The organism is Faecalimonas sp. LCP19S3_D12, assembly GCF_052121495.1.
Lineage (GTDB): Bacteria > Bacillota > Clostridia > Lachnospirales > Lachnospiraceae > Faecalimonas.
Map to the genome: position 1 here is coordinate 1 of NZ_JBQKED010000021.1, position 54879 is coordinate 54879.

The 54879-nt window shown below is 40.1% G+C and carries 53 protein-coding genes, 3 tRNA genes and 2 pseudogenes; 10 read left to right on the plus strand and 48 right to left on the minus strand.

Annotation, left to right across the window (positions count from 1 at the left end; genetic code table 11):
* Nucleotides 1-142: 142 nt before the first annotated feature.
* The 4 genes from spoIVA to der form a co-directional block, all read right to left on the minus strand.
* Nucleotides 143-1615 carry a stage IV sporulation protein A gene (gene spoIVA / locus ACTQXY_RS07905; protein ID WP_441659030.1) on the minus strand — a complete coding sequence of 491 codons (1473 nt, stop codon included), beginning with the start codon at nucleotides 1613-1615 and terminating at the stop codon, nucleotides 143-145.
* 83 nt (nucleotides 1616-1698) lie between these two features.
* Nucleotides 1699-2709, minus strand: a complete 1011-nt coding sequence (locus ACTQXY_RS07910; protein ID WP_441659031.1) for an NAD(P)H-dependent glycerol-3-phosphate dehydrogenase — start codon at nucleotides 2707-2709, stop codon at nucleotides 1699-1701.
* Nucleotides 2710-2726: 17 nt separating this feature from the next.
* Nucleotides 2727-3368 (minus strand): glycerol-3-phosphate 1-O-acyltransferase PlsY, encoded by a 642-nt coding sequence (plsY, locus tag ACTQXY_RS07915; protein WP_441659032.1) that lies wholly within the window; start codon nucleotides 3366-3368, stop codon nucleotides 2727-2729.
* A 4-nt stretch (nucleotides 3369-3372) separates the two neighbouring features.
* On the minus strand, nucleotides 3373-4701 hold the full coding sequence (gene der / locus ACTQXY_RS07920; protein ID WP_441659033.1) for a ribosome biogenesis GTPase Der: 1329 nt from the start codon (nucleotides 4699-4701) through the stop codon (nucleotides 3373-3375).
* A 155-nt stretch (nucleotides 4702-4856) separates the two neighbouring features.
* Here der and ACTQXY_RS07925 point away from each other — a divergent pair, with 155 nt between their 5' ends.
* Complete coding sequence (locus ACTQXY_RS07925) at nucleotides 4857-6035, plus strand: ribose-phosphate pyrophosphokinase (protein ID WP_441659034.1); 1179 nt, start codon at nucleotides 4857-4859, stop codon at nucleotides 6033-6035.
* Nucleotides 6036-6082: 47 nt separating this feature from the next.
* On the opposite strand, the gene ACTQXY_RS07930 is transcribed toward ACTQXY_RS07925, so the two are convergent.
* From ACTQXY_RS07930 to ACTQXY_RS07970, 9 genes are all read right to left on the minus strand, one after another.
* A complete protein-coding gene (locus tag ACTQXY_RS07930; RefSeq protein ID WP_441659035.1) occupies nucleotides 6083-7510 on the minus strand; it encodes a polysaccharide deacetylase family protein in 1428 nt (475 codons plus the stop codon).
* 173 nt (nucleotides 7511-7683) lie between these two features.
* A complete protein-coding gene (locus ACTQXY_RS07935) occupies nucleotides 7684-8847 on the minus strand; it encodes an NAD(P)-dependent oxidoreductase (protein WP_441659036.1) in 1164 nt (387 codons plus the stop codon).
* Between the two features lie 2 nt (nucleotides 8848-8849).
* Nucleotides 8850-9932, minus strand: coding sequence for a 3-phosphoserine/phosphohydroxythreonine transaminase (gene serC, locus ACTQXY_RS07940; protein WP_441659037.1), 1083 nt, complete (start codon nucleotides 9930-9932; stop codon nucleotides 8850-8852).
* A 22-nt stretch (nucleotides 9933-9954) separates the two neighbouring features.
* Nucleotides 9955-11631: a biosynthetic-type acetolactate synthase large subunit gene (gene ilvB / locus ACTQXY_RS07945; RefSeq protein ID WP_441659038.1), complete on the minus strand. Its 1677-nt coding sequence runs from the start codon at nucleotides 11629-11631 to the stop codon at nucleotides 9955-9957.
* An 18-nt stretch (nucleotides 11632-11649) separates the two neighbouring features.
* Complete coding sequence (ilvD, locus tag ACTQXY_RS07950; RefSeq protein WP_441659039.1) at nucleotides 11650-13317, minus strand: dihydroxy-acid dehydratase; 1668 nt, start codon at nucleotides 13315-13317, stop codon at nucleotides 11650-11652.
* A 17-nt stretch (nucleotides 13318-13334) separates the two neighbouring features.
* Nucleotides 13335-14420 (minus strand): 3-isopropylmalate dehydrogenase, encoded by a 1086-nt coding sequence (gene leuB, locus ACTQXY_RS07955; protein ID WP_441659040.1) that lies wholly within the window; start codon nucleotides 14418-14420, stop codon nucleotides 13335-13337.
* A gap of 155 nt (nucleotides 14421-14575) precedes the next feature.
* Nucleotides 14576-14857, minus strand: a complete 282-nt coding sequence (yajC, locus tag ACTQXY_RS07960) for a preprotein translocase subunit YajC (RefSeq protein WP_441659041.1) — start codon at nucleotides 14855-14857, stop codon at nucleotides 14576-14578.
* A 90-nt stretch (nucleotides 14858-14947) separates the two neighbouring features.
* Nucleotides 14948-16081: a tRNA guanosine(34) transglycosylase Tgt gene (gene tgt, locus ACTQXY_RS07965; RefSeq protein ID WP_441659042.1), complete on the minus strand. Its 1134-nt coding sequence runs from the start codon at nucleotides 16079-16081 to the stop codon at nucleotides 14948-14950.
* Nucleotides 16082-16099: 18 nt separating this feature from the next.
* The gene (locus ACTQXY_RS07970) at nucleotides 16100-17746 is read right to left on the minus strand and encodes a L,D-transpeptidase family protein (RefSeq protein WP_441659043.1); all 1647 of its coding nucleotides are present in this window, start codon (nucleotides 17744-17746) and stop codon (nucleotides 16100-16102) included.
* A 251-nt stretch (nucleotides 17747-17997) separates the two neighbouring features.
* Here ACTQXY_RS07970 and ACTQXY_RS07975 point away from each other — a divergent pair, with 251 nt between their 5' ends.
* The 5 genes from ACTQXY_RS07975 to ACTQXY_RS07995 are packed head-to-tail and all read left to right on the plus strand — an operon-like array spanning nucleotide 17998 to nucleotide 23277.
* Nucleotides 17998-18537, plus strand: a complete 540-nt coding sequence (locus ACTQXY_RS07975) for a cupin domain-containing protein (RefSeq protein ID WP_441659044.1) — start codon at nucleotides 17998-18000, stop codon at nucleotides 18535-18537.
* 17 nt (nucleotides 18538-18554) lie between these two features.
* Nucleotides 18555-19628, plus strand: a complete 1074-nt coding sequence (locus ACTQXY_RS07980; protein ID WP_441659045.1) for a polyamine ABC transporter ATP-binding protein — start codon at nucleotides 18555-18557, stop codon at nucleotides 19626-19628.
* Nucleotides 19600-20436 (plus strand): ABC transporter permease, encoded by an 837-nt coding sequence (locus ACTQXY_RS07985; protein ID WP_173691495.1) that lies wholly within the window; start codon nucleotides 19600-19602, stop codon nucleotides 20434-20436. Before ACTQXY_RS07980 ends, ACTQXY_RS07985 begins: the two co-directional genes overlap by 29 nt.
* Nucleotides 20436-22340: an extracellular solute-binding protein gene (locus ACTQXY_RS07990; RefSeq protein ID WP_441659046.1), complete on the plus strand. Its 1905-nt coding sequence runs from the start codon at nucleotides 20436-20438 to the stop codon at nucleotides 22338-22340. Before ACTQXY_RS07985 ends, ACTQXY_RS07990 begins: the two co-directional genes overlap by 1 nt.
* 28 nt (nucleotides 22341-22368) lie before the next feature.
* On the plus strand, nucleotides 22369-23277 hold the full coding sequence (locus ACTQXY_RS07995) for an RluA family pseudouridine synthase (protein WP_441659047.1): 909 nt from the start codon (nucleotides 22369-22371) through the stop codon (nucleotides 23275-23277).
* A 28-nt stretch (nucleotides 23278-23305) separates the two neighbouring features.
* Here the strand turns inward: ACTQXY_RS07995 and ACTQXY_RS08000 are convergent, their stop codons facing one another.
* From ACTQXY_RS08000 to pap, 7 genes are all read right to left on the minus strand, one after another.
* Nucleotides 23306-24973, minus strand: a complete 1668-nt coding sequence (locus ACTQXY_RS08000; protein WP_441659048.1) for a nucleoside kinase — start codon at nucleotides 24971-24973, stop codon at nucleotides 23306-23308.
* A 20-nt stretch (nucleotides 24974-24993) separates the two neighbouring features.
* Complete coding sequence (locus ACTQXY_RS08005; protein ID WP_441659049.1) at nucleotides 24994-25770, minus strand: Nif3-like dinuclear metal center hexameric protein; 777 nt, start codon at nucleotides 25768-25770, stop codon at nucleotides 24994-24996.
* 13 nt (nucleotides 25771-25783) lie between these two features.
* Entirely contained in the window at nucleotides 25784-26473 is a 690-nt protein-coding gene (locus ACTQXY_RS08010) for a tRNA (adenine(22)-N(1))-methyltransferase (protein WP_441659050.1), read from the minus strand.
* A 9-nt stretch (nucleotides 26474-26482) separates the two neighbouring features.
* The gene (gene rpoD, locus ACTQXY_RS08015; protein ID WP_004613558.1) at nucleotides 26483-27595 is read right to left on the minus strand and encodes an RNA polymerase sigma factor RpoD; all 1113 of its coding nucleotides are present in this window, start codon (nucleotides 27593-27595) and stop codon (nucleotides 26483-26485) included.
* A gap of 39 nt (nucleotides 27596-27634) precedes the next feature.
* On the minus strand, nucleotides 27635-29410 hold the full coding sequence (gene dnaG, locus ACTQXY_RS08020) for a DNA primase (protein ID WP_441659051.1): 1776 nt from the start codon (nucleotides 29408-29410) through the stop codon (nucleotides 27635-27637).
* 66 nt (nucleotides 29411-29476) lie between these two features.
* On the minus strand, nucleotides 29477-30484 hold the full coding sequence (locus ACTQXY_RS08025) for a deoxyguanosinetriphosphate triphosphohydrolase (RefSeq protein WP_441659052.1): 1008 nt from the start codon (nucleotides 30482-30484) through the stop codon (nucleotides 29477-29479).
* A 1-nt stretch (nucleotide 30485) separates the two neighbouring features.
* A complete protein-coding gene (pap, locus tag ACTQXY_RS08030; RefSeq protein WP_441659053.1) occupies nucleotides 30486-31982 on the minus strand; it encodes a polyphosphate:AMP phosphotransferase in 1497 nt (498 codons plus the stop codon).
* A gap of 170 nt (nucleotides 31983-32152) precedes the next feature.
* Between pap and ACTQXY_RS08035 the strand changes: the two genes are divergently transcribed.
* A tRNA-Leu gene (locus tag ACTQXY_RS08035) sits at nucleotides 32153-32237 on the plus strand.
* Between the two features lie 111 nt (nucleotides 32238-32348).
* On the opposite strand, the gene ACTQXY_RS08040 is transcribed toward ACTQXY_RS08035, so the two are convergent.
* The 5 genes from ACTQXY_RS08040 to infC all read right to left on the minus strand — a co-directional run bounded on the left by ACTQXY_RS08040 (nucleotide 32349) and on the right by infC (nucleotide 33888).
* Nucleotides 32349-32423, minus strand: a tRNA-Pro gene (locus ACTQXY_RS08040).
* Nucleotides 32424-32460: 37 nt separating this feature from the next.
* Nucleotides 32461-32535: transfer RNA gene (locus ACTQXY_RS08045), tRNA-Pro, on the minus strand.
* 236 nt (nucleotides 32536-32771) lie between these two features.
* Nucleotides 32772-33128: a 50S ribosomal protein L20 gene (gene rplT / locus ACTQXY_RS08050; RefSeq protein ID WP_004613562.1), complete on the minus strand. Its 357-nt coding sequence runs from the start codon at nucleotides 33126-33128 to the stop codon at nucleotides 32772-32774.
* Between the two features lie 33 nt (nucleotides 33129-33161).
* A complete protein-coding gene (rpmI, locus tag ACTQXY_RS08055; protein ID WP_004613563.1) occupies nucleotides 33162-33359 on the minus strand; it encodes a 50S ribosomal protein L35 in 198 nt (65 codons plus the stop codon).
* Nucleotides 33360-33393: 34 nt separating this feature from the next.
* Complete coding sequence (gene infC, locus ACTQXY_RS08060; RefSeq protein ID WP_441659054.1) at nucleotides 33394-33888, minus strand: translation initiation factor IF-3; 495 nt, start codon at nucleotides 33886-33888, stop codon at nucleotides 33394-33396.
* A 407-nt stretch (nucleotides 33889-34295) separates the two neighbouring features.
* On the opposite strand from infC, the gene ACTQXY_RS08065 reads away from it, so the two are divergent.
* Nucleotides 34296-35651 carry a sodium-dependent transporter gene (locus tag ACTQXY_RS08065; protein ID WP_441659055.1) on the plus strand — a complete coding sequence of 452 codons (1356 nt, stop codon included), beginning with the start codon at nucleotides 34296-34298 and terminating at the stop codon, nucleotides 35649-35651.
* 41 nt (nucleotides 35652-35692) lie between these two features.
* On the opposite strand, the gene ACTQXY_RS08070 is transcribed toward ACTQXY_RS08065, so the two are convergent.
* The 22 genes and pseudogenes from ACTQXY_RS08070 to dhaK form a co-directional block, all read right to left on the minus strand.
* Nucleotides 35693-36550: a putative manganese transporter gene (locus ACTQXY_RS08070; RefSeq protein WP_441659076.1), complete on the minus strand. Its 858-nt coding sequence runs from the start codon at nucleotides 36548-36550 to the stop codon at nucleotides 35693-35695.
* A gap of 5 nt (nucleotides 36551-36555) precedes the next feature.
* Nucleotides 36556-37419 (minus strand): DegV family protein, encoded by an 864-nt coding sequence (locus ACTQXY_RS08075; protein WP_441659056.1) that lies wholly within the window; start codon nucleotides 37417-37419, stop codon nucleotides 36556-36558.
* Between the two features lie 121 nt (nucleotides 37420-37540).
* Nucleotides 37541-38911, minus strand: a complete 1371-nt coding sequence (locus ACTQXY_RS08080) for a spore germination protein (protein ID WP_441659057.1) — start codon at nucleotides 38909-38911, stop codon at nucleotides 37541-37543.
* A 70-nt stretch (nucleotides 38912-38981) separates the two neighbouring features.
* Nucleotides 38982-39494, minus strand: coding sequence for a deoxyuridine 5'-triphosphate nucleotidohydrolase (locus tag ACTQXY_RS08085; protein ID WP_441659058.1), 513 nt, complete (start codon nucleotides 39492-39494; stop codon nucleotides 38982-38984).
* The gene (nrdG, locus tag ACTQXY_RS08090) at nucleotides 39478-39975 is read right to left on the minus strand and encodes an anaerobic ribonucleoside-triphosphate reductase activating protein (protein ID WP_441659059.1); all 498 of its coding nucleotides are present in this window, start codon (nucleotides 39973-39975) and stop codon (nucleotides 39478-39480) included. Before nrdG ends, ACTQXY_RS08085 begins: the two co-directional genes overlap by 17 nt.
* A 1-nt stretch (nucleotide 39976) precedes the next feature.
* Complete coding sequence (gene nrdD, locus ACTQXY_RS08095; RefSeq protein ID WP_441659060.1) at nucleotides 39977-42097, minus strand: anaerobic ribonucleoside-triphosphate reductase; 2121 nt, start codon at nucleotides 42095-42097, stop codon at nucleotides 39977-39979.
* Nucleotides 42098-42284: 187 nt separating this feature from the next.
* A complete protein-coding gene (locus ACTQXY_RS08100; protein ID WP_441659061.1) occupies nucleotides 42285-42926 on the minus strand; it encodes a DUF7010 family protein in 642 nt (213 codons plus the stop codon).
* Nucleotides 42916-43383 carry a hypothetical protein gene (locus tag ACTQXY_RS08105; RefSeq protein ID WP_441659062.1) on the minus strand — a complete coding sequence of 156 codons (468 nt, stop codon included), beginning with the start codon at nucleotides 43381-43383 and terminating at the stop codon, nucleotides 42916-42918. Before ACTQXY_RS08105 ends, ACTQXY_RS08100 begins: the two co-directional genes overlap by 11 nt.
* 10 nt (nucleotides 43384-43393) lie before the next feature.
* Complete coding sequence (locus tag ACTQXY_RS08110) at nucleotides 43394-43828, minus strand: LytTR family transcriptional regulator DNA-binding domain-containing protein (protein ID WP_441659063.1); 435 nt, start codon at nucleotides 43826-43828, stop codon at nucleotides 43394-43396.
* Between the two features lie 269 nt (nucleotides 43829-44097).
* A pseudogene (locus tag ACTQXY_RS08115) lies at nucleotides 44098-44334 on the minus strand (TnpV protein); the annotation flags it as partial.
* Between the two features lie 95 nt (nucleotides 44335-44429).
* Nucleotides 44430-44854 (minus strand): annotated as a pseudogene (locus ACTQXY_RS08120) (replication initiation factor domain-containing protein); the annotation flags it as partial.
* Between the two features lie 134 nt (nucleotides 44855-44988).
* Nucleotides 44989-45096, minus strand: a complete 108-nt coding sequence (locus tag ACTQXY_RS08125) for a helix-turn-helix domain-containing protein (RefSeq protein ID WP_441659077.1) — start codon at nucleotides 45094-45096, stop codon at nucleotides 44989-44991.
* Nucleotides 45093-45995 (minus strand): penicillin-binding transpeptidase domain-containing protein, encoded by a 903-nt coding sequence (locus ACTQXY_RS08130; protein WP_441659064.1) that lies wholly within the window; start codon nucleotides 45993-45995, stop codon nucleotides 45093-45095. Before ACTQXY_RS08130 ends, ACTQXY_RS08125 begins: the two co-directional genes overlap by 4 nt.
* A 52-nt stretch (nucleotides 45996-46047) precedes the next feature.
* On the minus strand, nucleotides 46048-46347 hold the full coding sequence (locus tag ACTQXY_RS08135) for a hypothetical protein (protein WP_441659065.1): 300 nt from the start codon (nucleotides 46345-46347) through the stop codon (nucleotides 46048-46050).
* Nucleotides 46348-46794: 447 nt separating this feature from the next.
* The gene (metA, locus tag ACTQXY_RS08140) at nucleotides 46795-47715 is read right to left on the minus strand and encodes a homoserine O-acetyltransferase MetA (RefSeq protein WP_441659066.1); all 921 of its coding nucleotides are present in this window, start codon (nucleotides 47713-47715) and stop codon (nucleotides 46795-46797) included.
* A 3-nt stretch (nucleotides 47716-47718) separates the two neighbouring features.
* Nucleotides 47719-49071: an AI-2E family transporter gene (locus ACTQXY_RS08145; RefSeq protein ID WP_441659067.1), complete on the minus strand. Its 1353-nt coding sequence runs from the start codon at nucleotides 49069-49071 to the stop codon at nucleotides 47719-47721.
* A gap of 89 nt (nucleotides 49072-49160) precedes the next feature.
* Nucleotides 49161-49478: a DUF1540 domain-containing protein gene (locus ACTQXY_RS08150; protein WP_441659068.1), complete on the minus strand. Its 318-nt coding sequence runs from the start codon at nucleotides 49476-49478 to the stop codon at nucleotides 49161-49163.
* Between the two features lie 70 nt (nucleotides 49479-49548).
* Entirely contained in the window at nucleotides 49549-50298 is a 750-nt protein-coding gene (locus ACTQXY_RS08155) for an ElyC/SanA/YdcF family protein (RefSeq protein ID WP_441659069.1), read from the minus strand.
* Nucleotides 50299-50301: 3 nt separating this feature from the next.
* Nucleotides 50302-50802, minus strand: coding sequence for an SEC-C metal-binding domain-containing protein (locus ACTQXY_RS08160; protein WP_441659070.1), 501 nt, complete (start codon nucleotides 50800-50802; stop codon nucleotides 50302-50304).
* 109 nt (nucleotides 50803-50911) lie between these two features.
* Nucleotides 50912-51292 (minus strand): dihydroxyacetone kinase phosphoryl donor subunit DhaM, encoded by a 381-nt coding sequence (dhaM, locus tag ACTQXY_RS08165; RefSeq protein ID WP_441659071.1) that lies wholly within the window; start codon nucleotides 51290-51292, stop codon nucleotides 50912-50914.
* An 11-nt stretch (nucleotides 51293-51303) separates the two neighbouring features.
* Nucleotides 51304-51927 (minus strand): dihydroxyacetone kinase subunit DhaL, encoded by a 624-nt coding sequence (dhaL, locus tag ACTQXY_RS08170; RefSeq protein ID WP_441659072.1) that lies wholly within the window; start codon nucleotides 51925-51927, stop codon nucleotides 51304-51306.
* Nucleotides 51928-51948: 21 nt separating this feature from the next.
* The gene (dhaK, locus tag ACTQXY_RS08175; protein ID WP_441659073.1) at nucleotides 51949-52938 is read right to left on the minus strand and encodes a dihydroxyacetone kinase subunit DhaK; all 990 of its coding nucleotides are present in this window, start codon (nucleotides 52936-52938) and stop codon (nucleotides 51949-51951) included.
* A gap of 173 nt (nucleotides 52939-53111) precedes the next feature.
* On the opposite strand from dhaK, the gene ACTQXY_RS08180 reads away from it, so the two are divergent.
* Complete coding sequence (locus ACTQXY_RS08180; RefSeq protein WP_441659074.1) at nucleotides 53112-53318, plus strand: hypothetical protein; 207 nt, start codon at nucleotides 53112-53114, stop codon at nucleotides 53316-53318.
* Between the two features lie 7 nt (nucleotides 53319-53325).
* Here ACTQXY_RS08180 and ACTQXY_RS08185 read toward each other — a convergent pair whose 3' ends face one another.
* A complete protein-coding gene (locus ACTQXY_RS08185) occupies nucleotides 53326-53472 on the minus strand; it encodes a hypothetical protein (protein ID WP_022250312.1) in 147 nt (48 codons plus the stop codon).
* 272 nt (nucleotides 53473-53744) lie between these two features.
* Here ACTQXY_RS08185 and asnA point away from each other — a divergent pair, with 272 nt between their 5' ends.
* The gene (gene asnA, locus ACTQXY_RS08190; protein ID WP_441659075.1) at nucleotides 53745-54755 is read left to right on the plus strand and encodes an aspartate--ammonia ligase; all 1011 of its coding nucleotides are present in this window, start codon (nucleotides 53745-53747) and stop codon (nucleotides 54753-54755) included.
* The last annotated feature ends 124 nt before the right edge of the window (nucleotides 54756-54879 follow it).

Genomic DNA, 54879 nt, shown 5'->3' on the forward strand with positions numbered 1-54879 from the left:
TTTGTAAGATATTCATAAGTCTATTATGCAGGAAAAAGGAAGAAAAAGAAACCCCCTAACCCCTCAAGATTGAGGGGAAGGGGAGCTGAATAGGCGAAGCCTATTTTTTACTTTTATTTCTGCAAACGTCAAGAGCTTTATCTCAAATGATAATGCAAACCATACCTCCATTACTGTCGTTGACAATTTTCTGCATTGTATCCTGCAATTTCGATTGGCTCTCATCGTTGATTGCAACAATCTTATTGCGCATACCATCCGTCACAAGTTCTTCAATGGATTTTCCAAAAATATTGGTTCCCCACACACCTTCCTCTGTTGCACTTGCATCTTTGATATAATTAACCAAATCATTTGCCTGCTGCTCACTGCCCACAATCGGTGCAATTTCTGTCTCTATATTTGCCCGGATCATATGAATCGACGGTGCTTCGGAATGAATTTTGACACCATATTTATTCCCCTGCTTGATAATAACCGGTTCCTCCAATTGGATTTCTTCTTTTCTAGGACTCACCACGCCATAACCCTTCATTTTTACCGATTCCATCGCATCTTTTACGCTTTCATATTCTTTGCGAAGAGCCGCCATCTCCTTCATCGTACGGATCAGTTCATATTCTCCTTCAATCGAGGTTCCAGTCAGTTCACTTAACATCTCATAGTAATAATTATCTGCCACCTGAATCCGTACTTTTACGCATCCGGTATCCAACTCCACATCATCTACCTTCATCTCTTTTATGTATATGCTATCCGGTCTTTCAATTCCTCTGACTGCATCTTTAATCATCGAAAATCCCTTCATCATATTTTTGATATGCAAAAGCAAATCTGCTTTGATCTTATGCTCCCTTGATAGCATTTCCACCCACTTTGGAATATAAAATTCCACTTCCGAAATAGGAAATTCAAACAACACCTGTTCCATAATTCGGTGAACATCTTCTTCTCTGAGCTGCTCACAATTGATTGCCATCGCTGTGACTCCATACTTTTCTTTAATGCGATCTGTCACCTCTTTTGCAGTCTGTGCATAAGGCTTCTGAGAATTAACAAGCACGACAAATGGTTTCCCGATCGACTGTAATTCCCGAATCGTCTTATCCTCCGCCTCCAAATAATCCTCTCGCTTCAGATCACAGATCGTTCCGTCTGTCGTGATCACAATTCCAATTGTTGCGTGATCATGAATCACTTTCTGCGTTCCGATACTCGCCGCTTTTGTAAATGGAATCTCGTAGTCAAACCACGGAGTTTTCACCTGGCGCTCCTCCTCGTTTTCCATATGTCCCGCCGCACCTTTTACCATATATCCAACACAATCAATCAGACGTATTTTCACTGTCACATCGTCCATAAGCCGGATTTCCGCTGCCTCTTTCGGCACAAATTTTGGTTCTGTTGTCATAATCGTTTTTCCGGATGCAGACTGCGGCAGTTCATCTCTTGTTCGTTCTCTATCGTGTTCATCTTCCATTTTCGGCAAAACTAACAAGTCCATAAATCGTTTGATAAAAGTCGATTTTCCGGTTCGCACCGGACCTACTACCCCGAGATAAATTTCTCCATTTGTCCTTGCCTGTATATCTTTATAAACGTCGAATACTTCCATAAAATCCCTCCTGCTATTCACTTGTACAGTGTATGCAGTAAAACAATCCAATATGTACTATATTCTCTTGTTTTTAATTCCTTTTACTCCCACGGAAGATCACTGTGTTCAATTTTTCCATCTCTCATCATCAGTTCATTCACTGCTTTTGCAGGATTCTTCCCCTCAAAAAGCACCTGATTCACCTGTTCAATGATAGGCATGGACACCTCATATTTCTCTGCAAGTTTCATTGCTGCCTTTGCAGAATAAACACCTTCCACAACCATTTTTACTTCGTCCATTGCTTCCTGCATCGTCTTTCCCTGTCCGATCAGGTATCCGGCTTTTCGGTTCCGGCTGTGTACACTTGCGCAAGTTACGATCAGATCTCCAATTCCAGTAAGTCCGGTAAAGCTTTCCATCTTCCCACCCATTTGAATTCCAAGTCTTCCAATTTCCGCAATTCCGCGAGTAATGAGCGCCGCTTTTGTATTGTCACCGTATCCGAGACCATCTGCAATTCCAGCCGCAAGTGCAATGACATTTTTCAGTGATCCACCTACCTCTATTCCGAGAATATCCGGGCTTGTATACACACGGAACGTTTCGTTCATAAACATCTTCTGAAGATACTCTGCTGTCTCTTTTGTCTTCGCACCTACAACACATGTTGTCGGAAGTCCTCTGCCCACTTCCTCCGCATGACTTGGTCCTGATAACACAGCCACATCCGCCATCGGAAGTTCTTCCTCAATCTGTTCCGAAAGCGTCTTAAGCGTTGTCTCCTCAATTCCTTTTGCTACATTGACAAGTTTTTGATGTTTAACCACATACGGTCTCATATTTCTCGCTGTGCTTCGGATAAATGGTGAAGGTACTGCAAGAACAACAAAATCCTTCCCTTCAACAGCTTCTTCCATACTGTTTGTAATCCTCAAATCTTCCGGAATCTTCACCCCCGGCAGTTTACTCTTATGTTCTCTTTCTTTTTTTAATTCCTCTACCTCGTCACGGTTGATAGACCACAAAGTGACCTCGTGTCCATTTTTATACAGTAATAACGCCAACGCTGTTCCCCAACTTCCGGCTCCCATGATGCCTGCTTTTGCCATGCCATATCCTCCTGCCTCTATTTCGTTTTCCTGCCTGCTCCAAATTTATTTTCCGTCCCGTTCAAAAGACGCTTGATGTTCGCACGATGTCTGTAAAATGCCATCAGCATCAAAACAAATGCAATCACATACATTTCATATAATTCTGGCTGTGCCAGAGAAAATCCTCCCATCTGACCATACACAATTACTTCAGCCAAAAACAATACCACTAGAATCAGTGACCCCAGCGAAACGTATCGGGTCACTGCCACAACCAAAATAAATACAATAGCCGCAATCAGCATCATAATCGGATTCGTAGCAAGAATCAACCCTGCTGTTGCCGCAATTCCTTTTCCCCCTTTGAATTTCAAATAAAACGGGAAATTGTGTCCAAGTACAGCGCCCATCCCTGCATACATTGCAAGCAGGCTGATATTATCATGTGTAGAGCCATACAACCAATACACAACAGCCACTGCCGCCACACATTTCAGACAATCTCCCAAAAAGGTAATTGCCCCCGCCGTCCATCCTAATGTTCTGAGAGCGTTTGTCGTCCCGGCATTGCCGCTCCCATGTTGTCTGATGTCAATGTGTTTTAATTTTCCATAAAAGTACCCTGTCTGAAACAAGCCAAAAAGATATCCGATTACAACACAAATCAAACGTTCCATACTCCTAACGCTCCTTTTCCTTTCGCTCGCGGATGAAAAATTTCAGTGAAGTTCCCTTAAAGCCAAACGCCTCTCTGATTTTATTCTCCAGATATCTTGTATATGAAAAGTGCATCAGTTCCTTATCATTCACAAAGATAACAAATGTCGGCGGCTTTACCGCTACCTGTGTGATATAGTACAATTTCAAGCGCTTTCCTTTGTCCGACGGCGGCTGCTGCATCGCAACTGCCTCTGCCATAATCTCATTGAGAACACCTGTCGCCACACGAAGTGTCTGATTCTCCATCACGACATCGATCATCTCATAAAGCTTGTTCAGCCGCTGTCCGGTTGCTGCTGACACATACATGATCTCTGCATACGGCATATATGCCAATGTCTGCCGAATCTTTTTCTCATACTCGTACATCGTCTTATCATGTTTCTCGATGGCATCCCATTTGTTGACAACAATAATGATGCCTTTCCCTCTTTCATGGGCAATCCCTGCTATCTTGGCATCCTGCTCTGTGATACCTTCCACCGCATCGATTACCATCAAGACAACGTCGGCACGTTCCACCGCTGTCACAGTACGAATGATACTATATCGCTCTAGTTCCTCTTTAATCTTATTCTTTCTTCGCAGACCTGCTGTATCAATAAACACATATTCTTTTCCATGGTATTTGATTGCGGTATCAATAGCGTCACGTGTCGTACCTGCAACATCAGATACAATCACACGGTTCTCACCAAGCAGTTTATTGACAATAGAAGATTTTCCAACATTTGGTTTGCCCACAATTGCAATTCTTGGTCTTTCATCCTCTTCTTCCGTCACATTCCCCTCCGGGAAGAATTTCACTACTTCATCAAGCATATCGCCGATACCAAGTCTGGATGCTGCAGAAATCGGGATAGGATCACCGATTCCTAAATTATAAAACTCGTACACATCCGGCATAAGCTTCTGGAAGCTGTCCACTTTATTGACAACAAGCACAACCGGCTTTCCAGAGCGTCTTAACATATCTGCAACCTTGGAATCTGCATCTACAAGCCCCTGTCTTACATCCGTAATGAAAACAATGACATCAGCCGTATCAATAGCAATCTGAGCCTGTTCTCTCATCTGCGATAAAATAATATCTTTGCTGTCAGGTTCAATTCCTCCGGTATCAATCATTGTAAATTCCTTATCAAGCCACGTTACTTCTGCATAGATTCTATCTCTTGTCACACCCGGCGTGTCTTTCACGATGGAAATCATCTCTCCCGCCAGTGCATTGAATAATGTCGACTTCCCTACATTCGGTCTTCCGACTATCGCTACAATTGGTTTACTCATATTTTTTCTCCTATTAATTACTATTTATACTAATTCTAACCTCTATCATACTAAATTTTTCAAAAAAAAGCAATTTCCACATGAAATTCTTGAAGCAAATGATTTTTTTTGCTAATATGGGTATGTTAAAAGAATTTATTTTTATGGAGGCCCCTATGGCAAATATCACATTATTAGAAAAAGCACTTCCAATTGCTCCTCTTAAAATAGCCGCTTTGGATAGTTGCAAAGAACTTGGTCAAAAAGTAAATGACTACATCGTTTCCTTTCGCCAGAATGCAGTTGAACAATGGCCGGATTCTGCTTCAATTGCGAATTACCGCTTACAAAATTATTTAGTAGATAGCGCCTGCCCTCGCTTTGGTTCGGGTGAAGCGAAAGGAATTCTTCGCGAATCTATTCGTGGTACAGATTTGTTTATCATGGTGGATGTGTGCAACTACAGTCTAACCTATTCTGTAAACGGACATAAAAATCACATGTCACCAGATGACCATTATCAGGATTTAAAGCGTATTATCTCGGCCGCTACCGGAAAAGCCCGCCGTATCAATGTCATCATGCCATTCCTATACGAAAGTCGCCAGCACAAGCGAACAAAGCGAGAATCTCTCGACTGTGCTTTTGCATTAGAAGAGCTTACAGCAATGGGCGTGTCGAATATCATCACATTTGACGCGCATGACCCACGTGTCCAGAATGCAATTCCCCTTAAAGGATTTGATAATTTTACACCCCCATATCAATTTATGAAAGCTTTGCTCCGCGCAGAGCCGGATTTAAAAGTGGACAAGGATCATCTGATGATCATTAGTCCGGACGAAGGCGCTATGCACCGTGCCGTTTATTTTTCAAATGTTTTAGGCGTAGATATGGGTATGTTCTACAAACGTCGCGACTACTCTACAATTGTAAATGGAAAAAATCCAATCGTGGCACATGAATTTTTAGGTGATGATCTTGCTGGAAAGAATGCAATCATTATCGATGATATGATTTCTTCCGGAGAAAGTATGTTGGATGTTGCAAAACAGATTAAAGAACGCGGCGCTAACCGCGTATTTGTCTGCACGACCTTTGGATTATTTACAGATGGATTTGAAAAATTTGATGATTATTATGAAAAAGGTTACATCGACCGTGTCATCACAACGAACTTGACATATCTTCCATCTGAATTATATGAAAAACCATATTTTGTTATGGCAGACATGAGCAAATTCCTTGCACTTATCATTGATTCTTTGAATCATGACATTACTATCGGTTCTGTCATGAATCCAACCGATAAGATTCATAAATTGCTTGAAAAGCATCAAAAAGACCAACACTAATTAAGCAAAAAGCTTGTAAGTACCTCAAACATACTTACAAGCTTTTTTTATTGTTTATAAAACTGTGAATAACGCACTCCATTTTCCAGCGAGGTTCCTCTTGCTTCTGCAAGCTCACTCACTGTTACCAGCTGATATCCTTGTTCAATCAGTTTTGGAATTAACTCAAATGCCGCATTTACGGAAAAGTCATGTATATCATGAAGTAAAATCACATCTCCATCGCTAACTGTCTCAAGAACGTAATCTCGAATCAATGCTGCATCCTTTTTCTTCCAGTCAAGCGTATCTAAAGACCACATGATAACCGGCTTTCCTGCCAAACTCTTCACCTTGTCGTTATAAGAGCCAAACGGCGGTCGCAACAGACTTGCTCCATGTCCCACTGCTGCCGCAATCGCTGCATCTGTAGACTGAATCTCTTCTTTGATACTTGCATCATCTAATTTGACCAGATTTTTATGATTCGTCGTATGATTACCAATTTCGCATCCAATCTCCTCCATTCGCTTAATGGTATCCGGATACTTTGCTGCATTCGTTCCAACCATAAAGAAGGTAGCCCTTGCACCATACTCCTCCAATTTATCCAAAAGAGAATCCGTGTATTTTCCCGGTCCGTCATCAAATGTTAATGCAATCATTGGTTTCTCTGGATTCACTTTGCTTGTTTTTGATTGTAGCTTTCCATCTTCACCAAACACACAATCCAACTGAAATACCCTTTGTGAGCCTGTCAGCATTTTTCCTTCTTTGTCAAAATAATAGGTATCTTCTCCTATTTTCTCCCATCCAACACTCATCTTTCCATCTTCTTGAAAGTAATAAGTTGCCCCTTCCATCTCTTTCCATCCAGTAATCATTACTCCTTTTTCATCAAAAAAATATCGAAAATGCTCAATATCTTTCCATCCAATTGTCATCTCTCCATTCTCATCTATGTAATAAATCTTTTCCTTGGAACGAATAAATTCTGATACTGCATAAGAACCATCCCATTTTTTAAACTTTTTTTCTTCCCATGTACCGTATTTATTCTTAACTTGACAAGTTCCATTTTCTAACCGAATTTTCAGTTTCTTTTTCCAATTCTGCTCAATTTTCTTCTCTAAATCATTCTCCAGAGAAAGTGTAATGGGATAATCTCCCTCTTTCGTCTGGTCAATGTCATATGTCAAAACATATCCCTTTCCAGCATTCAAATCTTTCAAAAAATTCTGAATGGTATATCCTTTTTCTAATTCCTTCTTATTATATTTTTCTTCTTTACAGAAAGCTTTTGCCCGAATCTGTGGAATCTCCTCATCCTGAAGCATGGACACATCCTGTACTTTTAAAATTACTTCTGGAATTCGTTTCTTTCTGAATCCCCAAATTCCTCCTATTAAAAAAATTAATATTACTGTTAAAATAGCGAACGGTGTAATCTTCTTACATCTTCTTCTGTATCTTATTCCTCTTTTCTCCCTAAACATATCACTCATACTCCTACTTTTGTTTGCAAATTTATTATAGTCCACTTTTTTTTTTATTGCAACGTTTCCGCCCTTAAGAACCCCTTAAAAAAATGTTACATATTTGCTAAATTTTTCTACAATTTTGTTGAAAAAAAGGCTGCAAATTCATCTCTGAACCTACAACCTTTTTCCTATTCAATCACACGAACTCTTAAAACCTCCTTGATCGTGCCCAATTTTTCTTTAATTTCCTCGTTCAATCTGCCTTCAATATCAATCATCGTATAAGCGTATTCTTTCTTACTCTTATTTGTCATGTCAGAAATATTCACTCCTACTTCTGCAAGCAATGTCGTGAACTGACCAATCATATTCGGTACATTGTGATGGAGAATCGTGATTCTTGTCTTTCCATCACGGTATCCCATATCGCAGTTCGGATAATTGACAGAGTTTCTGATATTTCCGTTTTCCAGGAAATCCATCACTTCTTTTACTGCCATCTTTGCACAATTATCCTCCGATTCTTCTGTAGATGCCCCCAAATGCGGAATTACAATCGTTCCTTTCACACCTGCTACCAATGGATTAGGGAAATCTGTGACATACCGTTTCACCTTTCCGCTTTCCAGTGCGTCGATCATATCTTCTTCGTTCACAAGCACATCTCGTGCGAAATTTAATACAACCACATCTTTTTTCATCAAACTGATCGCATCTTTATTGATCATTCCTTTTGTGCTCTCCAGTGCCGGAACATGAATTGTAATGTAATCACATTCTTTATACAATTCATCCACTGTTTTCGCATGATAAATATTTCTTGATAATTTCCAGGCTGCATCTACCGAAATATAAGGGTCATAACCGTATACATCCATACCAAGATGAGCCGCTGCGTTTGCAACGAGAACACCAATTGCGCCAAGACCGATCACTCCAAGTTTCTTTCCTTCCAATTCACAGCCCGCAAATGCCTTTTTTTGTTTCTCCGCATGTTTTGCCACATCACCGTCTTCTTCGTGCTCCTGCACCCAGTTAATTCCCCCGATAATATCTCTGGATGCGAGCAACATACCTGCAATCACAAGTTCTTTCACACCATTTGCATTTGCTCCCGGTGTATTAAATACAACAATTCCTTCTTCTGCACATCTGTCAAGTGGAATGTTATTCACGCCTGCTCCTGCACGTGCAATTACTTTTAACTCTTTATCAAATTCTAAATCATGCATTGCAGCACTTCTCACAAGCACTGCGTCTACGCCTTCTAACTTTCCTTCAGCTTCATACTCGCCTGTAAACTGGTTTAAGCCTACTTCTGCGATTGGATTTAAACAATGAAATTTATACATATCTACAGATTCTCCTTCTCAAATTTTTTCATAAAGTCCACCAGTGCCTGAACGCCTTCTTCCAGCATCGCATTATAGATACTTGCTCTCATGCCTCCAACACTTCTGTGACCTTTTAAATTCTCAAGTCCTGCCGCCTTTGCTTCTTTTACAAATTTTGCATCTAACTCGTCACTTCCTGTCACAAATGGCACATTCATAAGAGAACGATCTTTCTTTTCCACTGTTCCTCTGAACAATTTACTTTGATCAAGAAAATCGTAAAGAATCTTTGCTTTCTTTTCATTTCTCTCTTTCATCGCTTCCAGACCACCCATCTCTTTCAGCCACCGAAATACTTTTCCACAGATATAAATTCCATAAGCAGGCGGAGTGTTGTAAAGAGAATCTGCATCAGCATGTGTCTTATATGTGAGCATCGTAGGTGTTCCCGGGAGCACATCTTCTGTAATCAAATCTTCACGGATAATCACAATAACCACACCCGCAGGTCCGATATTCTTTTGTACACCACCATAAATAATTCCATATTTGCTGACATCTACCGGCTCTGATAAAAAGCAGGATGATACATCGGCTACAAGTGTCTTTCCTTTTGTATTTGGCAGTTCCTTAAATTTGGTTCCATAAATCGTATTGTTTTCACAAATATACACATAGTCCGCATCTTCTGAAATCGGAAGATCTGAACAATCTGGTATGTAAGAAAATGTTTTGTCTTCTGAAGAAGCAATTTTATTGACCTTACCATATTTTGTTGCTTCCTGGTATGCTTTTTTTGCCCATTGTCCAGTCACGATGTAGTCCGCCACCTTGTTTTTCATCAAATTCATCGGAATCATCGCAAACTGCTGTGAAGCTCCTCCCTGCAAAAACAGCACTTTATAGTTATCCGGAATATGCATGAGCTCTCTTAAATCCGACTCCGCCGTTTTGATAATCTCCGCAAATGCTTTCGATCTATGACTCATCTCCATAACCGACATTCCGCATCCCTTGTAATCTAACATCTCTTCTGCTGCTGATTTTAGAACACTTTCTGGCAATACTGCCGGTCCTGCTGAAAAATTATACACTCTGCTCATTGTTTATTCCTCCACTTCATTTTTATTTTTCTAAATCTTCTTCACTAAATGCCTCGCTGATCGCAGCCCCTGGCGCAACCATCGGCCATACTTTTTCATCACTGTCAATCTGGCAGTCAATCACAACCGGTCTCCCCATAGCCAGCGCCTTCTGGAAAGCTTTTTGAAACGCTTCCCGTGTCGCCGCACGTATTCCGACCGCCCCCATTGCTTCTGCCAATTTTACAAAGTCTACCGCATCATTTAACACGGTTGCAGAATAACGCTTTTCATAAAACAGCGTCTGCCACTGACGTACCATGCCAAGTACATGATTATTTACCACGACTTGAATGATCGGAATATTGTATCTTGCCGCTGTTGCAATCTCATTCATATTCATTCGGAAACATCCATCTCCAGCAATATTGACCACGGTCTTGTCCGGCATCCCCATCTTTGCTCCGAGTGAAGCGCCAAGTCCATAGCCCATTGTCCCAAGACCTCCCGAAGTTAAAAGCGTTCTCGGTTTTGTGTATTTATAAAATTGTGCCGCCCACATCTGATGCTGTCCAACTTCTGTTGTAATGATTGCATCTCCGCTAGTCTGTCTGTATATTTCTTCCATAATATACGGTCCTGTAAGTCCTTCCGGATGATACGTCAGAGGATGTTTCTCTTTATATTCCTCAATCTGCTGTTTCCATTCCTCATGACTTTGCTGTTCCACCTTTTCATTCAGGATTGTCAGAACTTCTTTGATATCTCCGGTTACACTCGCATCTGTGAGAATATTTTTATCTATTTCTGCCGGATCAATATCAATTTGCAGAATTTTCGCATGATGTGCAAATTTCTTTGCATTTCCAGTCACACGGTCACTGAACCTTGCACCAACCACAACCAAAAGGTCACATCGGCTCACTCCAAAATTTGACGCTTTCGTTCCATGCATTCCAAGCATTCCAGAATACAGCTCATCTGTTCCCGGAAATGCACCTTTTCCCATCAGAGAATCCGCTACAGGCGCATCAATTTTATGTGCAAATTCCACTAAAGACTCACTTGCTCCTGACAAAACTGCTCCGCCACCCACAAAAATATATGGTTTCTTGGCTCTCCGAATCATTTTCACCGCCGTTTCAATCTCATCTTCATCGATTTTCTTTCTCTGAATATCTGTGACGTCAATTTCTACTTTCTGGTATTCACTCAGATTTGCAGTCACATCTTTCGGAATATCGATCAGAACTGGTCCCGGTCTTCCTGTCCTTGCAATCAAAAACGCTTTTCGAATCGTATCCGCCAATTTATCGACGTCTTTTACAATATAATTGTGCTTTGTGATCGGCATCGTAATGCCCGCGATATCTATTTCCTGAAAACTATCTTTTCCAAGCAAGGAAACACCTACGTTACAGGTAATCGCCACTACTGGAATGGAATCCATATATGCCGTCGCAATCCCGGTCACAAGATTCGTAGCTCCCGGTCCACTTGTTGCAAGGCAGACACCTACTTTCCCGGTTGCTCTTGCATATCCGTCTGCTGCATGTGCAGCTCCCTGTTCGTGGGAAGTCAATATATGACAAATCTCATCGCTATGTTTATATAACGCATCATATACATTTAAAATCGCACCTCCCGGATACCCAAATACAGTATCCACCCCCTGCTCTTTCAAACATTCGATCACGATTTCTGCTCCTGTTAATTGCATCTGTCTTTCTCCTTCTCTTTATCTTGGGATTTCTAATACAGCTCCTCTGTTTCCGGATGTCACCAGCGCCGCATATCTTGCCAAATAACCTGTTGTAACCTTTGGTTTTCTTGGTTTCCACTCTGCTTTTCTTTTTGCAAGCAGCTCATCCGAAACAGCCAGCTCTATTTTATTTTCTGGGATATTGATCTTAATGATATCGCCTTCTTCCACTAACGCAATTGGACCTCCCACTGCTGCTTCCGGAGACACGTGTCCGATGGATGCACCTCTTGATGCGCCACTGAAACGCCCATCCGTAACCAATGCCACACTGGAACCGAGTCCCATACCGGCAATTGCCGATGTCGGATTGAGCATCTCTCTCATTCCAGGTCCTCCTTTCGGTCCCTCATAGCGAATGACAACCACATCACCTGCAACAATTTTTCCGCCTTTGATTGCGGCAATCGCATCTTCCTCACAGTCAAACACTCTCGCCGGTCCTTCATGTACCATCATCTCTTCCACAACTGCCGAACGTTTTACAACGCCGCCATGTGGTGCAAGGTTTCCTGTGAGCACTGCAAGACCACCTGTTTCACTGTATGGATTTTCAATCGGTCTTATGACATCCGGGTCTTTGTTGACACAGCCCTCAATGTTCTCACCAACTGTTTTTCCAGTTACGGTCATACACTCTGTATATAAAAGATTATTTTTATTTAACTCATTCATCACTGCATACACACCGCCTGCCTCGTTCAGGTCTTCCATATATGTGTGTCCTGCCGGTGCAAGATGACAGAGGTTCGGAGTCTTTGCACTGATCTCATTTGCAAATGTGATATCAAAATCCATTCCAATCTCATGTGCGATCGCCGGAAGATGTAACATACTGTTTGTCGAACAGCCCAGCGCCATATCCACAGTAAGTGCATTCAAAATCGCCTTTTCTGTCATAATATCTCTTGGCCTGATATCTTTTTCCCACAGCTCCATCACTTTCATTCCTGCGTGTTTTGCAAGGCGGATTCGTTCGGAGTACACTGCCGGAATCGTTCCATTTCCTTTCAATCCCATACCAAGCACTTCCGTCAGACAGTTCATACTGTTTGCTGTGTACATTCCGGAGCAGGAACCACAAGTCGGACATGCTTTGCTCTCAAATTCCTGTACATCTTCTGCAGTCATTGTTCCCGCCGCATAGGAACCAACTGCCTCAAACATACTCGAAAGACTTGTCTTGCATCCCTTCACTCTCCCCGCAAGCATCGGACCTCCGCTCACAAAAATCGTCGGCACATTGATTCTTGCTGCTGCCATCAAAAGTCCCGGTACATTTTTATCACAGTTCGGAATCATGACAAGCGCATCAAACTGATGTGCCATAGCCATCGCTTCCGTGGAATCTGCGATCAGATCTCTTGTGACAAGAGAATATTTCATACCGATATGCCCCATTGCAATTCCGTCACAGACTGCAATTGCCGGAAACATAACAGGCGTTCCACCAGCCATTGCCACACCCATTTTTACCGCATTGGCAATCTTGTCAAGATTCATATGCCCCGGCACAATCTCATTGTAAGAACACACGATTCCCACTAACGGTTTTTCCAGCTCTTCTGCTGTATATCCTAATGCATTGAACAGCGAACGGTGCGGTGCTTGCTGCATTCCTTTTGTTACTGTATCACTTCTCATATCTGTCTCTCCCTTCGTTACGCAATTCTTTCACAGATCAGATCACCGATTCTCGCAGTGCCAACCTGTTCTTTTCCTTCTGACATGATGTCAATGGTGCGGTACCCATCTTTTAATACCTGACTGACTGCTTTTTCAATTGCATCCGCCTCTTTATCTAAGTCAAACGAAAATCTTAACATCATCGCCGCAGACAGTATTGTAGCAATCGGATTGGCAATTCCTTTCCCTGCAATATCCGGTGCCGAACCGCCGCTTGGCTCATATAGGCCGAACTTTGTATCGTTCAAACTTGCCGAGGCGAGCATTCCGATCGAACCTGTCACCATGCTTGCCTCATCGGACAAGATATCTCCAAACATGTTTTCTGTCAAAATCACATCAAACTGCTTTGGATCTTTTACAAGCTGCATCGCACAGTTATCGACAAGCATATGTTCCAAAGCAACTTCTGGATATTCTTTTGCAACTTCCTCAACAATCTTTCTCCATAATCTGGAAGAATCAAGGACATTCGCTTTATCCACACTGATCACTTTTTTTCTTCGTTTCATCGCGATCTCAAATGCTCTCTTTGCAATTCTTCGAATCTCATTCTCATTGTAGGTAAGTTCGTCACATGCGGTCATAACACCATCTATCTCTTCCGTCGTTCGATTTCCAAAATATAGTCCACCGGTTAGTTCTCGCATGATCATCATATCAAATGCACCCTCGGTAATCTCTTCTTTTAACGGGCATGCTCCTTTCAATTCATCATACAGCACTGCTGGTCTTAAGTTTGCAAAGAGATTCAATTCTTTTCGAATCTTTAAAAGTCCTGCCTCGGGGCGTCTGTTTGGTTCCAACTGATACCACGGTGAAACTTTTGCATCTCCTCCGATAGAACCCATCAAAACAGCGTCACATGATTTTGCTTCCGCTACAGTCTCCTCTGTCAATGGGATCCCATGTACATCAATCGAGGCGCCTCCAAGCAATAACTCTTTATATCTGTATGTATGGCCGTACACTTCTCCAACCTTATCTAATACTTTCATTGCCTCTTCTACAATTTCAGGACCAATCCCATCCCCTTTGATAATTCCAACTTTCAATTCCATATATCTCTTCCCTTCTCTTGCAAAAGTTTATAGGTTTAATCATATCGTATTTTTATTCACGTTTCAACCCTTTAATACGGAAAAGTGTATTTTTTTAGAGTATACTCTGTTTTAAGACCAAAAAAGAGAAGGCTAAGCCTTCCCTTTACAATCACTTATTCTTCTGTATTTGCTTTTTCTACCTGCGTAATCGCTGCTTTCTGCATCGGAATGCGGCAGTTCTTGTTATTACCAAACTCTACAATTACATCCTCGTCTGTAATATCAATAATTACTCCGTAGAATCCACTTGTTGTCAACACAGTATCACCTACTGCCAGTTCAGATAACATCAACTGTATTCTCTTCTGTTCTTTCTTCTGTGGACGCATCAGTAAGAACCAAAATCCCCCAAGAACTACTGCATAAAAAATAAGCAAAAATATTGGATTATTCATCTTATTTCCTCCTACTATTTTTAAACACTACGACCATCATACACAATCTATAGACATACATCAAGTGTTTTTTTAGATTTCATAATTTTTTTATACTTCCTGAATTCCCATTCCTTCAAGTTTTTCTCTTTTGTATTCTTTATAGCGTCCTGCTTCAATCGCAGCTCTGATCTCTTCCATCATATTGTTATAGAAATACAAATTGTGCAGCACGCAAAGTCTCATTCCGAGCATCTCTTTTGCTTTCAAAAGATGTCTGATGTACGCTCTGCTGTATGTGCGGCACGCAGGACATTGGCAGCCTTCTTCAATCGGTGTGTCATCCAGCTCATATTTTGCATTGAACAAGTTTAATTTCCCCTGATTCGTATATACATGTCCATGTCTTCCGTTTCGGCTCGGATATACACAGTCAAAAAAGTCAACACCTCTGTCAACCGCTTCCAAAATATTTGCCGGAGTCCCTACACCCATCAGATACGTAGGTTTTTCAATCGGAAGATACGGAACAACCGCTTCCAAAATGCGATACATCTCCTCATGGGATTCCCCTACCGCAAGTCCTCCGACTGCATATCCATCCAGATCCATCTTTGCAATCTCTTTTGCATGTTCAATACGAATATCTTCATAAATCCCACCTTGATTAATTCCAAAGAGCATCTGATGCTGGTTGATCGTATCCGAAAGCGTATTTAATCTCTCCATCTCTGCTTTACATCTTGCAAGCCATCTTGTTGTACGTTCCACTGAATTTTGAATATATTCTCTCGTCGCTACACTAGAAGGGCACTCATCAAATGCCATCGCAATTGTAGAGGCTAAATTGGACTGAATCTGCATGCTTTCCTCTGGTCCCATAAAGATTTTCTTTCCATCAATGTGGGAATTAAAGTACACACCTTCTTCTTTAATCTTACGGAGTCCTGCAAGCGAAAACACCTGGAATCCACCGGAATCTGTCAGAATCGGTTTGTCCCATACCATAAATTTATGAAGACCGCCTAATTTTTTCACCACTTGATCTCCAGGTCTCACATGCAGATGATATGTATTTGATAACTCTACCTGTGTCTTAATTCCTTGTAAATCTTCTGTAGATACAGCGCCTTTGATTGCCGCCGCAGTTCCTACATTCATAAATACAGGGGTCTGAATGACCCCATGCACTGTGTGGAACTCACCTCGTTTTGCGAGTCCATCTCGTTTTAATAATTTATACATGTCTTTACCTCTTTACTTTTAATAATGAATCACGACCGGACACCCCACTTGAAGCATATCATACAATTGTCCTGCCAAAGCCGGCGGCATATTGATACAGCCGTGAGAACCTTTTCTCGTCTTATAGAGCTCTCCACCAAACGCTGTCTGCCATTTTGCATCATGAAAACCAATTCCCGTCCATGTCACTCGCATCCAATACTCCACCGGCGTCTCATATTCATAAGTTCCATCCGGTTTTTTATCACCGCGAAGTGTTTTGTTTCTCATCTTCTCCAAAATAGTATATGTACCCTGTGGTGTCACACGTTCCGGCACCGGAATTCCAGTCACCACATCCGTCTCAAGCTTCACAGCTCCATCCACAATGTACCACATATGTTGTGTCGTCAAATCTACTTCCAAATATGTCTTTCCAAAATCCTGTGCGCCGTGGGATGCCGCTGTCTGCGAATATACCGGCTCTCTTTCTACCGCTTCACCGGACTTAATATTATTCACCAAAGTCTTGTATTCTCCGTCTTTGTCAACCTTCCACCCATATCCGCCTCCAGATACCTGCGCTGTCTTTCCGGTCGGTGTTGTGATTGTTCTGACTTTTCCAGCTGTGTTATACTGATTGCACAATTCGTCGATGTAAGCTCCCATCGCATCTTCTGAGAATGTAACATTCATATTCTCATCTACCGTCATCCACTGTGAGATCAGAGATTTATCTACAACTGTTCTCGGTTCTACCGTATATGTTATAGAAGCGTTCAAATAACTATTCATGCTGTCTTTTGCAGAAATAACTTCTTTTGATTCTGAAGTAAACTTCGGCGCGACGTAGCACTTCTCTTTGTCCAAATCTAATGTTGCTATAAATTGTCCTACATAATCATGCAAAACTTTTGAAAATGTTTCTTGATCAATCTGTGTTCCAAGCGTCTCCGCCTGAATCTCAAACTGCTCCTCGTTAAAAACCGGCTGTGCCGAAATCGGCGCTGTCTGGTTCTCTTCTTTCAAACATTCCAACGATGCCATTACCTGATTTAGCTTGTCTTCATTATAGCTTACTTCCACCGTAGCCTGTGCACTGTCATTCCCAAAAAATGCTGTAAACCATAGAAATGGATTCTGATTCTCCTTTACTTCTTCGACACCTTTTCCATTCTTGTATTGCAGATCAATCGCACTTCCCTGAATGGTCTCAGTCTTTCCATCTCTTTCTTTTAATGTCAGTGTATAATCACTCACCTGTTTCTTCATATAGTTTTCTACATCTTCCACAGTCTTTCCTGAAAAACTGACATCATTTATCTTCGTTCCAAAATAGAAATGATTCATAAAGAAGAATGAAAATCCCAAATAGACAAGAGCCACTGCCCCTAAGATGCTTGCGATAATGATTCCACCACGTTTCTTTTTGCCATGCTTTTTGACCCCCTTGTCAAAACTCGCATCGTCATTCAAGAAGAAAATCTCACTCTCCGTCTCTTCGTCAGAAAGTTCTTCTTCCTTCGGTTCTGCCACTTTTTTCAGCTCCGCAACCTCCTCTGTTCCCAAAACTGTCGGCGTCTCTTCATCCTCTGAATCAGCAATGCTTTCCATGATTTCTTTCATAGTTTCTTCTACGATCTCGTCTGATGATCTTTCTTCTTTTTGTCGTTCTTTATCGCTCATTTAGTATAACTCCTCTTATCCTTAATCCATATTTGATATTATAATACGAACATATGGAAAAGTACAGTATAAAATCATTAATAATACTTAAGAAAATTGTTACATTTCACGAACAACAATTGCTTTTTTCTCTAATTCATGTATAATAGTATTTGTATGCCTTTAGTTAAGAAATACTAAACTTTTTGTTTATTTTTACTTTTATAACTGGAACTCTATCACTCTGTTGCAGAATTAGAAAGGATTACTTGATGAATATTGGAAATAAAATCAGAGAACTTCGAATCGAAAAAAATTTGACGCAGGAAGAGTTAGCTAATCGAGCAGAACTATCGAAGGGATTCATTTCACAGTTAGAGCGAAATCTAACTTCCCCTTCTATCGCAACTTTAATTGATATTCTTCAGTGCCTTGGTACGAATCTGACTGAATTCTTTGCCGAAGAGTCCGACGAACAGATTGTCTTTCACAAAGATGATTTTTTTGTAAAAAAAGATACAGAACTTCGCAATACTATTGAATGGATCATTCCAAACGCCCAGAAAAATATGATGGAACCAATCCTGCTCACATTAGAATCCGGAGGCTCTACTTACTTAGATGTCCCCCACGAAGGGGAAGAATTCGGTTATGTTCTTCAAGGAAGCATTCAGATCCATGTGGGCAAGAAAGTATATACTGCCAAAAAAGGGGAATCTTTTTACTTCACTCCCCATTCGGAACATTATATAACAGCAAACAAAACAAGCGGTGCAAAGATTATATGGGTGACAACCCCACCGAGTTTTTAATACAAGGAGGATTTTATATGGCGAGAAAATTAATTGACATTTCACACATTTCAAAATCGTACGGAGACAACCTTGTGTTGGACGATTTGAACCTATATATTAATGAAAACAAATTTTTAACACTGTTGGGACCAAGCGGCTGCGGAAAGACTACACTGCTTCGTATCCTGGGCGGATTTGAGACTCCGGACAACGGAAAAATTATTTTTGACGGAAAGGATATCACCAATCTTGCCCCAAACAAACGCCAGCTTAATACGGTATTCCAAAAATACGCATTGTTTTCCCATATGTCTATTGCTGAGAATATTGCATTTGGATTAAAAATCAAAGGCAAATCAAAAGCTTATATCAACGATAAAATTAAATATGCATTAAAACTTGTAAATTTGGATGGATTTGAAAATCGAACTCCCGATTCCTTAAGCGGAGGTCAGCAGCAGCGAATTGCCATTGCCCGCGCAATTGTAAACGAACCGAAAGTATTACTGTTGGACGAGCCTTTAGGTGCATTGGATTTAAAACTTCGTCAGGATATGCAGTATGAGTTGATTCGCTTAAAGAACGAACTCGGCATAACATTTGTCTATGTCACACATGATCAGGAAGAGGCGCTTACGATGTCTGACACTATTGTCGTCATGAATCAGGGTTACATCCAGCAGATCGGAACACCGGAAGACATCTATAACGAGCCGGAAAATGCATTTGTTGCAGATTTTATAGGTGAAAGTAATATTCTCCCTGCAATCATGGTCGAAGATAAACTGGTAAAAATTCTCGGCGTGAATTTTCCATGCGTGGATACTGGTTTCGGAAAAAACAAACCGGTGGATGCGGTCATCCGTCCGGAAGATATTGATTTAGTCAAACCGGAAGAAGGTATTCTAGAAGGAATTGTCACACATTTGATTTTCAAAGGTGTTCATTATGAGATGGAAGTCACTGCAAATAATTTCGAATGGCTGGTGCACAGTACCGATATGGTTCCTGTCGGAACACCTGTCGGCATTAAAGTGGATCCGTTCGATATCCAGATCATGAAAAAACCGGAATCCGAAGATGAGGAGGCTGTTATCATTGAAGAATAAGAAAAAACTTTTGGCAGGACCTTACTTATTCTGGGCTGTTTCATTCATTATCATTCCATTGTTTATGATCCTTTATTATGGTCTGACAAACGAAAAGAAAGAATTCACCTTACTGAATCTTGCAAAAATAACAACCCCGGAAAATTTAAAAGCACTTGGTCTGGCGCTTCTGCTGTCGCTTGTCAGCACTGCAATCTGTCTGATCCTGGCGTATCCGCTTGCTATGATACTCGCTTCAAAAAGCATGAATCAAACAAGTTTTATCGTCTTGATCTTCATCCTTCCGATGTGGATGAATTTCTTGCTTCGTACCCTTGCATGGCAGACATTGCTTGAGAAAAACGGAGTTATTAACAGCGTATTGTCTTTTTTACATCTGCCGACGCAGTCCATGATCAATACGCCTTCTGCCATCATTCTTGGCATGGTATATAATTTTTTGCCGTTTATGGTGCTTCCTATTTATAATGTCATTGTAAAAATTGACAAAGATGTCATTTCCGCGGCAAAAGATCTAGGCGCAAACAATGTACAGACTTTTTTGAAAATCATACTGCCGCTTACTACTCCTGGGATCATCAGTGGGATTACAATGGTATTTGTGCCTGCCCTCACGACCTTTGTTATCTCAGATTTGCTTGGCGGAAGTAAGATTCTGTTAATCGGAAACGTCATCGAGCAGGAATTTAAGCAGAGCAGTAACTGGAACGTCGGTTCCGGGCTTTCACTTGTGCTGATGATATTCATTATCGCAAGTATGGCACTGATTGCCAAATACGATAAAGATGGGGAGGGAACCGCATTCTAATGAAAAAGACATTACAAAATATTTACTTATCACTAATCATCTTTTTATTATACGCCCCAATCGTGACACTTGTTGTTCTGTCGTTTAACAACTCAAAGACACGTGCAAAATGGGGAGGCTTTACTGCAAAATGGTATATTTCTCTTTTCCAAAACGAGCAGATTATGAGCGCTCTTTATACAACACTTGTCATTGCACTGTTATCTGCTCTTATTGCAACCCTGATCGGCACTGCCGCTGCGATCGGCATTCAGGGAATGAAGAGAAAATCCCGCACGATTGCAATGGGAATCACCAATATTCCGATGTTAAATGCAGATATCGTGACCGGTATTTCATTGATGCTTTTATTTATCGCTGTCGGATCCGGCTTAAAATATCTGAGTATTAATTTTTCACTGGGATTTGCGACTGTGCTGATCGCACACATAACGTTTAATATTCCGTACGTCATTTTGAGTGTTATGCCAAAACTCAAACAGACCAAACGCAGCACTTATGAAGCCGCACTCGACCTCGGCGCATCTCCGATTTACGCTTTTTTTAAGGTTGTATTTCCGGATATTCTACCGGGCGTGTTCTCAGGATTTTTGCTGGCATTTACCATGTCTTTGGACGATTTTGTCATCACCCACTTTACAAAAGGTCCGGGTGTCGATACGTTATCAACCAAGATTTACAGTGAAGTCCGTAAAGGAATCAAGCCGGAAATGTATGCACTTTCCACTTTGTTGTTTGTGTCCGTACTGATTCTGCTAATCCTGATCAACGTATCACCAAACAAAAAAGGCAGCGCCGACAAGAGACTGAGCGTAAAAAAATCTCAGAAAGCCGTTCACTTTGTACTTCGCAAAGTCGTCCCGGCTATTATGGCAGTCGTGGTCATTGCCGGCGGAATTTTCTATAGTTCCAAAGAAGATTTAAGCGGAACCAATCAGGTCATTGTCTATAACTGGGGAGAATATCTCGATCCGGAAGTTATCACTCTGTTTGAAAAAGAGACCGGAATCAATGTCGTATATGAAGAATTTGAGACAAACGAAATCATGTACCCGAAAGTACAGTCTGGCGCCATTGCATACGATGTGGTATGCCCATCTGACTATATGATCCAACGTATGATCGAGAACGATCTTTTAGCAGAACTGAACTTTGATAACATTCCGAACATCAAAAACATTGGTCAAGAATATTTCAAGCAATCCAGACAGTTTGACTCCGAAAATAAATATTCGGTGCCTTATTGCTGGGGAACTGTTGGAATTCTCTACAATAAAACAATGGTTGACGAGCCAATCGACAGTTGGAGCGTTCTGTGGGATGAAAAATATAAAGATAACATTTTAATGCAGGACAGCGTCCGTGACGCCTTTGCTGTAGCCCTTAAATACAAAGGACACTCTTTAAATTCGACAGACCTCGACGAATTAGAAGAGGCAAAAGAACTTCTGATTAAACAGAAACCACTCGTGCAGGCTTATGTAATCGATCAGGTGCGCGATAAAATGATCGGAAACGAAGCGGCTATTGGAGTAATTTATTCCGGCGAAGCAATTTATACACAACTAGAAAATCCAAATTTGGAATATGTCATTCCAAAGGAGGGTTCCAATGTTTGGATCGACTCCTGGGTAATTCCAAAAAATGCTAAGCACAAAGAAAATGCAGAAGCTTTCATCAACTTTTTATGTCGACCGGACATCGCCAAAATGAATTTTGATTATATTACCTATTCCACACCAAACACCGCTGCTCGAGAACTGATCGAAGATCCGGCTATCCGAAACAGCAAAATTGCATTTCCTGATGCGAGCGAGCTTGAGCGCTGTGAGACTTTCCAGTTTCTGGGTGATAAAAATGATGCCATTTATAACAAGCTTTGGCGCGAAATCAAATCCCAATAGCTTCTTTTGAGGCAGAAAGAGAGTTTTTATGAAACGAATTTTTTCCTATACCATCTCGGCTGCATACAACAATTGTACCTTGATTTCTTTTCTAAAGGAATCAGGGTATTCCAGTCAGGTGATCACACATTTAAAACGCACAGAGAATGGAATTTTATTAAACAAAACTTGGGCAAGAGTCCGTGATATCCTGCACACAGATGATATTTTAACCATCACATTAGAAGAAAAGACTTCTTCTGAAAATATCGTTGTGTCGCCTCTTCCACTTCATATCGTCTATGAGGATGAAGATTTGATGGTTATAAATAAAGCGGCAGATATGCCGATCCATCCTTCACAGGGCAATTACGACAACACACTCGCCAATGCAGTCGCTTATTACTATGCACAAAAGGGGGAACCTTTCACTTACCGCTGTATCAACCGCTTGGATCGTGATACAACCGGACTTTTAATTCTCGCAAAACATATGTATAGCGCCTCCCTCCTCTCGGACATGGTAAAAAATCGAAAAATCCATCGGGAATATCTCGCAGTTGCGGAAGGCGAGACCCCTTCATCCGGTGTCATTGATGCGCCAATCGGAAGAGTAGACGGTTCCACTATCGAGCGTCAGGTTGACTATGAACAAGGTGACTATGCCTGCACTCATTACAAACGTCTTTGCTATAAAAATGGATATTCGCTTGTATCCCTGACATTAAAGACCGGACGTACTCACCAGATACGCGTACATATGAAACACATTGGTCATCCGCTTCCCGGTGATTTCTTATACAATCCCAACTACCACGTCATCAAACGTCAGGCGCTGCATTCTCATTGTCTGTCATTCGAACATCCAATCACCAAAGAACCGCTGACATTCTCCTCTCCTCTTCCCGATGATATGGCAATTTTTTTCAATAATACAAATCAGGAGACAGTCAATTGACTGTCTCCCAACTATATTTCTTATATTTTTATACGTTAAAACATCCTCCACCAACAAATTCCCGCAAAAGAGAATTCGCCGGAATATTTTCACTTCCCACACCAATAAAATAGTCCAAAAACTTCAACAGACGTTTCGCTTCCACATATTCCTCGCAGTCTTTCTCAATTCCAAACAAAATCGGTTCTGCATATAATTTCAACACTGCCAACTCATAAATCAGCGCCGAATTAAACATTACATCTGCATCCTCCTGATAAGGAAAAATATTCTCTTCCTCCCCTTTTCTCACGGAAGACCACATCGCGATTGTCTGTTTTGCCGAAGCCCCACGGGTTCTTGCATCTCTGACCATACGCCGTATCAGGCGCCCATCCGTTGTCGGGATGCGATTGTGTTCATCGATATTCAACTGTGTCAATGCACTGATATAAATCTTAAACTTATTTTCTTTGGAGAGTTTATACGTCATGGCATCATTCAGGCAATGAATTCCCTCAATCACAAGCACATCCTGTTCCCCAAGCTTTTTAGTCTCGCCGGAATATTCTCTTTTTCCTGTTTTAAAATTAAATGTAGGAAGCGCCACTTCTTTCCCCGACAAAAGATCTAACATATCCTGATTGAACAATTCCACATCAAGCGCTTCCAAACATTCAAAGTTATAATTGCCATCTTTGTCTTTCGGAGTCTTTTCCCGTTCAACAAAATAATTATCTACGGCGATTGGATGGGGAACAAGTCCGTTCGCCCGCAACTGGATCGAAAGCCGATGCGAAAAGGTTGTTTTTCCAGAAGAAGACGGCCCTGCGATCAGCACAAATTTGATGTCTGATTTATTTGCAATCATCTCCGCTATCTCTGCAATCTTCTTCTCCTGCATCGCTTCCTGCACAAGAATCATATCCTGAATATCCCCATTAGTGATCTTGTCATTCAGCGCGCCTACTGTCTCAATATTTTGTATATCTCCCCACTTGGTCGATTCTTTCAGAACCTGAAATAATTTATGCTGTGGTCTGAAAGGCGGAACGACTGTCGGCGCATCTTTTTCCGGCATCTGAATTACAAAGCCTTCATCATACAGATGCAGTTCAAAGTATGGCAGGTACGATGCATCCGGCACCATATATCCATAATAATAATCCTCAAACTCATTCATACTATAAATATTGACTTTTGACACTCTTCGGTATTCAAAAAGTCTCTCTTTATCATGCATTCCATGTTTGTGGAATAAAGCAATTGCCTCATCCGTATGAATCGTACGTTTGTCAATCAGCATCTTTTCCGCAACCATCTCTAACATGCGGCTCTTCACCTTATCAAGGAAACGCTGATCTACTGCGACATCCCCTTCGATCGTGCAATAATAACCCTTGCTCAAAGAAAAATGAATACGTACCTTCCAAATATCTTTATGTTCACAGACATCATAGATTGCTTTTACAAGCATCAAACACATGCTTCTTCGATATGTCTGGTTTCCCACGGAATCCCCCGTCGTAACAAATCGTAAAGTACAGTCTTTTGTGACTCCTTTTCTTAATTCCTGAAGCTTTTTATCTTCAAACACTAAGACAATCTCATTTTCATATTGTTTTTGGTATTCCTTTGCAATTTTCGCAAAAGTCGTCCCTTCCTCATACTGCTTTACTTGATTCCCTACTTTTACCTTATATACCTTTCTATCCATGTGCTACTCCTTTCTTACAGCTATACTGTCTGAAACGGCTGTACAATCTCTGCTTTTTCTATCTTAACGCATGACAGATGACTCTCTAAAAACATCGCCATATCTTCTATGAAAATATGCTCCAATCCATAGTGCCCTGCATCTATTACGTTAAGTCCTCTTGCAACCGCGTCAATCCCTTCATGATGTCCAATATCTCCAGTCACAAGTACCTCTGCTCCCGTCTGAAGTGCAGTGTCAATCATACTCTTACCCGAACCCGGAGAAATTGCTGCACGTGTCACTTTCCTTTCTATATCACCAAATACCTTTACATCAGGCAAATGAAACTTCTCTTTTACCAGTTCACAGCACTCACCCAAAGTCATCTCATGTTTTAAAAGACCGACTCTTCCAATCCCCTGATTATTTTCCGGAATCGTTACCTCCAAAGGCTCCGCCTGCACAAGTTCCATCATTTTTCCCGACAGTTCCGCCATGCCAAGCACATCGTAATTCGTGTGCATTGCATAATATGATATGTCATGCTGTAACAATTTCACAACGCGATTGCTGATAAAATGCTCATCCGTAACTGTTTTCAACGGCGAAAAAATAAGTGGATGATGCGTGAGAATCATATCTGCATTTCCCTTTATCGCCGCCTCGATAATCTCATCGGTTGCATCCAGTGCCACATAAATACGCTTTACTTCTTTTTCAGTGCGTCCCACCAAAAGTCCGACGTTATCCCAAGCCAAGGCTGCCTCTTTTGGATATGTACCTTCAATCACATCAATTATCTCTCTACAAAGCATATGTTTCCCTCTCTTAATAAATTCCAAGCGCCTCTTTTGTCTGTGCTATCTCATTTTCAAGTTCCGCTATCCGGGATGCAATATGTATTCCTTCTTCCTTCCTTAGCTGTCTGCAAATTTGCTCTTTTGTCTTTTCTTCCTTTTCCAAAAACAATTTTAAAACAGGATGTTTTTCTCTGAGTAACAGCTTCCCATACCGCAGTTCTAATGTACTGTATTCCTCAGCAGACCCGTTTGCCACCTTCATCATCGGATAAAATTTTCCATCCTCCAAAACCATATCTTCTGCTATAATGCGGTAGTTATGTTCACACAGATACTGGCGCACTTTTGCAATTTCAGACTGTGGCTGCAGAATGAATTCCTTCAGATTTCTGAAAATCTCTTCTCCATCTTCCATGATCTTTATGACAAGACCACCACCCATTCCGGAGACAATGACACAGTCACATTCTCCTATCTGTAGTTTTTTGACCCCGTCTGACAGTCTAGTCTTAATCTGCTCCCCCAGACCGTGCATCCGAATATGTGCTTCTGCACGATCCAAAGGTCCACGATTGATATCCATCGCAATCGCGCATTTATTTTTTCCAGACTCTACCAGATAGATCGGAATATAACCATGGTCTGTTCCGACATCCGCGACTGTCACTCCATTGCTCACAAGTTCTGCAACTGCCTGTAATCTCTTTGATAGCTCCATACAAATACCCTAATCCAAATAATCACGAAGTTTGCGGCTTCTGCTTGGATGACGGAGTTTTCGAAGTGCTTTCGCCTCAATCTGACGGATTCTTTCACGAGTGACATCAAATTCTTTTCCGACTTCCTCCAATGTACGCGCACGTCCATCGTTCATACCGAAACGAAGGCGCAATACTTTCTGTTCTCTGTCAGTCAACGTATCCAAAACTTCTCCTAATTGCTCTTTCAACAACGTAGCTGCTGCTGCCTCAGCCGGCACCGGAACATTGTCATCCTGAATGAAATCTCCCAAATGACTGTCCTCTTCTTCGCCAATCGGTGTCTCCAAAGATACAGGTTCCTGAGAAATTTTCAAAATCTCACGCACTCTTTCCACCGGCATGTCCAGTTCTTCTGCAATCTCCTCCGGCAGTGGCTCACGTCCCAATTCCTGCAGCAACTGTCTTGATACACGAATCAATTTGTTAATTGTCTCCACCATATGAACCGGAATACGAATGGTTCTCGCCTGATCTGCAATCGCTCTCGTAATTGCCTGTCTGATCCACCATGTCGCATACGTACTGAATTTGAATCCTTTCTGATAATCAAACTTTTCAACCGCTTTGATCAATCCCAAATTTCCTTCCTGAATCAAGTCAAGAAATAACATTCCACGTCCCACATAGCGTTTCGCAATGCTGACAACAAGACGAAGATTCGCCTCTGCAAGCCTCTTTTTCGCATCTTCATCCCCTTCTGCCATCCGTTTCGCTAGTTCAATCTCTTCCTCGGCACTCAACAATGGCACTTTACCGATCTCTTTCAGATACATACGCACCGGATCTTCGATACTGATTCCATCCGGCACAGACAGATCTATCTTTTCCATGTCAACTTCATCTTCATCTGTCAACAAAATCTCCACGTCATCTGCATCATCCGTGTCCGGACTGATTCTGAGTACATCAATATTCTGCGATTCCAAATACTCGAATATTTTCTCCATCTGTTCTGCTTCCAGCTCCATATCTGAGAAAACTTCATTGATCTCCTGTATCTCAAGAATACTTTTCTTCTTCTTCCCTAAAGCAACCAGATTTTTCAATTTTTCCTCAAATTTTATAGCTCTTTCTTCCATGTAGTGTCCATCCTCTCATAGCTTGTTTATATTTTATCCTTAATCAATAGAAATATGCATTCTTTGCAAGTCCTGAAGAGATTTCTTTGCCTCCATCAGTCTCTGCAGCCCCACAATATCTGTAGGATTCAACATCTTCGTCGCAAACTCAATACTGTTGTATTTTACGCGGATAATCGTCTCCTTCAACGCTTTCTCCTGCTCTTCTCTCGTGGTGAGTTCCCGAATCTTCGTATGGAATAACTCTGCCACTTCCCGGTGTTCTTCCTCATCCGTAAAATGATTCATCACCTTCGCCGGATTGACCTCTCCCGCCTCATACTGCTCATACAGAAGCTCAGCAACTGTGCGGTAAAGTTCTTTTGTAAAATCTTCTGGTACAATATACTTTTTAATCTGTGCAAACAACGCCTCATTCTCTATCAGCCACGTCAGTAATATTTTCTGCGACTTCAGATTCCCATCTTCTTTTTGCTTTTCCCGGTTCGCCGTCTGTTTTGGCCGCTCCGCAGGTGTCGCCTGCCCCATCTGGATTGCCATCTTGCCCACCAGTTTTTTCAATTCCTCATATCCAATCCGATATTTTTCAGCAACTGCTTCTATGTAATTGTTGCGCTCAATCTCTTCCTCAAACATGGTGAGACGTTTTGCCGCCTCTTTATGAAACGCAGTCTTTCCTTCCGGCGAATTCATATCATACTCTTTTTCCAGAATCTCCAGGGAGAACAAAAATCCATTTCTTGCTTTATTGATCCGCTCCTCAAACGCCTCTGTTCCAAGATTCTTGATAAACTCGTCCGGGTCTTTATACGGCTCCATCCGGATAATCTTAGCTGTAATGCCTGCTTCTTTTAAAATCGGCATTGCACGAAGTGCTGCTCTTGTTCCGGCCTCATCGCTGTCATAGGTCAGATAAACTTCATTCACATACCGCTTGATCAGCGATGCATGTCCGGTAGTCAACGCTGTCCCAAGCGATGCCACCGCATTCGTAAATCCCGCCTGATGGAGTGAAATCACATCCATATATCCCTCACAGATCAAAAAATAAGGCTTTCTGGATGTTCTGGCACGATTCAGCCCATAGAGATTCCTGCTCTTGTCAAACACTTCTGTCTCCGGCGAATTCAAATATTTTGGCTTTGCATCTCCCATAACTCTTCCGCCAAATCCAATCACCCGGTTATTGACGTCCATGATTGGGAACATCACACGATTCCAAAATTTGTCGTGTGCCCCATGCCTTTCATCAACACTGATCAGACCCGCTTTTACAAGCAGTTCATCTTTATAGCCTTTTGTCTTTAAATACCGATACAGATCATCACTGTATTTATTGGAATATCCCAGACCAAAAGCGGTGATCGTCTCCTCGCTCAGTCCTCTGCCAGTCAAATAGGTATGTGCCAATTTCCCCTGCTCGGTCTTTAACTGGGCATAAAAATATTTTGCGGCAAGCTTATTGATCTCCAGCAGTGTCGCCTTCAGATCAGCTCTCTCTTTTGCTTCTTTGGAATACTCCACTTCCGGAATATCCACTCCTGCCCGCTCAGCAAGCATCTTAAACGCTTCCACGAAAGAATAATTCTCATATTCCATAATAAACGTAAATACATTGCCTCCCGCACCGCATCCGAAGCAATAATACATCTGCTTTCCGCGGCTGACTGAAAAAGAAGGGGATTTCTCATTGTGAAACGGACAAAGTCCAAAATAAGAACTTCCTTTTTTCTGTAACTTTACATATCCGGAAATGACGTCCACAATATCATTTTTTTGTCTTACTTCTTCTATTAAGTCTTCTGAAAAGTACATGTTGTCCTTCCTTCCAAATAAATTACCCTACATTTATACTTATTCGACAAATCCTTTTGATTTCCTTTAAATTTTCCAAGATTGTGGCACAAAAATTTCCTGAAACTTTTTTACCGCATAATTATCGGTCATCCCAGCTATATAATCACAGATAATCTGTTCTTTGCTGTCACCTCTCAGTACCGCACGTTGTAACTCCCGCTCAGGAAGTTTTTCGAAATGCTCCGAATAATACTCATAGAGATTCTGTACCAGTTTGATTGCTTTTTCCTCCTCGCTTTTTGCAAGAGGATTCCTGTAGACATTTTCAAACATAAATTTACGCAATCCCATAAGTGCCGCTTCTACTTCTTCTGACATCTGGATCTTTGGTTGATCCATGCTATGTATGATCACATCGTGTATCATCGTATTTAATCTTGCTCGAGTTGTGTTCCCCAATGTTTTCCGATATTTTGGCGGAATGTCGGCTTCGCTCAGTATCCCGCCGCGTATCGCATCATCAATATCATGATTGATATATGCAATCTTATCAGATAATCTCACAATCTGCCCTTCCAAAGTAAATGGCTTCCCCGATGTCTGATGATTTCGAATTCCGTCAACGACTTCCTCCGTCAGATTCAGTCCCTCTCCTCGTTTTTCTATGCATTCTACAACACGAACACTCTGCTCATTGTGCCTAAACCCAAGCGGACAGATCTGGTTGAGCGCCCGCTCTCCGGCATGACCAAACGGGGTATGCCCAAGGTCATGTCCGAGACTGATGGCTTCTGCCAAATCTTCATTTAAGCGAAGTGCTTTTGCAATCGTGCGGGCATTCTGTGAGACTTCCAGCGTATGTGTCAGTCTCGTCCGATAATGATCTCCTTTCGGGAGCAAAAACACCTGTGTCTTTTGTTTCATTCTTCGGAATGCCTTACAATGCAAAATGCGATCCCGGTCTCTTTGAAATACCGGTCGGATATCACATTCCTCTTCTTTTGCCTTTCTTCCTTTGGAATCCTTGCTCAATGCCGCATATGGACTCAAATATTCAATTTCTCGTAATTCTAATTGTTCTCGAATCGTCATCTTACTCTCCCTTATTTTTCAGCCGTTCCTCTATCGCATTTACAACCGTCTCAAGTACCTTGATTCTCGCATAATACTTGCAATTTCCTTCCACTACAATCCAAGGTGCTTTTTCTGTGGAAGTTCGAATCAGCATCTCATTTACAGCTTCTTCGTACTGATCCCATTTTTCTCGGTTTCTCCAGTCTTCCTCCGTGATCTTCCACTGCTTGTCCGGATTTTTCTCACGTGCCCTGAACCTTCTCTCCTGTTCTTCCTTATCAATATGAAGCCAGAATTTCAGGACAACCGTACCGGCATTCACCAAATCCTGTTCCATATCATTGATTTCCTTATATGCTCTCTGCCACTCCTTTTTACTGCAAAACCCTTCAATCCGTTCCACCAATACCCTTCCATACCACGTTCTGTCAAAAATAGCAATATGTCCTGCTTTTGGCATTGCTCTCCAAAATCGCCAAAGATAATGATGTGACCGTTCCATATCATTCGGTGACGCTGTCGGATGCACCACATATCCTCTCGGATCCATCTTTTCCGTCAGTCGCTTGATTGCGCCACCCTTTCCAGCCGCATCCCAGCCCTCAAATCCTAATACGACCGGAATACCTTTTCGGTACAGTTCTCCATGCAGTTTCTCTATCTCTTTCTGCAGTTTCTTTAATCTCTTCTTATATTCCGCCTTCGTATAAGAACAATCCAAATTGGCTTTTGCTAAGACCGTCTCCGATATTTCATGGTTTACAAGCACTTTATCCGGCATGATTTCTTCTTGTTTTTGCTGTTTTCTTTTCTCTATTTCCGCCAAAAGGCAATTGATTACTGTCGTGTAGATTTTTATTGTTGCAAATCTTCGGTCTGTCGCTTCCACGATTGTCCACGGTGCATACTCTGTATCGGTTTTCTGCAGCATCTCCTCATTCATTCTTTTATATTTTTTAAACTCTCGATTCCGCTTCAGATCTTTTTTGCTCACTCGCCACGCAGTCTCTTTCTTGGCCAATAATTTATCGAATCTCTTTTTCTGTTCCTCTTGGCTGATACATAAAAAGATTTTGATCAAAACCATTCCATCGTCTGTCAACTGTCGCTCAAATGACTGAATCGAATCATATGCAGACAGAACCTCTTTTTCTCCCGCTTTCTTTTCAAATCGATCAATTAAAACTTTACGATACCAACTGCTGTCATAAATTGCGATTCTTCCTTTTTCCGGCATTTTTGTCCAAAATCTCCATAAAAACGGATATTTCTTTTCCTCCTCGCTTTCATTCTTCACTGCGTACACTTCAAACCCTCTCGGATCTAATGAACGAATCAATTCTGCAATCTGAATTCCTTTTCCAGATGCGCCAAATCCTTCAAAGGCAAGCATAATCGGAATATTTAAATTTCTGCACGCTCGTTGTAACTGTGCAAGCTTTCTCTCCAGCACACTGATTTTTCTTTGATATTCATCTTTCTCCATTTTCTTTGTTAAATCTATCTTTTCCAGCATAAATATTCCTCCCATTACAGATATTTTTATGCAATTATACGATTTATTATACAATTATATAACAATTACCTTTTCTTTTCCATAATTATCTATATTTAATAAACTTTAAAAAAAGTGTTGACATTTCACACAAATCATAGTATTATAGTCAAGTAGCAAGGAGCTGTTACGCAGGAGTGTCGGAATTGGCAGACGAGCAAGACTAAGGATCTTGTAAGCAATGCGCTTGTGTGGGTTCAAGTCCCATCTCCTGCATCTTAAAAGAAATCTTTCGTTGAAAGGTTTCTTTTTTTGTACTCCCTTTTAACCGATATTATTCTCCTTTATTATAACTCAAAAAGAATAGCATTCGCTATTCTTTTTTAATCGGGGTGACAGGATTCGAACCTGCGACCTCCTGGTCCCAAACCAGGCGCTCTAGCCAAGCTGAGCCACACCCCGTTACTTTATTGAATTTTCATTATAGTTATTCTTCTAATCGGGGTGACAGGATTCGAACCTGCGACCTCCTGGTCCCAAACCAGGCGCTCTAGCCAAGCTGAGCCACACCCCGTTATCATTGTTTGCATCTCTCAAATACAAGTACAAGTATATCCAATTTACCCACTTTTGTCAAGCAATTTTGTTATTTTTTTCACTTATTTTGCTATTTTTCTTATTTTTTCTATTTTCCACACATTATGCACATTTATTCACCGGTATTTACCGCAAAAAATCAGTACGTTTTCAAGCCATTTACACATAAAAGAATCCCCGAAAACTCAAGGTTTCCGGGGATGTTATTTTTCACTAAGCTAATTTAGACTTCGCAACTTCTGCTAATGTAGCAAATCCCGCTGCATCATTTACTGCCATATCAGCTAAGATTTTTCTGTTCATCTCAACACCTGCTAATTTTAAACCGTGCATCATCTTGCTGTATGATAAACCATTCATTCTAGCTGCCGCATTGATACGGGCAATCCATAACTGTCTCATCTGACGTTTACGTTGTTTTCTACCAGCATATGAAGATGTCAAAGCTCTCATTACTGATTGTTTTGCAACTCTATATTGTTTTGATCTGGCTCCTCTGTAACCTTTTGCCAGTTTTAATGTTCTGTTGTGTTTCTTTTTAGCGTTCATTCCGCCTTTAATTCTTGCCATGTCCTTCTAATCCTCCTTCAATTCTTCCAAATCTTACAGATATGGTAAAACTTTTTTCATGTTCTTTACATTTGTAGCATCTGTAATAGTTGCCTGTCTAAGATTTCTTTTTCTCTTTGTAGATTTCTTAGTTAAGATATGGCTCTTGTAAGCTTTGTTTCTTTTTAATTTACCTGTAGCTGTTTTTTTGAAGCGCTTTGCAGCAGCTCTATTTGTTTTAATTTTTGGCATGATATGTTCCTCCTTAATATTTAGGTATTTATTTTTAACGTTTTTCAGTTAAAACCATACTAATGCTTCTGCCTTCGAGTTTTGCAGGTTTTTCAATGGCTGCAACATCTTTTAACATCTCTGCAAAATCATCCAGAATATGTTTGCTCGTCTGCATATGAGCCATCTCTCTTCCTCGAAAACGTAAAGTAACTTTTACTTTATTTCCTTTTTGGATAAATTTCTTTGCGTTGTTCACTTTCGTGTTCAAATCATTCGTATCGATGTTCGGCGAAAGACGCACTTCCTTTACCTCAACAGTTTTTTGTTTTTTCTTCGCTTCTTTTTCTTTTCTCGCCAGTTCATATCTGTATTTACCATAATCAATAATCTTACAAACTGGTGGTTTTGCTGTTGGAGCAATTTTAACCAAATCCAATTCTACCTCTTCTGCCAGCTTCAAAGCTTCCCTTGAAGACATAACGCCTAACTGGTCACCATTCTCTCCTATTAAACGTACTTCCTTGTCTCTGATTTGCTCGTTGATCATTAAATCGCTAATTGTAGTGCACCTCCATAAATAAAATAATCTTTACTTTACTCTAATTTTTTTATATAATAGCGTAAAAAAATGAATAGCTCACAGCTATCCACTCCATTTCTGCACACAAAATAGAAATTCTATTCTTATGCTTCAATATCAACCATTAGTCACCCACTTGTGCTAAGGTGAGAGTGGAACTCTGCTTTCTTTTTGTCTTACGCATGTATTAACATATCATACTCTCACCGTTTTTGTCAACGTTTTTTTTATTTTTTCTTATTATCCTTACATCGTTCACAAAATTGTTTGCACTAAAAAACAGATTGCACTCTTTTTTTCTTGCATTCTTTTCACTTTTATGCAATAATAAGGCTACTTAACTTAGTCTAAATGAATTTTGAGGAGGATTTTTTATGTCACAAAGAAGTAATTTTTCCAGCAAGATTGGATTTGTACTTGCTGCTGCCGGCTCTGCTGTAGGGCTTGGTAACCTTTGGAGATTCCCATATCTCGCAGCAAAATATGGAGGAGGAACATTTCTTCTTGTATATCTGATTCTTGCAGTCACATTCGGTTTTTCATTGATGATTGCTGAAATCGCAATCGGAAGAAAGACAGGGCTCAGCGCAATTGGCGCTTTCAAAAAATTAGATAAACGCTTTGGTTTTCTAGGAGTACTCGCCGCAATCATACCGATTATCATTCTTCCATATTATAGTGTAATCGGTGGATGGGTCATCAAGTATTTTGTCACTTTCATCAGCGGCGATATGCATGCAGCAGCAAATGACGCTTATTTTTCAAACTTCATCGGTTCCACCAGTGAGCCAATTGGATGGTTCTGTCTCTTTATCGCCTTTACTTCCATCATCGTACTTCTCGGTGTTGAAAAAGGAATTGAAACTGTAAGTAAATTTATGATGCCAGTATTAGTTGTTTTAACTGTGATCATTGCCGGATACGGACTTACAGTGGACGGCGCAATCGATGGTTTAATCTACTACATAAAACCAAGCATGGAAAACTTTTCCGGAATGACCGTCATAGCGGCGATGGGACAATTGTTCTATTCTATGTCTCTTGCAATGGGAATCATGATTACATACGGTTCTTATATGAAGAAAGACAACAACTTAGAAAGCTCTGTACGTCAAATTGAAATCTTTGACACTGGTATTGCATTCATGGCCGGGCTTATGATCATCCCTGCAGTATTCGCTTTCTCAGGCGGAACTGCCGAACAGTTAGGACAGGGACCTGGACTGATGTTTGTAATGCTTCCAAAAGTATTTAACAGTATGCCAATGGGCGGTGCTATCGGAACACTCTTCTTTATTTTAGTGTTCTTCGCAGCGCTGACTTCTTCTATCTCACTTATGGAGACAATTGTTTCTATCCTGAGAGATAAATTCCATTGGAGCCGTAAGTTTACTTGTATTATTGTTACAGTAATTGCATTAATAATGGGCATCCCATCCTCTTTAGGATTTGGTATCTGGAGCCATATAAAATTCCTTGACTTCTCAATCCTGGATGCCTTCGACTTCATCAGCAACAGCGTATTGATGCCAATCCTTGCTTTCTTTACTTGCATCTTTGTTGGTTTTATTATCAAGCCAAAAGCAGTTATCGATGAAGTAAAAAGCTCAGATGGTGTTTTCAAAGGTGAAAAACTGTTCACAATTATGATCAAATGGATCGCTCCAATCTTCTTAGTTGCAATCCTTGTAAGTTCTGTAGGAAATGCAATGGGATGGTGGACAATTTAATATTCTATTAAAAAAGGAGAAATTCGCTTGAATTTCTCCTTTTAATGTTTCATGCCGATGAATAAAATCTGTAAGACCACACCGATTAAGATCGAACCAATATATAACATTGCTGCAATTTTTAAATTTTCTTTTTTGTCCCGATTGTTTTTCCACAATACAATCAGTCCCATTCCACCGCTTGCTAGTAGCCCTGCCATCACAGACGGAAGCGCAAGGACATTTTTCATATATAACTCTGTAATCAGTATCGATGAAGCACAGTTCGGAATCAAACCTACCGATGCACTTAGAACAATCTGAAACGGAGAATCATTCATCAAGATCTCTTGAATTCTTTCAATTCCAATTCCCTCGATAACCAGATTCAGTACCATCGAGAACAGCATAATGTACAAAAGTGTTTTGAAGGAATGAGATACGACCGCTTTCAAGATGCCGTTGTGTCCACCACAACAAGTACATCCCTGCTCTTTCCACGTTCTTTCTTGCTTTAAGGCAAAATGCTTTCTTTTCCAAAATAGATCTACGAAATATCCAACAACAATTGCAATCACAACTTTGAGACCTAAAATTGTAAGAATCTTATCTCCACTCTTCGGATATCCCAACATCACAATGATCGCCTCATCTGATGTTGACATGAACACCGCAAGAAGAGTTCCGACTGAGATAAGCCGCTCTGCATACAGATTCGCCGCTACCACGGAAAATCCGCATTGCGGTATGCATCCAAACAGCGCTCCGATGATCGGTCCCGCTTTATTTCCCTTCATCAGAATCCGATCTCGTTTCTCTCCCGTATACTTTTCCACTAATTCAATCAGCAAAAATGCAAAAAGCAAAAACGGAATCATCCTCACTCCATCAATCAGCACATCTTTACAGATTTCTCCCATTATACTCAACGCTTATCCCCCATAAAGAACACAGCCACCACACCAGCACCTGTATGGCTTCCGATAACTGAACCGATTCCGTTGATCATCACGTTGTGAATCCCAAACCGTTCTTCTACCTGTTTCTTCACAAATTCAGCGTCCTCTATACAATCACCATGCGTAATCATCACAATGTCATTATCGTATCCCTGCATCTGCTTTTCCATGCGGTCTACAATCGAAATCAATGATTTTTTCCTGCCTCGTTCTTTGCCAATAACAACCAGTTTTCCCTCATCACTCATATGGATGATTGGTTTAATCTTAATCATGGAACCGACAACCGCAGTCGTCCTAGAGATACGCCCACCTCTGTGAAGGTGGTTGAGATCATCTACCGTTACATTGTGACAGATATGAAGCTTGTTCGCTTCCACCCATTCCACAATCTCTTTCATTGACATTCCACACTCTTTCAATTCTAAAGCTTTATATAGAAGCAATCCTTCTCCCATGCACGCGCAGAGACTGTCTATAGTAATAATGTTGATGTCCGGATATTCTTCTTTCAAATCTTCTGCTGCCATCCGCACACTGTTATAACTTCCACTTAGTCCAGAAGAAAAGCCGATATAAAGAATATCTTTCCCTTCTTTTGCAAGCGGCTCCAACGCTTCGCGCGCCTGTTCCGGATTGATCTGAGACGTTGTAGGAAGCGAACCTGTTCTCAGCTTTTCAAAAAATTCTTTATGTGACAGTCCATCCATCTCTTCATATGTAACTCCGTCCATAATATAAGACAGTGAGATGATCGGAACTTGTTTTGCCTGTAAATATTCTTTTGGTAAATCCACAGTACTATCTGATACAATTACAAACTCATTCATCTTTTTCCCTCCTGTTTGGCAATATTTATTTCTCTATTCTATCACTTTTTCTTTTCTTTCGCAAAAAGTTTTTCATGGTGTAAATAAGAGATTTTCGCAAAAAGTACGCCGAAGCGTACTTTTAATTTAATTTGATATTCAAATAACTTCTTCCTGATAGTGTTTTGTTAAATGCAATAGAGCAGATAATAATGATTGTTCCCGCCAAAAATCCAATCCAGTTAAAGCACGCTGTAAGGACTAAAAGCAACAGACGCATAAATTTCAACGCATATCCAAGTTCAAAATTCGGCTGTGTATAATTCGCCACAGCGACAAACGCCATATAAAGCATAACCTCTGAGTTGAACCATCCTGATTTGACCGAGAATTCCCCCATGACAATACCTGCAATCACACTGAGCGGCGTGCTTAACATACTTGGCGTATTCATCGCCGCAAGCCGAAGTCCGTCAATTGCAAGCTCCAATATCAGCAGTTGGAAAATAAGCGGAATATTGACCGTATCTTTCAATGACACAAACTGAAATGCCTCCGGAAGCCAGTTGAGGTTCTGCATAAATAACAAAAATACCGGTGTCAGAAAGACTGTTGCAAAGGTAATAATCGCCCTCGATACTTTCAAATATACATTTGTAAGAGTTGGAAAATAATAGTCGTTTGCCTCCTCAATAATGTCTAAAATCGAAGTCGGAAGAATCATCGCAGACGGTGAATTGTCAACTAAAAGTACGACTTTCCCTTCCAGCAGGCATACAGAAGCCGTGTCCGGTCTCTCTGTAAACTTAAATTTCGGAAACGGGTTGAACCATTTTCGTTTGAACAATTCTTCTGCAAGACTTTGCTGATTCATTCGCAACGCATCCACATTGATTGTATCAAGCCTTTTCAATAAATTGTCTAACAGTTCCTGATCCACTCTGTCAGACATATAGCAGACTGCTACATCGGTTCTGGAACTATTTCCAATCTCTATCATCTTCATCACAAGATGAGGATCTCGTATTCTTCTCCTCATCAATGCCGTATTAAACACGATCGTCTCCACGAACCCATCTCTTGACCCGCGGAGCGATTTATCCTTATCTGGCTCTTCTACTCCTCTTGCCGGATATGTGCGACAGTCAATTGCAATGCAAGCCTCATATCCATCAATAAACAGACAGGTAACTCCGGACAATATATTCCGAATGATCATGTCAAAATCAGCAATAATGTCCACTTCCACATACGGAAGCGCCATCTTGGAAAACCCAGTTGCATTACTTGGCATATCGTCCTTTTTCAACGCAAAAAAAGATGTCATGATTTTAAGCATTGTCTCATCTTTCGTAAATCCATCAATGAAGTAAAATGTACTCTGCTTTTCTCCGATAATCATATCACGCTGAATCAGGTCAAAACTTTCACTGACTGGAAGTATGCTGTTTAAATATGTCACATTTTCCTGAAGCGATGCTTTCACCTGTTTTGTCACTTTTTTATCTACCATACAAAAACCTCCACATTTGTCATCTCTTGGTTAGAATTCCCAAATGTGGAGGTTTTATACTGCATTTCTCTTATTTTGTTGTACTTCCAAGTCCACCGTTTCGCACTTCAGTCACATCATCATCTATTGTAATCCCATATTCCACGAAGATTCCCTGCATAAATCCGGTGCCCACAGAAAGTTCTACAACCTTTCCTTCATTCGTATCATTTGTCAGCTTTGCAAAAATATGCCCTTCATTGTCCGAATAAAAGTAATCACTGTCGATAATACCAACTGTATTATTAAGCTGCAGGCGAAATTTAAAACCAAGCCCACTTCTCGGATAACATTTTAAAACCCAGTTTTCTTCCATCTCCACACGGATTCCAGTCGGAATCTTCACCGTCTCTCCCGGTTGGAGCGTCAACGATACCGGGGTATAGAAATCATATCCCGCCGAACCCGAAGTCGCTCTTTTCGGAAGTTTGACAGCATCATAAATGTTTTGAATCTCGCTTTCTTCTACCTCACCAAACGTATCGAGCCATCCTTCTTTAAATTGTTCAAAACTTACTTTGTGAAACTTAGCAATCCTCTTCATGTAATACAATTTCTCCTTTTTCTAATGTCTTTTGTACATCAATTACTTTCTGATTAGAACTTCCCTTCCAATGTAGATTAGCATCCTTTTTATCCACTTCAAACTCTCCATCCACAAGCACATCTACATATCTCATCAGTTTCATTGTCTGAATCTGCTCCCATGTAGAGCCGGTATACAGCCAAATTGTCTTTGTGGGATACTTTTCTTTGATTTCTTTTGCAAGTGCTGTCACTTCGTATACATTACTAATATGAAGTGGGTCACCACCGCTAAAAGTGATACCGCTGACATAACTTTTTTCTAATTCATCAAAAATCTCCTGTTTTGCCGCCTCATCAAATTCCAATCCCCCATTCGGATCCCAGGTAATCGGATTGTGGCATTCCTTACAGCAATGCACACAACCAGATACCCATAGTACAACACGAAGACCATCTCCGTTTAGCATATCATCTTTTGTAATATTATGATAACGCATATTACATGCTCTTCCTTTCCGCTATTTCCGCCATTTTTGCGTCGTTTAGACGTGTATCCCCCTTGACGCGGGAGTAGGATAAATATCCATTCATACGCTCAATCTTTGTCAAGTTAGTACTTCCGCATTCCGGGCATACATCCATCGACAATTCTTCATGTCCACAGTCATCACAATATGCAAGCGACAGATTAACCCCCTCATAGAATCCCATATCCATCGCTCTTCTCACAAGCGATTTGATTGCTTCTTTATTATAGTTAATCGGATATTTGACATACTGGATCTTTCCACCGTTACTCAAATCCCAAAAACGTCCTTCTAAATCCTGTTTTTCAATCGGCGTAATATCTTCTGTCACATGACAGTGGAAACTGTTGCTTACATATTCTCTGTCTGATACATTCTCAATAATACCATATTTTTTACGGAACTGCTGAACCTGCACTCCACACAGATTCTCTGCAGGTGTTCCATAAATTGCATATAAGTGACCATCTTCTTCTTTGAACTGATTGACTTTCTTATTAATATATTCTAGTACTTCAAGTGCAAACGCCCCATCTTCTACCAACGATTTTTTATTGTGCAGCTGCTGCAATTCATTGAAGGCTGTGATTCCGAACGATGCAGTTGCTGATTTTAACAACGGTTTGATCTTGTCATACAGTCCCAAATGTCCACCATAGAAACCACCTTCACAATAAGCAAGCGGGTTCGTTGACGCCTTCATCTCTCCAAGATAATCATATGTGCGGATATGAAGCTGACGAATCAGTTCCAGATAATAATCAAGCACCTCATAGAAATCTCTGCTTTCCTGTTTTGCTTTTGCATAAATCATAGGTAAATGCAGACTCACAGCACCAATGTTAAAACGCCCCACAAATACCGGCGTATCATTTTCATCTGCCGGAGTCATACCGCCTCTTTCATACCATGGTGAAAGGAATGCACGGCATCCCATTGGGCTGATAATCTTTCCGTATTGCTTGTACATACTTGCAACATAACCTTTTCCGGTCAGACTCAGCCAGTCCGGATACATTGTCTTTCTGGAACATTCAATTCCGGCTTCAAACACATCCTCCAATGGTTTCCCCGGTCCATGAAGGTTCTCGTCATATAAAAACACAAGTTTCGGGAAGAGTACCGGTTTCTTATGTCCTTCTTTCCCCTGTCCTTCCTGACGCACCTGAAGCATCTTAATCGTGGCAAGTTTTCCATACTTCGAAGTGTTCGTTCCAGCTGTCACTGTGATAAATGGATAATCTCCGCGGCTTGATGATACGGAATTGAATTTATATTCCCATCCCTGGAATCCCTGTTCCATCTCTTTTTCCAGATCTTTCCACGCCACTTCCTCAGCTTTTTCTTTCGGCAATCCTAAAGATATATATTTCTCCAAATGCTTTTTATAAGATTTCTCTGCATATGGCTCTAAAATATCATCCACGCTTGGCACTGTAAATCCGCCATACTGCTGGCTCGCAGCACTTAACACGATATCCCCAATTACATCAAATGCTGTATCCAATGTCTTCGGCTCATTATACCAAAGATTTCCCATCTCAAATCCGCCACTCAAAACATTCTGCACATCAAACAGACAGCAGTTCATCGTGTCTCTTCTCGCAGACATATCATGAATGTAAATATAACCTTCGCGAATTGCCTGAATCTCTTCCACAGTCAGGAAAAATTTCTTATAAAGCTCTTTGTTCAGTTCATTAAAAATCAAACTTCTTTTTGTAGACACAAGCGCACTGTCTGTATTACTGTTCTCTTTGTCTCCGATGTACATGATAGACTGGCTTTTTTTGTAAACCTCATCTAACATCTGAACAAAATCCTGCTTATAATTGCGGTAGTCTCTATAACTTTTTGCAACAGTCGGATTGACTTTTTCAAGAGCCCCCTCCACAACGTTGTGCATCTGTGCGATGCGTATCTCTTCTGTGTCCATCTTTTCTACTTCTTCTTCTACAAACTGGCAAATAAATTGCAGCTCCTCATCTGTAAACTTAATCAACGCACGATATGCTGATTTATTGACGGCAACAACAACTTTCTGTACGTTAAACTCTTCTTTTGTCCCATCTTTTTTGATTACTCTGATCATCCGTCTCTTCCTTTCTGTTTTATATTATCATCTATATTTAGTGTTGTTCTAAGCTCAAATCACTATATACAGTATTTCTACGTAATATTAATACTATCACTCTGATTGTCTTTCGTCAAATCGGAATAATAGACAAAAATATTAGATTCTCTCTTCCATATTTTTGGATAAAAAAATAGGCCGTCATCTATTGACAGCCATTTTCAAGTATTTCGTCTTCTATTTCCGTAAATGCCCCCGTTTCTCCATTAGAATCTAAATCTGTTTTACCATAAAACCTAACTTTCTTATTTTCAATGATTAGTAAAAAGCAAAGAATTATCTCTGTGATTAGCATAAATACCGCTATATAATATGTTGGAGCATATACCCCAAGCAACAATACAATAATCGGTATCATAATAGAAAAAACATAATATGTTTTTGATTGATATAGCCAACCATATGGTAAAAGATGGGCACCGAAAATCATAGTATAAACCATCAACATTTTTTCTGGCATAAACGCACATACCCACATAGCAATCAATATATAAAGCATTTGATTAAGTGAAATAAGCAAGCCCAATCCTGAAAGTGGATTTTCTTTATTTTGAAAATCAATTTTCAAAATTTTCGAGAGTAAAAAAGCCAACGGAACTAATGGTGTTGAACAGCAAAAGGTGAATAAATTTTTTGACATAATCGGCAATGAGGATATATGGATACCTAAGACTGCTACCCAAATGAAAACAGAAGCAACAATAAAATGCAACCCTCTTTTTTGTTTTCTTATATTATCTTCTCTCAGCTCTTGCAATGTTGATACTAACTCTTTTCTATTTCCCATTTGCTTTTCTCCTTTGTTGTTGATACTTTACCAAAGCTTGCGTATAAATTTCTCCTTGTTTATTGCTATACCACTGGTATATTGCAATACAAATGAAATAAAGAACACATATAATTCCGATAAAAACTAACCACTGAATAAATGTTCCTATACCGCTAAAAAATCCAATCCAATAGAAGTTTAGACACTCATATAAGCTAAACAATACCATAAAGCAGGTTAACCTTTTTGTGAAAGCCCAATTTTTAATAAAAACCTTTGTAAAAAGAATATTAAAAATCAACACGCCACCAATCACAAAAAATAGTAATTTAGTTAACATACTTACTGAAATTTGTTGCTGATTGGAAATATGACAATATGCTATCCAGATGATAAGAAGCCACGTCGTGCAAAAAGCAATCCCATTTCTCATCCAAATGAAAAATTTTATGATATCATTTTTGTTGTTTTTCATTGCTATCCTCCTATATTGATAATAGTTTCCGCACAAACGGTACATATTTTCTGGAAATATATAATAACTCTCCATTACACAGCGTTACTAAAATGGTGCGATTTAACTCTGGTTTTAGGGAACGTATTTTATTTATGTTTATAATAAGTGACTTTGAAATTCGGACAAAGTCTTTATCGGATAAAATTTCCTCCAGTTCATATAACCTTTGTTTGATTTCCATAACATCTTCCTCCGTGTATAGAAAGGTATGATTATCTACAGATTCGAAGTATAATACTTCTGATGAATTTACCAAAAATTGCGTACCGTCTTTTTGGGCATACAATTTATTATCAAATGATTCGATATGCGATTTTAATCTCATAATTTCATCATCAATTTTATTGCACTGAATGATTACGCTTAATGTTTCTTTTATGTGTTCAATAATCTGAATATCCATATCGCACCTCCTCCAATTATTATAATCATTCGTATCATTTTCTCAACTGCTTTGTTGTAAGAGGTACAAAATTTAGCGTTAAAATGCCATTAAATGAGCAAACGGAGTATCCCCCTTACCTGCTGTCTATAACAGATGCAGATATTAAGTAATGTAACGCTTTTGGTGTCAAAGCGGCTTATTTAAGCGGCTCAAAAAAGTATAAAATAGGGCGGGTAAGGAATTATCCCTACCCACCACGGTTTTACTGCTATATGCGTTACAATACTTTAGGTGTAGATGATTTCCTCATTCACAACCTCCATAGCACACGCACGTATGTTATTCATTCGTCCAACCTATTCTAAGGCGTTTTCAGCCTTTAACTGCTCCGTGATACCCTGTGCCTGTTTCATTTGTTCTACAAGTGTTTTAAAGTGTTCCTGCGCCTGCCTGTGAATGTCGGCAAAATAAGTGTTCAGCTTGCCCTCCATCAACATTGTGGTATAGGTAGCTTTTCTCCATTTGCTATGGGAATGGTTAGAAAAGTATGTTGCTCCGTCTTTAAAACTGTTTGCAGAGGTTGGGAAGATAGAGAAGAGAGATTATATTGGTAATCTCATACCTTTTGTAAACTTTTCTTCTGCGGTTGCATGGTAAGTTTGATCTTGCCTATATTTTTCATCAGTTCCGCCCACGCTTGATAGATTGGATAAAGCCTTTTTCGTGTTGTCGTGCTGTCTGTTGGTTTCTCTAAAAATCGTATTTTGCTGTTCCATACTTTTTATTCTGTTCATATCCCTTTTCATAAAATATCAATCTTAAATTACTAGCTGAACTGCCGAGATAAAGACTTCCACCTTTACTCTGAAACACTTCCTCTTTCAGTTCTCCCGAATCATGAAAATCTATCTCCCTTAGTTTTGTGGAAAGCAATCCCTCTTTTGTCCGTATAATCAAATCGGGAATACTCAAATACGGTTTTCTATCGTCGATTGCCAAATCAATTCGCGGAAAATTGATATGATACTGACAAACTCTGTTTAAGTCAAGTCCTCTGCTGTATCATGGTGCTGTTGGCTGTGTCCGTTCCGTCAAGGACTGCCCTACGGCGTATCGGCTACGCCTTGTTTCTTGACATCACAAAAGCCTGCACGAATTTTCTTCAATCCGACAGGCTCTCATTCTTTCACATACTCTATCAATTCTTCTATTCCACAATCTAAGTAACTGCACAGTTTACATATTAGTTGTGTGTCTAATCTCTGAAATTCATTTCTACAATTCAGTCCATCTTATCATTTATTATTTTCAGAGAAATTTCTTTGGCTGTACTGCCCGAAATTTCTCCCGACTTTGAAAGATCGCTAAGATATGTAGCTAAATATATTCTTTGATCATTTGTTTGAATAAAACCTACAAACCACGCTTCTCCATTGGAACCAGAACCAGTTTTTCCGTAGATTTTTTGCGTTTCATCATTTTGAATCAACATAATTTCTTTGACTGTTTCAATTTCTTGACTACTATAAATACTTTGACCATCAAATATTTTTTCCAAAACTTTCACTTGTTGTAAAGGTGAAATTTTCAATGAAGAATTTAGCCAAAAGCCATTCAATTCTTCATACGGATTTATATTACTGCCTTCCCACTCAGAAATATCTTTATTCCCATAGTCCAACTTATTTAACTCATTTTGAATTTCATTTTTTCCTACTGCATTAATAACCTGACGAAAATACCAAATACATGATGTTTGAAATGCTTCCTTCAAAGTTAAGTTTTTATTCCATTCCAAATTAGGATATTGCGTTCCATTGTAATTCATAGTTGATGTTTCATCCTTAATGACATTATTATGAATACCAGCTAATGCAGAAATAATCTTAAAGGTTGAATACGGAGAAGCCTCCTGTTTCGCCAAGTCCTCGTTATAAAAATAACATGTATTTTCTATTGGATTATATATTACTGCACAACCCTTTATCCCATTAAAATAATTACTTAAATCAATAATTTCTTCTGTGATATTTTCTTTTTCATTACTAACTGCATTTTTATTATCCGTTTCTGATTGTTCCGATTGCTTTGTTACTGTAGGCATTTCGCCATCTTCTTTTCCTGAACATCCAAATAAAAACGCTGAGCATAATAGTAAAAATACTAATGAAATTTTTTTCATCATAAATCTCCCTTACAACTTAAAGTTTACATATCCATATACTATTGAAATCTAATCACTTCTTTTCCAGTGTATCTTCAATAATCTCAATTCCTCGGTTAACAAAGCTAATTTTTATCTCGTTTAAATCTTTTCCCTTTTCTAAAATAGACACATAAGCTATTCCTAACTGGTCATCCGCTGTTGGTGTAGGATTTCCCATCAATGTTGTCCATTCTATATCTACATCTGATTTTGAAATGCTCGTATTAAATTCAATTTCATATTGAAGTGGCTCAAAAAAATTAGAATTAGATTTCGCATTAACTAAAATCCTATTATTTTCATCTTGATATATTTCTATAGTATACTTCACAACATCCTCTTTGTTGTTAACGTAGTCCTCGTTTGGAGATATTGTTTCTTCACATACTAATTTCATATTTTGAGTTGATACTAAATTATCGGTTTTTCAATATCTTTTGAAGAACAACCTGCTAAGCTGAAAATCAATAAAAATATAGAACAGACTAAACATATTTTATTCCTTATTTTCATTGTCAACACCTCTAATTTGTTTATTTCTGCCATTCTATCACATTTCCTAGTCTTTAGCATTACTTTTCTCAAAAATTTAAGGGCATATTGCAAAACACAACATACCCTCATAATATTGTTTCAAAAGACAATTTATATCATATTTTTTGTACTCCCATAAGGGCTTTTCTATACTCCCTTTGTACTCCCAATTTCACGATATTGCCCGATATTTCACATCATTTTACGATATTCTGACTTTTCAACAAATCCCTTAAGTCCCGCATTAGAATGGTGTTCCGTCCAAGTTATACGGTGTCACCTGATATACATAATAATTGACCCAGTTTGTATACAAGTTATTCGCGTGTGAGCGCCATGTCAAAAGCGGTCTTTTCGTATCATCATCTTCCTCATAATAATTTTCCGGGATTTTAATTGGAAGTCCTTTTGCCTTATCGCGTTTATACTCTTTATCTAGAGTCACCCTATCATATTCCGGATGTCCCATTACAAATATCTGCTTACCATCCAAAGACATTGTCAGAAATACGCCTGCTTCTTCAGATTCTGCAAGGATTATCAACTGCTCTTCGTTCTCAATAGCTTCTGTCGGAACTATTGTATGACGAGAATGTGGTGCGTAAAACACATCATCAAATCCTCTCACCAATGGAATTTTCCGATTTTTTACATGATGCTCAAACACGCCAAATACCTTTGCATCCAACGATACTTTATCAATCCCATAATGATAGTAAAGTCCCGCCTGAGCTCCCCAGCACAAATGCATTGTAGATGTCACATGTGTGTTCGTCCATTCCATGATTTCTTTCAGTTCCTCCCAGTAATCAACCTCTTCAAACGGCATCTGTTCTACCGGAGCACCTGTGATGATAAAGCCATCAAATCTCTGATCTTTGATTTCCTCAAACGGCACATAAAATTTGTTGAGATGGCTGGTTGATGTATTTTTAGATTCATGACTAGACACATTTACAAAAATCACATCTACCTGCAATGGTGTATTCGACAGTGATCTTAAAATCTGAAGTTCCGTATCTTCCTTCAATGGCATCAGATTCAATAACCCAATTTTAATCGGACGGATATCTTGATGCATCGCACGGTGTTCATCCATCACAAATATATTTTCCTGTTCCAGTATTTCTTTTACTGGCAAATCATTTTGTACACGAATCGGCATAAATTATTCTCCTTTTTCTTCACATTCAATAAATTCTCCTTCATCATTCACATAGCTTTCACTGCCATACCTCTCAGATGATGTTGGAAGTTTTTTGCGCTCCAACTTTTGGTTGATAAATATTTGCGCAATATAATACAAGACAGCAAAGGTCGGCACTCCCATAATCATTCCGACAAATCCAAAAAGTCCTCCTCCAAGCAGGATGGAAAAGACAACCCAAAAAGCGGACAGACCGGTAGAATCTCCCAAAATCTTCGGTCCAATGATATTCCCATCAATTTGCTGCAAAATCAGTATAAAAATAGCAAAATACAACCCCTGTATCGGTTCCGCAATCATAATCAGAATCGTACTCGGTATTGCTCCAATATAAGGTCCAAAAAACGGAATTACGTTCGTCACTCCGACAATCACGCTGACAATAAGAGTATACGGCATATTCATAATGCTAAGTGCTATAAAACATAACACCCCGATAATCGCAGAATCGATAATCTTTCCAATGATAAATCCACCAAAAATCTCGTTGCTCTTTTTCGTAATGTGAAGCGCCATGTTAGCGTGATCCGGCTTCATCAGTGCGTACACAATTTTTTTGCACTGACCGGAAAACAGTTCCTTGCTAAACAGTACGTATACAGAGACAATAAATCCGATTAACACATTCATGATCTCACTGACAACATTGATTACTCCCACCGTCAGATTTGACATCAAAGTGTTCGCCTGTTGAAGTAAATCCGTCTTCAGCCAGTTTTCCACCGCATCTGTTCCCTCTGTGATGATATTCTTCAGCATCGTATCCAAAGTTGAGTTACTGATTAAAAATGCATTCATATCTTGTGCCCAATTATTCATCTGCTCCGGAAGTGTCACAATCAAATCTCGGATGCTTTTGTACAATTCCGGAATCAGCATATTACACAGTGCCACAATCACAAACACAGAAAAAATCAAAGCTGTAAAGATTCCGGTTCCCCGTCCGATTTTATGTGCCGTTTCTTTTTTCTTTAGTTTTTTCTCCAAAAAAGGAGTAAGATGTCTTTCTACCAATTTCACAATCGGATTCAAAAGATATGCAATCACAAGACCATATATAATTGGTTTTAATATCTGAAATATCTTTTCAAAAATATTAGAAATTCCATTAAATCGCAAAAATGCAAAATAAAAAACAATACTTGCTGCAACAACAAGAAATGCGGTCATTCCTTTTCCAAACTGCTGTCTTAATTTTGAAGGACCTTTATTTCGAAACTGAGGTCTTTTATCATGATACGTTTTCGTTTCCTTTGAATTTTCCATAATATGTATTCGAATCCTTTCCTCTCCCAATTTACATCTACGCTCCATTATAACGCCACCTTCTTAGAATCGTCAACAAGAACACAATTAAGGGCGCAGTAAAAGTTTCAAACCTTTACTGCGCCCAACCTCATTCACTATTTGCTGCATTCAAAACTTGCACATTCAGTCTCACCGCATTTGCATGCGTTGCTGCCCTCCACGCTGATCTTCCCTGCATGGCATTTACACGCATTGTTATACATACATTCAACCGCTTTGCAATCGATATTGCTTGTCGGAGACGCCTCACCTGTTACATTGCTGTAAGAATCTCCTTTTCGCTCCACGAAACTTCCGCAGCACGTCTCATCCGACTTCTTTGCGGAATCCCCCTGAACCTCAATTGCATCAAGATCACAATAAAATTGTTTATTGTGTGTACATGTCTGTACTGTACATTTCAATTCTGGCATGATCATACCTCCTTATATTTTCTAAATTATATCAGAGATAGTATTTCACACTCGTTTTCATTTTATACATTTACTCTTCGTCCATCTTGTGCTTTCGCAGTCTCAGAAACAGAGCAAGCACTGCAAAGAATTCTCTCACCATATAATTGGGAAATACAGCAAGATTACTGCTTGCTGTAAGCGCATAAACTTTTCTGTATCCGATTGATTTTGCCAATTTCACAGCTCGGTAAATATGAAAGTTATTTGTAACAATTCCTATTTTATCCTGTCTCTCATCATCTATAAAAGCAAGACTTTTTCTCAGATTCTCATATGTTGACGTCGATTTTTCTTCCAGGCAGATTCTGGTTGTATCAATCCCACAATTTTCCAAATATTCTGCCATCGCTTCTGCCTCCGCGATATCCTCACCTTTCCCTCTGCCTCCCGATACGATTACAATCGTCTCTGGATTCTCATTGAGATAACGGATTCCACGGTCAAGCCTTCTTTTTAATGCCTCAGTCACTCTTTTCCCGCGAATCTGCGCCCCTAAAATAATAATGTATCTCAAATTTTTCGGAACAACCGATATCATCGCACAAAGAATCAGCACTTCCACACAGAAAAAAATCATCCACAGAACAATAAAAACACCGGTCAAAATATACTCAAACCAAATCGGAATTTCCCTGGTCAGTATTCCTATTCCGATATTCGCCACCCCAAACACCGCCCAGAACCACGTAAATGTTCCATTCCATCGCTTCGTATACCACACAACAAATCCATAATATAGGATACTTAAAATTCCAAGTGCAATGAATCCTGATGCCATAGACTATTTACCGCAGCATTTTTTATATTTTTTCCCGCTTCCGCATGGACAAGGATCATTTCTTCCAATTTTCTTTTCTTTGCGGACTGTTCCTGAATTTTTCTGTTCTTTATACAATTCTCTCTTGCGTTCCGGTGTAAAGATGTTATTCCACTGCGGTAATTCATACAACCAGTCAGCTTTTGCATCCACCATATTCTTATATAACTTTTCCTTGTCAAAGATCAGGTTTACAACTGTATCTTCTTCCATTGTCTCAATTGGATTCTCTTCTTTTAAGCTTTCATTGATTCCATCCAAAAATCCTGTCATTGTAAACACGTCAATTTCATACTTTTCTGCAAGTTCTTTGACTGTTCCTTTTACTTCCTCATCCGGATTTGTCAATAATTTCTCATAGATATTTTTTTCAATTTGAAAATAGGTTCCCCAAAATTTTTGTAATGCTGCACGATCCATCTCCTTTGAATATGCAACTGCTCTCCATTCTTCTAATAATGCCATGTTTATAACTCCTTTGTATTTTCATTCTTATCGCTTTATTATATCTCATTTTTCTTCATAAAACAAGCATACCGAAACTGTTTTTTCTCAGTATGCTTTGTTTTACACTTTAAAATTTAGAAACTGTTTTTGCTTCCAATGCATTTTGTTTCACTTCTCCAAAATCAGCTCCTGCGGATGCGGCAACTGTGGCCGCCACTGCTCCTTCTACAATCGGGCAGTCTATCATCTCAATTTTCTTGTCAGTCATCTCCTCCAGAACCATCTCTGTTGTCATAACAGCACTGCCCATATCCATCATCACAAGCACTCCGTCTTCGGAATAAACGTCCTCGATTGCCTGATATATTTTTTCATAACTCGTCCCGAGTGTTCCGTCATCCATACCTCCCGCCGCACGAATAAGCGCTTCCGGAGCCATCATCTTTGTAAACTCCACAATGCTGTCCGCCAACTCTCGACTATGAGATACAATTACAATTCCTACCATGCTTACCCTCCTTACAGACTTTTTGCAATCACGCTTAGTATTAATGTAAACGAAGTAGCTCCCGGATCCTGATGCCCAATACTGCGTTCTCCCAAATAGCTTGCTCTTCCCTTTGTGGCAATGATAGTCTTCGTATATGCGACACCATCCTCTGCTGCCTCCACTCCTTCCAACAATATTTCTTTCGAATCTTTTGCAGCTTTAAGAGCGCCCTCCATTGCAGCAAGCGCCGGAACCATTGCATCCAGCATCGTCTTTTCACCGGTTGTGGATTTGCCGCGCATTTTAACTCCCTCTATGGAAACCTTTAGAATTTCCACAAAACCATTGATGTCCACCGCATCTTTTCCTGCCATCAATTGCCCTGCTTTCATAAATGCAGTCCCATAAAGCGGTCCTGATGCGCCTCCCACCGTAGATACAAGTGTCATTCCAACCGTCTTTAAAATCGTTCCAATATCTTTGTCAGCAAGCGTATCTAACTTTTTTTCCACCTCCTGAAAACCGCGTGAAAGGTTAATTCCATGATCCCCATCACCGATTACATTATCAAGCTCTGTCAGAAACAGTTTTTCTTTCTCAATCGTCTCTCCGATGTTTCTTAAAATCTCAATTACCTTTTGTTGATTCACCATAAGTCGTTCCTTCTTTCTACACTATGCCTTAAATGCGGGTGTATCTGCCTTTGCATCCAGCAGTTTCTTCATCTCATCATCCAGTCTCAACAGAGAAATTGAAAATCCGTCCATTTCAATCGATGTCATATAATTTCCGACAAATGTCTTATATACTTTGATTCCATTCGCAGCAAGTACATCTGGCACATGGTTGTTTACAATAAACAATTCCATAAGAGGTGTTCCTCCTGCGCCGTTGATCAAAACAGCCACTTCGCTATCTGCATAATCAATATCTGCGAGAATCTTTTCCAGCAACATATCTACAATCTCATCTGCGCTTTTCAATGGCTCCCTGTGCGTTCCCGGTTCTCCGTGAATTCCGATTCCTACCTCCATTTCATCGTCACTCAGCTCAAATCCCGGCTTCCCTGCTGCCGGAACCGTGCAAGGCTTGATTGCGATTCCCATGGTTCTCACATTGTCGACCACTTTTTGTGCAACTGCCTGTACCGCTTCAAGTTCTGCACCTTCCTCCGCTTTTGCACCTGCTATTTTATGTACAAAAATCGTTCCTGCTACACCGCGGCGCCCAACTGTATACAAACTGTCCTGAACCGCAACATCATCATTCGTAACAACATATTTGACCGGAATACCGTCCATCTCCGCCATCTCTGCTGCCATCTCAAAATTCATGACATCGCCGGTGTAGTTCTTTACAACCATAAAGACACCTTTGTCCGTCGCTATCGCTTTGATACCTTCATAAATCTGATCCGGCGTCGGAGAAGTAAAGACCGGTCCTGCAACGGCAGCATCCAGCATACCTTCTCCTACAAATCCACCATGTGCCGGCTCATGTCCGCTTCCGCCACCGCTGATCAGAGCAACTTTTCCTTCTTTTTTTCTGGATCTTACCACCACATTTCCGCAATCTAATTTTTTTATATATTGCGGATATGCTTTTGCCATTCCCAAAACCATTTCATTCTCTACCGCATCCACATTGTTTATAATTTTTTTCATTGCCGAAACCTCCTTGATTCTTTACATTTTCACCATTTTGTATAGTTTTTCATCATTTAAAAGCTTCTTTTTTATAGAATATCACCATACAACTCTCTGGTCAATAGTTTCTATTTGCATTTTTGAAAATCTATCGCTATAATCAAACTATCATATATGAGGAGACAATAGTTATGAGTAAGACAAAACGAATTCTTGCGCTCTTAGGCGTTATTCTGTTAGCAGCACTTTATCTGAGCACTCTTTTCTTTGCAATTTTTGATTCACCAAATACAATGTGGCTATTCAAAGCTTCTATTGCTGCGACAATCCTGCTTCCGATTCTTTTATATGCATACACACTGTTTTACAGATTGTCGCACAAGAATAAGGATGACTAACTCTGTGTTACACATATAGCTCTGCCGCAAAAAAGGCAGGGCTTTCTTCTTGTCTGAATTGTCTGTCTTCGATTTCTTTTTGTTTTCGCCTCTTCATCAAGTATTCCTCAATCGATATCATTTCCTGATATTTCTGTTTCTTTTCTTTCTGCATACTAAATTCCTCCATCCATATCTATTTCCAACTTTATCATTATATTCATACTCTTATATGTATATTCCTTTTGAAACAATTTTATTTTATCAGTAAATCATGACTAACTTGTGTCAGTTATATAAAATCTTTCTAACCCAATTCTTAAGTTTTTCTATGCAAATTGCTTATTTTCTCTTGACACATTGCCATTACTGACACTACACTATTACTATCGTTTGTGTGATCTAAAGCCACACGTTCGATAATCTTAGTAAAAAGGAGACTTGCATATGGAACATTTAATCATCCCTAAAGGATACACAGCACCACTTACGATTCGTGAGACAGAAGTTGCAATCAAAGAGATCAAAGACCACTTTGAGCGTGCCCTTGCGAAATCACTGCACCTGACACGTGTATCCGCTCCACTTTTTGTCAAACCGGAGTCTGGACTGAACGACAACTTAAATGGCGTGGAACGTCCAGTAGCTTTTGGGATCAAAGAGCAGAACGACACCCCGGTGGAAATTGTACATTCCCTTGCAAAATGGAAACGCTATGCATTAAAGCGCTATGGTTTTCACTCAGGTGAGGGTTTATATACAGATATGAATGCGATTAGAAGAGACGAGGATACCGATAACATACATTCGATTTATGTCGATCAATGGGATTGGGAAAAAGTAATTTCTAAAGAAGAACGCAATATGGAGACATTGCAGTATACTGTCCGCAAAGTATACGCTGCGCTTCGCGAGACAGAAGAATATATCTCTAGAAGATATAACTACATAGATCCGATTCTTCCGGAAGAGATCACTTTCATCACTTCACAGGAATTGGAGAATCTATATCCTTCTTCCACTCCTAAGGAAAGAGAATATAAGATTGTCAAAGAAAAGGGAGCTGTCTTCATCTCTCAGATCGGAAAAGAATTGATTTCCGGCGAGAAGCACGATGGGCGTGCACCGGATTATGATGACTGGGAATTGAACGGTGATATCATTGTATATTATCCGGTTCTTGACATTGCATTAGAACTTTCTTCTATGGGAATACGCGTTGATGAGGAAGCGTTAGCACGTCAGCTTAACTTGGCCGGCTGTCCGGAACGCGCAGAACTTGATTTCCAAAAAGCTCTTTTGAATCATGAACTTCCATATACAATCGGGGGAGGTCTTGGACAGTCCCGTATTTGTATGTACTGCTTAAGAAAAGCTCATATCGGTGAAGTACAGTCTTCTACATGGCCAGAAGAGATTGTAGACACAGCTTTTGCTAACGGAATTCGGTTATTATAATTTGGGGTACACCTAAAAAATAGGCTTCGCCTATTCAGCTCCCCTTCCCCTCAATCTTGAGGGGTTAGGGGGTTTCTTTTTCTTCCTTTTTCCTGCATAATAGACTTATGAATATCTTACAAAG

What these genes read in the sequence shown, in the direction of transcription:
- spoIVA (WP_441659030.1), bottom strand. Translation starts at nt 1,615, where the DNA reads ATGGAAGTATTCGACGTTTATAAAGATATACAGGCAAGGACAAATGGA.
- ACTQXY_RS07910 (WP_441659031.1), bottom strand. Translation starts at nt 2,709, where the DNA reads ATGGCAAAAGCAGGCATCATGGGAGCCGGAAGTTGGGGAACAGCGTTG.
- plsY (WP_441659032.1), bottom strand. Translation starts at nt 3,368, where the DNA reads ATGGAACGTTTGATTTGTGTTGTAATCGGATATCTTTTTGGCTTGTTT.
- der (WP_441659033.1), bottom strand. Translation starts at nt 4,701, where the DNA reads ATGAGTAAACCAATTGTAGCGATAGTCGGAAGACCGAATGTAGGGAAG.
- ACTQXY_RS07925 (WP_441659034.1), top strand. Translation starts at nt 4,857, where the DNA reads ATGGCAAATATCACATTATTAGAAAAAGCACTTCCAATTGCTCCTCTT.
- ACTQXY_RS07930 (WP_441659035.1), bottom strand. Translation starts at nt 7,510, where the DNA reads ATGTTTAGGGAGAAAAGAGGAATAAGATACAGAAGAAGATGTAAGAAG.
- ACTQXY_RS07935 (WP_441659036.1), bottom strand. Translation starts at nt 8,847, where the DNA reads ATGTATAAATTTCATTGTTTAAATCCAATCGCAGAAGTAGGCTTAAAC.
- serC (WP_441659037.1), bottom strand. Translation starts at nt 9,932, where the DNA reads ATGAGCAGAGTGTATAATTTTTCAGCAGGACCGGCAGTATTGCCAGAA.
- ilvB (WP_441659038.1), bottom strand. Translation starts at nt 11,631, where the DNA reads ATGCAATTAACAGGAGCAGAAATCGTGATCGAATGTTTGAAAGAGCAG.
- ilvD (WP_441659039.1), bottom strand. Translation starts at nt 13,317, where the DNA reads ATGAGAAGTGATACAGTAACAAAAGGAATGCAGCAAGCACCGCACCGT.
- leuB (WP_441659040.1), bottom strand. Translation starts at nt 14,420, where the DNA reads ATGGAATTGAAAGTTGGAATTATCAAAGGGGATGGGATTGGTCCTGAA.
- yajC (WP_441659041.1), bottom strand. Translation starts at nt 14,857, where the DNA reads ATGAATAATCCAATATTTTTGCTTATTTTTTATGCAGTAGTTCTTGGG.
- tgt (WP_441659042.1), bottom strand. Translation starts at nt 16,081, where the DNA reads ATGTATAAATTATTAAAACGAGATGGACTCGCAAAACGAGGTGAGTTC.
- ACTQXY_RS07970 (WP_441659043.1), bottom strand. Translation starts at nt 17,746, where the DNA reads ATGAGCGATAAAGAACGACAAAAAGAAGAAAGATCATCAGACGAGATC.
- ACTQXY_RS07975 (WP_441659044.1), top strand. Translation starts at nt 17,998, where the DNA reads ATGAATATTGGAAATAAAATCAGAGAACTTCGAATCGAAAAAAATTTG.
- ACTQXY_RS07980 (WP_441659045.1), top strand. Translation starts at nt 18,555, where the DNA reads ATGGCGAGAAAATTAATTGACATTTCACACATTTCAAAATCGTACGGA.
- ACTQXY_RS07985 (WP_173691495.1), top strand. Translation starts at nt 19,600, where the DNA reads ATGAGGAGGCTGTTATCATTGAAGAATAAGAAAAAACTTTTGGCAGGA.
- ACTQXY_RS07990 (WP_441659046.1), top strand. Translation starts at nt 20,436, where the DNA reads ATGAAAAAGACATTACAAAATATTTACTTATCACTAATCATCTTTTTA.
- ACTQXY_RS07995 (WP_441659047.1), top strand. Translation starts at nt 22,369, where the DNA reads ATGAAACGAATTTTTTCCTATACCATCTCGGCTGCATACAACAATTGT.
- ACTQXY_RS08000 (WP_441659048.1), bottom strand. Translation starts at nt 24,973, where the DNA reads ATGGATAGAAAGGTATATAAGGTAAAAGTAGGGAATCAAGTAAAGCAG.
- ACTQXY_RS08005 (WP_441659049.1), bottom strand. Translation starts at nt 25,770, where the DNA reads ATGCTTTGTAGAGAGATAATTGATGTGATTGAAGGTACATATCCAAAA.
- ACTQXY_RS08010 (WP_441659050.1), bottom strand. Translation starts at nt 26,473, where the DNA reads ATGGAGCTATCAAAGAGATTACAGGCAGTTGCAGAACTTGTGAGCAAT.
- rpoD (WP_004613558.1), bottom strand. Translation starts at nt 27,595, where the DNA reads ATGGAAGAAAGAGCTATAAAATTTGAGGAAAAATTGAAAAATCTGGTT.
- dnaG (WP_441659051.1), bottom strand. Translation starts at nt 29,410, where the DNA reads ATGTACTTTTCAGAAGACTTAATAGAAGAAGTAAGACAAAAAAATGAT.
- ACTQXY_RS08025 (WP_441659052.1), bottom strand. Translation starts at nt 30,484, where the DNA reads ATGACGATTCGAGAACAATTAGAATTACGAGAAATTGAATATTTGAGT.
- pap (WP_441659053.1), bottom strand. Translation starts at nt 31,982, where the DNA reads ATGCTGGAAAAGATAGATTTAACAAAGAAAATGGAGAAAGATGAATAT.
- rplT (WP_004613562.1), bottom strand. Translation starts at nt 33,128, where the DNA reads ATGGCAAGAATTAAAGGCGGAATGAACGCTAAAAAGAAACACAACAGA.
- rpmI (WP_004613563.1), bottom strand. Translation starts at nt 33,359, where the DNA reads ATGCCAAAAATTAAAACAAATAGAGCTGCTGCAAAGCGCTTCAAAAAA.
- infC (WP_441659054.1), bottom strand. Translation starts at nt 33,888, where the DNA reads ATGATCAACGAGCAAATCAGAGACAAGGAAGTACGTTTAATAGGAGAG.
- ACTQXY_RS08065 (WP_441659055.1), top strand. Translation starts at nt 34,296, where the DNA reads ATGTCACAAAGAAGTAATTTTTCCAGCAAGATTGGATTTGTACTTGCT.
- ACTQXY_RS08070 (WP_441659076.1), bottom strand. Translation starts at nt 36,550, where the DNA reads ATGGGAGAAATCTGTAAAGATGTGCTGATTGATGGAGTGAGGATGATT.
- ACTQXY_RS08075 (WP_441659056.1), bottom strand. Translation starts at nt 37,419, where the DNA reads ATGAATGAGTTTGTAATTGTATCAGATAGTACTGTGGATTTACCAAAA.
- ACTQXY_RS08080 (WP_441659057.1), bottom strand. Translation starts at nt 38,911, where the DNA reads ATGGTAGATAAAAAAGTGACAAAACAGGTGAAAGCATCGCTTCAGGAA.
- ACTQXY_RS08085 (WP_441659058.1), bottom strand. Translation starts at nt 39,494, where the DNA reads ATGAAGAGGATTGCTAAGTTTCACAAAGTAAGTTTTGAACAATTTAAA.
- nrdG (WP_441659059.1), bottom strand. Translation starts at nt 39,975, where the DNA reads ATGCGTTATCATAATATTACAAAAGATGATATGCTAAACGGAGATGGT.
- nrdD (WP_441659060.1), bottom strand. Translation starts at nt 42,097, where the DNA reads ATGATCAGAGTAATCAAAAAAGATGGGACAAAAGAAGAGTTTAACGTA.
- ACTQXY_RS08100 (WP_441659061.1), bottom strand. Translation starts at nt 42,926, where the DNA reads ATGGGAAATAGAAAAGAGTTAGTATCAACATTGCAAGAGCTGAGAGAA.
- ACTQXY_RS08105 (WP_441659062.1), bottom strand. Translation starts at nt 43,383, where the DNA reads ATGAAAAACAACAAAAATGATATCATAAAATTTTTCATTTGGATGAGA.
- ACTQXY_RS08110 (WP_441659063.1), bottom strand. Translation starts at nt 43,828, where the DNA reads ATGGATATTCAGATTATTGAACACATAAAAGAAACATTAAGCGTAATC.
- ACTQXY_RS08130 (WP_441659064.1), bottom strand. Translation starts at nt 45,995, where the DNA reads ATGATGAAAAAAATTTCATTAGTATTTTTACTATTATGCTCAGCGTTT.
- metA (WP_441659066.1), bottom strand. Translation starts at nt 47,715, where the DNA reads ATGCCGATTCGTGTACAAAATGATTTGCCAGTAAAAGAAATACTGGAA.
- ACTQXY_RS08145 (WP_441659067.1), bottom strand. Translation starts at nt 49,071, where the DNA reads ATGGAGCGTAGATGTAAATTGGGAGAGGAAAGGATTCGAATACATATT.
- ACTQXY_RS08150 (WP_441659068.1), bottom strand. Translation starts at nt 49,478, where the DNA reads ATGCCAGAATTGAAATGTACAGTACAGACATGTACACACAATAAACAA.
- ACTQXY_RS08155 (WP_441659069.1), bottom strand. Translation starts at nt 50,298, where the DNA reads ATGGCATCAGGATTCATTGCACTTGGAATTTTAAGTATCCTATATTAT.
- ACTQXY_RS08160 (WP_441659070.1), bottom strand. Translation starts at nt 50,802, where the DNA reads ATGGCATTATTAGAAGAATGGAGAGCAGTTGCATATTCAAAGGAGATG.
- dhaM (WP_441659071.1), bottom strand. Translation starts at nt 51,292, where the DNA reads ATGGTAGGAATTGTAATTGTATCTCATAGTCGAGAGTTGGCGGACAGC.
- dhaL (WP_441659072.1), bottom strand. Translation starts at nt 51,927, where the DNA reads ATGGTGAATCAACAAAAGGTAATTGAGATTTTAAGAAACATCGGAGAG.
- dhaK (WP_441659073.1), bottom strand. Translation starts at nt 52,938, where the DNA reads ATGAAAAAAATTATAAACAATGTGGATGCGGTAGAGAATGAAATGGTT.
- ACTQXY_RS08180 (WP_441659074.1), top strand. Translation starts at nt 53,112, where the DNA reads ATGAGTAAGACAAAACGAATTCTTGCGCTCTTAGGCGTTATTCTGTTA.
- ACTQXY_RS08185 (WP_022250312.1), bottom strand. Translation starts at nt 53,472, where the DNA reads ATGCAGAAAGAAAAGAAACAGAAATATCAGGAAATGATATCGATTGAG.
- asnA (WP_441659075.1), top strand. Translation starts at nt 53,745, where the DNA reads ATGGAACATTTAATCATCCCTAAAGGATACACAGCACCACTTACGATT.